50 protein-coding genes, 1 tRNA gene and 1 pseudogene (1 of these 52 only partly in view) are annotated in these 57117 nt (G+C 67.2%); 26 read left to right on the top strand and 26 right to left on the bottom strand.

The features are described 5' to 3' along the window. Positions 1-503: the 3' portion of a BPSS1780 family membrane protein gene (locus KIT86_RS06615; protein WP_297396352.1), read on the top strand. Its footprint begins 277 nt before the window's first position; only the last 503 of its 780 coding nucleotides appear in the window; the start codon falls outside the window, past its left edge; it ends in the stop codon at positions 501-503. Here KIT86_RS06615 and rarD read toward each other — a convergent pair. After that, the gene (gene rarD, locus KIT86_RS06610) at positions 478-1404 is read right to left on the bottom strand and encodes an EamA family transporter RarD (protein ID WP_297396349.1); all 927 of its coding nucleotides are present in this window, start codon (positions 1402-1404) and stop codon (positions 478-480) included. The genes KIT86_RS06615 and rarD overlap by 26 nt on opposite strands. Positions 1405-1513: 109 nt before the next feature. On the opposite strand from rarD, the gene KIT86_RS06605 reads away from it, so the two are divergent. Both KIT86_RS06605 and KIT86_RS06600 read left to right on the top strand, forming a co-directional pair. Then, positions 1514-1993 (top strand): Lrp/AsnC family transcriptional regulator, encoded by a 480-nt coding sequence (locus KIT86_RS06605; RefSeq protein WP_297396345.1) that lies wholly within the window; start codon positions 1514-1516, stop codon positions 1991-1993. 3 nt (positions 1994-1996) lie between these two features. Beyond that, positions 1997-3115 carry a DUF418 domain-containing protein gene (locus KIT86_RS06600; RefSeq protein ID WP_297396343.1) on the top strand — a complete coding sequence of 373 codons (1119 nt, stop codon included), beginning with the start codon at positions 1997-1999 and terminating at the stop codon, positions 3113-3115. Positions 3116-3172: 57 nt separating this feature from the next. On the opposite strand, the gene KIT86_RS06595 is transcribed toward KIT86_RS06600, so the two are convergent. Both KIT86_RS06595 and KIT86_RS06590 read right to left on the bottom strand, forming a co-directional pair. Continuing rightward, positions 3173-5425: a PhoX family phosphatase gene (locus KIT86_RS06595; RefSeq protein WP_297396341.1), complete on the bottom strand. Its 2253-nt coding sequence runs from the start codon at positions 5423-5425 to the stop codon at positions 3173-3175. Between the two features lie 116 nt (positions 5426-5541). Continuing rightward, positions 5542-6780 (bottom strand): glycosyltransferase family 1 protein, encoded by a 1239-nt coding sequence (locus KIT86_RS06590; protein ID WP_297396338.1) that lies wholly within the window; start codon positions 6778-6780, stop codon positions 5542-5544. Positions 6781-6904: 124 nt separating this feature from the next. Between KIT86_RS06590 and KIT86_RS06585 the strand changes: the two genes are divergently transcribed. Further along, positions 6905-7510, top strand: a complete 606-nt coding sequence (locus tag KIT86_RS06585) for an Mpo1-like protein (protein WP_297396335.1) — start codon at positions 6905-6907, stop codon at positions 7508-7510. 13 nt (positions 7511-7523) lie between these two features. Here the strand turns inward: KIT86_RS06585 and KIT86_RS06580 are convergent, their stop codons facing one another. Beyond that, on the bottom strand, positions 7524-9170 hold the full coding sequence (locus KIT86_RS06580) for an aminotransferase class III-fold pyridoxal phosphate-dependent enzyme (protein ID WP_297396333.1): 1647 nt from the start codon (positions 9168-9170) through the stop codon (positions 7524-7526). Between the two features lie 61 nt (positions 9171-9231). Between KIT86_RS06580 and asd the strand changes: the two genes are divergently transcribed. Then, positions 9232-10128 (top strand): archaetidylserine decarboxylase, encoded by an 897-nt coding sequence (asd, locus tag KIT86_RS06575; RefSeq protein WP_297396331.1) that lies wholly within the window; start codon positions 9232-9234, stop codon positions 10126-10128. A gap of 9 nt (positions 10129-10137) precedes the next feature. Here the strand turns inward: asd and arsC are convergent. Further along, positions 10138-10494 (bottom strand): annotated as a pseudogene (gene arsC, locus KIT86_RS06570) (arsenate reductase (glutaredoxin)); the annotation flags it as partial. A 68-nt stretch (positions 10495-10562) separates the two neighbouring features. On the opposite strand from arsC, the gene KIT86_RS06565 reads away from it, so the two are divergent. After that, on the top strand, positions 10563-12713 hold the full coding sequence (locus tag KIT86_RS06565) for a PhoX family phosphatase (protein WP_297396329.1): 2151 nt from the start codon (positions 10563-10565) through the stop codon (positions 12711-12713). A gap of 67 nt (positions 12714-12780) precedes the next feature. Here the strand turns inward: KIT86_RS06565 and KIT86_RS06560 are convergent, their stop codons facing one another. After that, a complete protein-coding gene (locus KIT86_RS06560) occupies positions 12781-15207 on the bottom strand; it encodes a UvrD-helicase domain-containing protein (protein WP_297396326.1) in 2427 nt (808 codons plus the stop codon). 230 nt (positions 15208-15437) lie between these two features. On the opposite strand from KIT86_RS06560, the gene KIT86_RS06555 reads away from it, so the two are divergent. After that, a complete protein-coding gene (locus tag KIT86_RS06555; protein WP_297396323.1) occupies positions 15438-16415 on the top strand; it encodes a GMP reductase in 978 nt (325 codons plus the stop codon). Between the two features lie 63 nt (positions 16416-16478). Here KIT86_RS06555 and KIT86_RS06550 read toward each other — a convergent pair whose 3' ends face one another. Beyond that, positions 16479-17363: an alpha/beta hydrolase gene (locus KIT86_RS06550; RefSeq protein ID WP_297396318.1), complete on the bottom strand. Its 885-nt coding sequence runs from the start codon at positions 17361-17363 to the stop codon at positions 16479-16481. 130 nt (positions 17364-17493) lie between these two features. Between KIT86_RS06550 and KIT86_RS06545 the strand changes: the two genes are divergently transcribed. Further along, positions 17494-18369 (top strand): NAD(P)-dependent oxidoreductase, encoded by an 876-nt coding sequence (locus KIT86_RS06545; protein ID WP_297396411.1) that lies wholly within the window; start codon positions 17494-17496, stop codon positions 18367-18369. Between the two features lie 26 nt (positions 18370-18395). After that, positions 18396-18471 (top strand) — tRNA-Ala (locus KIT86_RS06540). A gap of 179 nt (positions 18472-18650) precedes the next feature. Here KIT86_RS06540 and KIT86_RS06535 read toward each other — a convergent pair. Further along, positions 18651-20165: a tripartite tricarboxylate transporter permease gene (locus tag KIT86_RS06535; protein ID WP_297396316.1), complete on the bottom strand. Its 1515-nt coding sequence runs from the start codon at positions 20163-20165 to the stop codon at positions 18651-18653. Positions 20166-20171: 6 nt separating this feature from the next. Continuing rightward, entirely contained in the window at positions 20172-20660 is a 489-nt protein-coding gene (locus tag KIT86_RS06530; RefSeq protein WP_297396313.1) for a tripartite tricarboxylate transporter TctB family protein, read from the bottom strand. Between the two features lie 235 nt (positions 20661-20895). Between KIT86_RS06530 and KIT86_RS06525 the strand changes: the two genes are divergently transcribed. Beyond that, positions 20896-21327, top strand: a complete 432-nt coding sequence (locus KIT86_RS06525; RefSeq protein WP_297396310.1) for a MarR family winged helix-turn-helix transcriptional regulator — start codon at positions 20896-20898, stop codon at positions 21325-21327. A 120-nt stretch (positions 21328-21447) separates the two neighbouring features. Here KIT86_RS06525 and KIT86_RS06520 read toward each other — a convergent pair whose 3' ends face one another. Beyond that, entirely contained in the window at positions 21448-22338 is an 891-nt protein-coding gene (locus tag KIT86_RS06520) for a LysR substrate-binding domain-containing protein (RefSeq protein WP_297396307.1), read from the bottom strand. 127 nt (positions 22339-22465) lie between these two features. On the opposite strand from KIT86_RS06520, the gene KIT86_RS06515 reads away from it, so the two are divergent. From KIT86_RS06515 to KIT86_RS06500, 4 genes are all read left to right on the top strand, one after another. Next, positions 22466-23242, top strand: coding sequence for a 3-hydroxybutyrate dehydrogenase (locus tag KIT86_RS06515; protein ID WP_297396303.1), 777 nt, complete (start codon positions 22466-22468; stop codon positions 23240-23242). Positions 23243-23253: 11 nt separating this feature from the next. Then, positions 23254-24585: a fumarylacetoacetase gene (gene fahA / locus KIT86_RS06510; protein WP_297396300.1), complete on the top strand. Its 1332-nt coding sequence runs from the start codon at positions 23254-23256 to the stop codon at positions 24583-24585. Positions 24586-24648: 63 nt separating this feature from the next. Beyond that, positions 24649-25605, top strand: coding sequence for a tripartite tricarboxylate transporter substrate binding protein (locus tag KIT86_RS06505; RefSeq protein ID WP_297396297.1), 957 nt, complete (start codon positions 24649-24651; stop codon positions 25603-25605). A 275-nt stretch (positions 25606-25880) separates the two neighbouring features. Then, on the top strand, positions 25881-26219 hold the full coding sequence (locus KIT86_RS06500; protein WP_297396295.1) for a DUF1330 domain-containing protein: 339 nt from the start codon (positions 25881-25883) through the stop codon (positions 26217-26219). A 32-nt stretch (positions 26220-26251) separates the two neighbouring features. Here KIT86_RS06500 and KIT86_RS06495 read toward each other — a convergent pair whose 3' ends face one another. Further along, positions 26252-27757 carry a PLP-dependent aminotransferase family protein gene (locus KIT86_RS06495; protein WP_297396293.1) on the bottom strand — a complete coding sequence of 502 codons (1506 nt, stop codon included), beginning with the start codon at positions 27755-27757 and terminating at the stop codon, positions 26252-26254. 187 nt (positions 27758-27944) lie between these two features. Here KIT86_RS06495 and KIT86_RS06490 point away from each other — a divergent pair, with 187 nt between their 5' ends. Next, on the top strand, positions 27945-29432 hold the full coding sequence (locus KIT86_RS06490; protein WP_297396290.1) for an NAD-dependent succinate-semialdehyde dehydrogenase: 1488 nt from the start codon (positions 27945-27947) through the stop codon (positions 29430-29432). Positions 29433-29563: 131 nt separating this feature from the next. Beyond that, the gene (locus KIT86_RS06485) at positions 29564-30814 is read left to right on the top strand and encodes a glutamate carboxypeptidase (RefSeq protein ID WP_297396287.1); all 1251 of its coding nucleotides are present in this window, start codon (positions 29564-29566) and stop codon (positions 30812-30814) included. 221 nt (positions 30815-31035) lie between these two features. On the opposite strand, the gene KIT86_RS06480 is transcribed toward KIT86_RS06485, so the two are convergent. From KIT86_RS06480 to KIT86_RS06410, 15 genes are all read right to left on the bottom strand, one after another. After that, a complete protein-coding gene (locus tag KIT86_RS06480) occupies positions 31036-32562 on the bottom strand; it encodes an alkaline phosphatase D family protein (protein ID WP_297396284.1) in 1527 nt (508 codons plus the stop codon). Positions 32563-32624: 62 nt separating this feature from the next. Then, positions 32625-33449 (bottom strand): ethanolamine ammonia-lyase subunit EutC, encoded by an 825-nt coding sequence (gene eutC / locus KIT86_RS06475; RefSeq protein WP_297396281.1) that lies wholly within the window; start codon positions 33447-33449, stop codon positions 32625-32627. Then, positions 33446-34849 (bottom strand): ethanolamine ammonia-lyase subunit EutB, encoded by a 1404-nt coding sequence (locus KIT86_RS06470; protein WP_297396278.1) that lies wholly within the window; start codon positions 34847-34849, stop codon positions 33446-33448. Before KIT86_RS06470 ends, eutC begins: the two co-directional genes overlap by 4 nt. A gap of 23 nt (positions 34850-34872) precedes the next feature. Then, a complete protein-coding gene (locus KIT86_RS06465) occupies positions 34873-35025 on the bottom strand; it encodes a hypothetical protein (RefSeq protein WP_297396276.1) in 153 nt (50 codons plus the stop codon). 45 nt (positions 35026-35070) lie between these two features. Beyond that, the gene (locus tag KIT86_RS06460) at positions 35071-35778 is read right to left on the bottom strand and encodes an IclR family transcriptional regulator (protein ID WP_297396273.1); all 708 of its coding nucleotides are present in this window, start codon (positions 35776-35778) and stop codon (positions 35071-35073) included. A gap of 100 nt (positions 35779-35878) precedes the next feature. After that, positions 35879-36658, bottom strand: coding sequence for an enoyl-CoA hydratase/isomerase family protein (locus KIT86_RS06455; protein ID WP_297396272.1), 780 nt, complete (start codon positions 36656-36658; stop codon positions 35879-35881). Between the two features lie 2 nt (positions 36659-36660). Next, positions 36661-37839, bottom strand: a complete 1179-nt coding sequence (locus tag KIT86_RS06450) for an acetyl-CoA C-acyltransferase (RefSeq protein ID WP_297396269.1) — start codon at positions 37837-37839, stop codon at positions 36661-36663. Positions 37840-37893: 54 nt separating this feature from the next. Further along, entirely contained in the window at positions 37894-39981 is a 2088-nt protein-coding gene (locus tag KIT86_RS06445; protein WP_297396266.1) for a 3-hydroxyacyl-CoA dehydrogenase NAD-binding domain-containing protein, read from the bottom strand. Next, a complete protein-coding gene (locus KIT86_RS06440) occupies positions 39978-41384 on the bottom strand; it encodes an amidase (protein WP_297396264.1) in 1407 nt (468 codons plus the stop codon). Before KIT86_RS06440 ends, KIT86_RS06445 begins: the two co-directional genes overlap by 4 nt. Beyond that, the gene (locus tag KIT86_RS06435; RefSeq protein ID WP_297396261.1) at positions 41381-41581 is read right to left on the bottom strand and encodes a hypothetical protein; all 201 of its coding nucleotides are present in this window, start codon (positions 41579-41581) and stop codon (positions 41381-41383) included. The genes KIT86_RS06440 and KIT86_RS06435 overlap by 4 nt, the downstream gene beginning before the upstream one ends. A gap of 22 nt (positions 41582-41603) precedes the next feature. After that, positions 41604-42275: an alpha/beta fold hydrolase gene (locus tag KIT86_RS06430; RefSeq protein ID WP_297396259.1), complete on the bottom strand. Its 672-nt coding sequence runs from the start codon at positions 42273-42275 to the stop codon at positions 41604-41606. Further along, positions 42272-43171 (bottom strand): alpha/beta hydrolase, encoded by a 900-nt coding sequence (locus tag KIT86_RS06425; RefSeq protein ID WP_297396257.1) that lies wholly within the window; start codon positions 43169-43171, stop codon positions 42272-42274. Before KIT86_RS06425 ends, KIT86_RS06430 begins: the two co-directional genes overlap by 4 nt. Positions 43172-43214: 43 nt before the next feature. Continuing rightward, positions 43215-44186, bottom strand: a complete 972-nt coding sequence (locus tag KIT86_RS06420) for a tripartite tricarboxylate transporter substrate binding protein (protein WP_297396255.1) — start codon at positions 44184-44186, stop codon at positions 43215-43217. Positions 44187-44229: 43 nt separating this feature from the next. After that, complete coding sequence (locus KIT86_RS06415) at positions 44230-45288, bottom strand: acyl-CoA dehydrogenase family protein (RefSeq protein WP_297396252.1); 1059 nt, start codon at positions 45286-45288, stop codon at positions 44230-44232. Continuing rightward, on the bottom strand, positions 45285-46382 hold the full coding sequence (locus tag KIT86_RS06410; protein ID WP_367185425.1) for an acyl-CoA dehydrogenase family protein: 1098 nt from the start codon (positions 46380-46382) through the stop codon (positions 45285-45287). The genes KIT86_RS06415 and KIT86_RS06410 overlap by 4 nt, the downstream gene beginning before the upstream one ends. Positions 46383-46630: 248 nt before the next feature. On the opposite strand from KIT86_RS06410, the gene KIT86_RS06405 reads away from it, so the two are divergent. The 10 genes from KIT86_RS06405 to KIT86_RS06360 all read left to right on the top strand — a co-directional run bounded on the left by KIT86_RS06405 (position 46631) and on the right by KIT86_RS06360 (position 57032). Further along, a complete protein-coding gene (locus tag KIT86_RS06405; protein WP_297396247.1) occupies positions 46631-47377 on the top strand; it encodes an isochorismatase family protein in 747 nt (248 codons plus the stop codon). Then, entirely contained in the window at positions 47374-48573 is a 1200-nt protein-coding gene (locus KIT86_RS06400) for an FAD-dependent monooxygenase (protein WP_297396244.1), read from the top strand. Before KIT86_RS06405 ends, KIT86_RS06400 begins: the two co-directional genes overlap by 4 nt. A 35-nt stretch (positions 48574-48608) precedes the next feature. Then, positions 48609-49472 carry a xanthine dehydrogenase family protein subunit M gene (locus tag KIT86_RS06395; RefSeq protein ID WP_297396242.1) on the top strand — a complete coding sequence of 288 codons (864 nt, stop codon included), beginning with the start codon at positions 48609-48611 and terminating at the stop codon, positions 49470-49472. A 23-nt stretch (positions 49473-49495) separates the two neighbouring features. Beyond that, positions 49496-49993 (top strand): (2Fe-2S)-binding protein, encoded by a 498-nt coding sequence (locus KIT86_RS06390; RefSeq protein WP_297396240.1) that lies wholly within the window; start codon positions 49496-49498, stop codon positions 49991-49993. Continuing rightward, positions 49990-52317, top strand: a complete 2328-nt coding sequence (locus KIT86_RS06385) for a xanthine dehydrogenase family protein molybdopterin-binding subunit (protein ID WP_297396237.1) — start codon at positions 49990-49992, stop codon at positions 52315-52317. Before KIT86_RS06390 ends, KIT86_RS06385 begins: the two co-directional genes overlap by 4 nt. Further along, positions 52314-53129: an alpha/beta hydrolase gene (locus tag KIT86_RS06380; protein WP_297396234.1), complete on the top strand. Its 816-nt coding sequence runs from the start codon at positions 52314-52316 to the stop codon at positions 53127-53129. The genes KIT86_RS06385 and KIT86_RS06380 overlap by 4 nt, the downstream gene beginning before the upstream one ends. Before the next feature lie 19 nt (positions 53130-53148). Then, positions 53149-54192: a 2,5-dihydroxypyridine 5,6-dioxygenase gene (locus tag KIT86_RS06375; protein ID WP_297396232.1), complete on the top strand. Its 1044-nt coding sequence runs from the start codon at positions 53149-53151 to the stop codon at positions 54190-54192. Between the two features lie 34 nt (positions 54193-54226). Further along, positions 54227-55195, top strand: a complete 969-nt coding sequence (locus KIT86_RS06370; RefSeq protein WP_297396229.1) for a tripartite tricarboxylate transporter substrate binding protein — start codon at positions 54227-54229, stop codon at positions 55193-55195. Then, a complete protein-coding gene (locus KIT86_RS06365; RefSeq protein ID WP_297396226.1) occupies positions 55196-56398 on the top strand; it encodes a CoA transferase in 1203 nt (400 codons plus the stop codon). Positions 56399-56459: 61 nt separating this feature from the next. After that, the gene (locus tag KIT86_RS06360) at positions 56460-57032 is read left to right on the top strand and encodes a CoxG family protein (RefSeq protein ID WP_297396223.1); all 573 of its coding nucleotides are present in this window, start codon (positions 56460-56462) and stop codon (positions 57030-57032) included. Positions 57033-57117: the final 85 nt, after the last annotated feature.

The raw sequence follows: 57117 nt of genomic DNA, 5'->3' as shown, positions 1-57117 counted from the left end.
GCACGCGGTCCATGCTCATCCTGGGCGCGATGTACGCTGCCGCCCTGATGCTGGTGTTCGGTGTGGGCGCCCTGTTCGCGCCCGAGGTGGCGCCGGTGGCGGAGCTGCCCGATGGCGAGGTCACGCCCGAGCGGGTGCGCGCCATGTTCAACAACCCCGGCCTGTGGGCCGCGATGGTGCTGTACGTGCCGGTGCTCATGGCCTTCTGGCACGCTCCCGCGCTGGTGCACTGGCACCGCGTCACGCCGCTCAAGAGCCTGTTCTTCAGCCTGATGGCCTGCTGGGCCAACAAGGGCGCCATGCTGCTCTACAGCCTGGGCTGGATGGCGGTGATCATGTTGGCCGGCGTGGTGATGAACCTCCTGGCCGTGCTGCTGGGCGGCACCGCCCTGCTCAACCTCGTGATCTACCCGATGGTGCTGCTGCTGGCGGCCATGTTCCACACCTCCATCTGGTTCACCGTGCGCGACAGTTTCGTCACCGAGGAAGGGCCTGCGGCCTGAGGGCGCGCAGGCTCAGCAGGCCTTCGCAGGCCAGCAGCGCGATGGCGGCCCAGATGCTGCCGTAGGTGAGCCACTGGCTCTGCGCGATGCGTTCGCCCAGCCACAGCGAGACCCCCACGAGCAGCGCAGGCTCCACGTAGCTCAGCAGGCCGAACAGGCCCAGCTTGAGGCGCTGGTTGGCCGAGATCATGAAAGCCAGCGCCACGGCACTGAGCACGCCCAGCACGAGGATGCCCAGCACCGGGTGCCGCAGCGCGCCAGCGCCCTCGGGCAGCGGCGCGGCGATGAACCACAAGCCCACCGGCAGGCTCAGCACCATGTCGAACCACATGCCGCCCAGGTGGTTGGTGCGCAGCACGCGACGCAATGCGAAGTAGCAGGGATAGCCCAGCGCCACCACGAAGGCCGGCCAAGACACCCGGGGCGCATACAGCAGCTCGTTCACCACCCCCAGCGCGGCCAGCGCGCAGGCCGCCCCCTGCCAGCGGGTGATGCGCTCGCCGAAACACAGCCGCCCGGTGAGCACCAGGGTCAGCGGCAACAGGAAGTAGCCCAGCGAGACGTCCAGGCCGTGGCCGTTGATGGGCGCCCACATGAACAGCCATAGCTGCACGCCCAGCAACAGGGACGACAGCAACATGGCCAGCCACAGCACGGGGCGTGCGCGCAGGCGACTCCAGAGCCCGGCGATCTCGGCCTGGCGCCGCGACAGCAGGATGAACGCACCCAGGAAGGGCGCCGTCAGCAGGATGCGCCAGCCATAGATGCCGGCGCCGCCCAGCGGCGCGAGCAGCGTGGCGTGGTAGTACATCAGGGCGAACAGGACCGAAGCGATCAGGGAGCAGGCCACGCCGGATGACGTTTCGAAGGAAGAGGAGGAGGAGGAGGAGGAGGAGGTCATCAACAAGCCCGGTATCGGCGGGAACACGGAATGCTATTTCGCTGCCGCGCATCCGGATTCGATAATCCAGCCCTTCAACGCAACGTTATTGCAAGCTGGACCCCATGCCTTGAACGCCCCTGCCCCGCTGGACGCCTTCGACCGCCAACTCATCGCCCTGCTTCAGGAGGACTGCCGGATGCCGCAGGCCGAGCTCGGCGCGCGCGTGCACCTGTCGGCGGCCGCGGTGAACCGGCGCATCAAGCGGCTGACCGAACAAGGCGTGATCGAACGCTTTGCCGCGCAGGTGAGACCCGAGTCCCTCGGCTACCCGCTCACCATCGTGGTGGAGGTGCAGGTCGAGAACGAGCGCATGGACCTGCTCGACGCGATGAAGCAGGCCTTTGTGCGGTGTCCCTTCATCCAGCAGTGCTACGACGTGGCGGGCGAATGCGACTTCGTGCTGATCTTCGCGGTGCGCGACATGGGCCACTACACCGAGCTCACGCGCGAACTCTTCTTGGAGAACCACAACGTGAAGCGCTTCAAGACCCTGGTCACCATGGGCCGGCTGAAAACGGGCATGCAGGTGCCCGTCGACGGAGCCTGATCGATGCCCCCAACCCCACCGCAGAGGCCCCGCGAGACGCTGCCAGACGCTTTGCGCGCCCTCGCGCTGATCTCGGTGCTGGTGGTCAACGCCATCGGCTACGCCGCCGCACCCTGGGGGCCGACCCTGGGCTTTCGCACCCCTCCCGACAGCGCCTGGGCTTCGCTGACCCAGGGCGCCGTGGCCGCCGTGCTGCATGGCAAGGGCTACACCACGCTGGCCTTCGTCTTCGGCATGGCGCTGTGGCTCGCCGCCCGCCACCGCCCCAGGGCCGAGGCGCTGCAGCGCGGCCAACGGCGCCAGCGCCGTCTGCTGCAGGTGGGCATCTTCCACGGCGTGTTCCTCTACTTCGGCGACATCCTCACGCTCTACGCGCTGGTCGGCCGGCCGTTGCTGCGCCGCCTGCACAGGCCCTGGGGCGCCTTGCGCCGCCACTTCTGGCACGCGCTGGCCTGGGCGGTGCTGGCCAAGCTGGTGTTGCTGGCGCTCACGCTGATGGCCGCCGAAAGCCCGGCCCGGGCGGACACGCCCGCGCTCTCCACGGTGCAGGGCGCCTGGGCCTTCTTCCAGCTCAACGCCGGTTTCTACGCGGCGATCCAGGTGGTGGCCCTCCTCGTCGGCGGACCGGTGATGTACCTGTGCATGCTGGGTGGGGTGGCCGCGGCGCGCCTGCGCCTGCTGACCCACCGCCGCTGGCGGCCGCTGTGGCGGCGCGGGCTGTGGCTGGCGGGCCCGCCCTTGCTCGTGCTGAGCGTTGCGCATGGCTGGGCCTGGGCGGTCCATGACCCCGCTGCGGACATCGACCCCTGGATCGAGGCGCTGGGCGACCTGATCGCCCTGCCCGTGGCGGCCTGCTATCTCGCGATCGCCGTCCTGGCGTCCGATGGCGGACGGGCGCGCTGGTGCGCGGTGCTGGCCCCGCTCGGGCAGCGCACCCTCTCGCTGTACGTGGGACACAGCGCCCTCTGTCTGCTGCTCCTCTCGGGCGCGGGCTGGGCGCTGGCGCCCACCACGCTGCAGACCGTCGTGGCCTGCCTGGGCTTGTGGCTGCTGGCCCTGGCGGGGGCCCGGCTCAGTGGCCGCCGCCGCTGGCCGCTGGAGGCCTGGCTGGCCCGCCGCTGAAGGCCAAAGAAAGAAAGCCCGGCGGCGCCGGGCTTTCTGCTTCAGGCGATCAAGCCTTCATCGGCCGATCACGCCGCCATCGGTGCGGGTGATGACGATGGTGGCCGACCGCGGCCGACCCAGCGGGCCGTAGGGCGCGCTGGGCGAATTGCCCGGCCACTGGCTCTGGAACGCGAACGGGCCGGCGCCCAGCGCGGGCGTGTTCTCGCCCGGGTGCTGGATGTTCACGAAGATCGCCCGGCCATCGGCCGATTCGGTGATGCCCGTGACTTCCGCCCCCTTGGGCGAGACCATGAAGCGGCGCAGCTTGGCCTCACCTAGCGCGGCCCCAATGAAGGTGTTCTGCGTGCCCGAGACACCGCCCAGGCTGTTGTTCACCGTGATCGCACGGCCATCGCCCACCGCACCCGGAATCGCGGCCAGCAGCATGCAGTTGCTCTGGTCGGTGTAGGCGCCGTCGTCGGTCTGGATCCAGCAGATGCCGGTGGCCTTGCTGAACCACAGGCCGTCGGGCGACGAGAAGTCGTTCTTGGCGGTCAGGCCCGAGAGGTTGATGTTCGCACCGGCATCGGCTTCCGCGCCGAACAGGAAAATGTCCCAGGTGAAGGACGAGGCCGTGGACGCCCCACCGCTTTCCTTGAAGCGGATGATGTGGCCATTGGGGTTGCCCGTCTGCGCGCGACCGTCGTTGTCGGCGTACGAACGCGGGTTGGCGCCGTTGGTGCCGGTCACCGGGCGGCTGGCCGCGTTGCTGTTGGTCATGGTGAAGTAGATCTCGCCATTGGCCGGGTTCACCGCGCCCCACTCCGGGCGGTCCATCTTGGTGGCCCCCACGGCGTCGGCGGCGTGCCGCGCGTTGATCAGCACATCGGCCTGGTTGGCGAAGGCGTAGGTGGCGTAGCCGCTGATCAGCGGGTTGGCGATGTTGAGCTCGATCCACTCGCCGCTGCCGTTGTCGTTGAACTTGGCGACATACAGCTTGCCTTCGTTGAGGTAGCGGTCACCGGCGGTCATGCCACCGCCCACATCGGACGCGCGCCACACGGCGGCGGAGACGAACTTGTAGATGTATTCGTTGCGCGAGTCGCAGCCCATGTAGAAGGCCAGTGGCTGGCCGACGACCGGGATGCCGCAGACCGCGGCCTCGTGCGCGAAGCGACCCAGGGCCACGCGCTTGGCAGAGGTGCCGCTGGTCAGCGGGTCGATCTCCACGATGTAGCCAAAGGTGTTGGGCTCGTTGCGGAAATCCTGCGCAGCGCTTGCACCCGGTGCCGAGACGTCCCAGCGGCCGAAGCGGTCGTCGGTGGCGGCCGTGGCGGTGTTGGACCAGCCTTGCGAACCGGCGGTGGCGCCGGCGTTGGGCGCGCGCATCACGCCGTAGCGCTGGCGCGAAGCCTTGGTCTTGGCGTCCACATCCACCGAGCCGGCGGGCATGAAGAAATAGGCGGCCCAGTTTTCTTCGCAGGCCAGGTAGGTGCCCCAGGGCGTCTTGCCATGGCCGCAGTTGTTGAGCGTGCCGCGCGAGGTGGCGCCGGTGGTGTCGTAGGCCGTCACCATGAAGCTGCGGATGTCGCCCAGGTGAGCGGCCGGCCCGTCGATGCGCATCGGCGACTGCCCGGTGACACGGCGGTTGTAGAGCGAGTCCAGCTTGTATTCCCACTGGCCGGCGCTGTTCTTGCCCACTTCGACCACCGAGACGCCATGGTGGTTGATTTCCTTGAGCACTTCCAGCTCGGGTCGCACGCCCAGGTCCCAGCTGTCGAACTGGCTGAACTTCTTGCCCGACACCCCGCCCGAAGTCTGGCCGTTGGGATGGAAGAAATGGGCGTCGGCCGAGCTCTCGTGGTTCATCACCAGCAGCGCGCGCGCGGTTTCGGTGGGCGAGTAGTTGCCGCTGCCGTTGACGTAGAACAGGTCCATCCCGTCGTGGTGATCGCCCACGCGCATGGTCCACTCGTCCGTCTCGGTGCCCAGGTTGCTGTAGGCCGGGATGCTCGAGACCAGGCGGTCACCGGTCGCATGCACCACCTTGTAGGTGTAGCCCGCGGGCAGGATCACGTCGTCGAGCAGGCTCTTGTCGATGGCGCTGAAGCCCAGGCCCGTGGCGCCCGGCGTGCCGGGCCCGGGCACCGGGGCCGGCGCGTCGCTGCCGCCACCGCAAGCGGCCAGGAAGGGAATGGACGACAGAGCGGCCAGCCCCACACCACCCCGGATCAGGTGGCGGCGGGAGAGCGTGGCGCGTTCAAGCACCTGCTGGAAGTGTTCGTTCGGGGAGTCGTTGAGGTTTTCTTCGGGGTCGTGGTGGGACATGGTCGCTCCGGGGTTACAACAAGAAACAACCGCAGTGTCTGGGTCCTGCATGACCCTGGCGTGACGGTCGTATAGACCCCGCAACGCACTTCGGCATGCGCGATGTCATCAAGCCTTCACATCGCTGGCAAGGTGCGTGCGCGCACCACCGGTGCCGGGCTCGCCGGCGTGCCCAGGGTCTGCAGGAACAGCGCCTCCACCTGCAGCGCGATCTGCTGCCAGTCGAGCTGCGCCACCTCGGCACAGGCCAGCGCGCGGGCCTGCACCAGGCAGGCGGGCTCGCGCGCCAGGCTGGCCGCCAGGGCCGCGAAGGCGCTTTCGTCCCCCGGCGGCACCAGCCAGCCGTTGGCCTCGTGCCGCACCCAGTCGGCCGCGGCCGCGGTGTCGAAGGCCAGCACCGGCAGCCCGCTGGCCAGGGCTTCGATGGTCACGTTGCCGAAAGTCTCTGTCACGCTGGGGAACAGAAAAAGGTCGGCCGAGGCGTAGTACGCCGCCAGCTCCTGGTGCCGCTGCATGCCGGCGAACACGGCCTGGGGGCAACGCTGGCGCAGGCTCTCGCGCAAAGGCCCGTCGCCCACGAACACCAGTTTCACATCGGGGTGCGCCACGCGCATCGCCTCGAAAGCGCGCAGCACCATATCGAGGTTCTTTTCGGCGGCCAGGCGGCCCACCACCAGCAGCACCAGACTGCCCGCCGTGGCGCCCCAGGCCGCGCGCAAGGCCTCGCTGCGGCGCTCGGGCCGGAACAGCTGGGTGTCCACGCCACGCGCCACCACCTGCACGTGGTGGAAACCGCCCGCGATCAGCTCGGCGCGCAGCGCCTGGGTGGGCACCATGGTCAGCCGCGTGAGGTTGTGGAACTTGCGCAGGTAGGCCACGATGGGCTTGCGCAGCCAGCCCACGCCGTAGTGCTGGCTGTAGGCGTGGAAGTTGGTGCGAAAGTCGGAGGTGACGGGCAGGCGCAGGCGCCGCGCGGCCTGCAACGCCGACCAGCCCAGCGGCCCTTCGGTGGCGATGTGCACCAGGTCGGGCCGCTTGAGTGTCCAGGCCTGGATCAGCGCGCGCTTGCCCGGCAGGCCGAGCTTGAGCTCGGGGTAGCGCGGGATCGGCATGCCGCGCATCAGCACCTCCTCGAACCCGGTGTGGCGCATCGCCTGGTCCACCCGCGTCTGGCGCGGGCGGATCAGCTGCACCTGGTGGTTGCGGGCACACAGGCCCTGCACCAGCTTCGAGAGCGTGAGCGACACCCCGTTGATCTCGGGCGGCCAGGTCTCGGTCACCACCGACAGGCGCATCGAAGGGCTGCCGGCCGGGTATTCCTCCACCAGGATCTGGTCTGAGTGCACATCGGTCATGCGGCCATCTTCCCGAGGCATTGCAACAGTCTGATGACAGCGCGCCGCTGTCACCGGGTTTTCACACGCCCGACCCAACATGACAGGCGTTTGACGCCACCCGAGCCACCTTCCTGGAGCCACCGTGAACGATTTTCTCAAGACCCTCGAAGTCCAGCGCTGGGATGACCACCGCTACTACCACCACAGCCGCATCAACCAGACGCTGCACTTCATCAGCGCGATGAGTTTCGTCGTGGCCTATGCGCTGCTCTGGACCGACCCCGTGCTCTCCGCGCTGATCGCCTGGCTGGTCGCCATGACCAGCCGCCAGGCCGGCCACTTCTTCTTCGAGCCCAAGGGCTACGACCACGTGAACCAGGCCACGCACGAACACAAGGAAGAGATCAAGGTCGGCTACAACCTGCGCCGCAAGGTGGTGCTGATGGCCTTGTGGGCCGGCACGCCGCTGCTGGTGTGGGCAGCGCCTGGTGTGTTCGGCCTGTTCGAGCCGCACACCGATGGCATGTCGTTCATCCGGCAGGTGGGCGCGCTGTGGCTCGCGCTGGGCGTGGGCGGCCTGCTGTTTCGCACCGTGCATCTGTTCTTCATCGCCGACGTGAAGACCGGTCTGGTGTGGATGACCAAGATCCTGACCGACCCGTTCCACGACATCAAGCTGTACCACAAGGCACCGCTGTACCTGATGCGGGGCCAGCTGATCGACCCGGGCGTGGCTCAGCGCAGCTGAGCCTGACGCTTCGTCAGCGCCCCACGTGCTGCCACATCTCGCGCAGCACCTGGCGCCGGATCGCCTTGTGCGTCAACCCCGGCGCGCGCCACCACCAACCCTGGGTCTGCATGTCCCGCGCGGCAGCCACGAAGCGCCGCAGCACCTCCTCGAAGTCGTCGTCGTGAAGGTTCAAACCAAAGATCAGGCGCCCCGTGCCCACCCAGCTCAAGGCCAGCCCGTGCCAGCGCAGGAAGTACTGGAGCATCCAGTGGTAGCGGCCAGGCTCGGTGTAGGTGAGCGTCCACACGCTCTGCAGGTTCGCCGCGCGCACCGGAAAACCTTCGGCAGCCATGGTGTCGTTGAAGCGCTTCGCGCGCGCATCCCACTTCGCATCCTGGCCGTCGTACAAGGCCTGGATCTCCGGCGTCTGCAGACGGCGCAGGAAGGCGTTCATGCCCCCCATCACATAGGGGTGCGCGTTGAAGGTGCCGCGGGCGAAGCAGACGTCGGCCGGGCGCTCGGGCCGGAAGCGCTTCATCAGATCGGCCCGGCCGCAGACCACGCCCACCGGGTAGCCCCCGGCCAGCGTCTTGCCGTAGGTGACCAGGTCGGCGCGCACGCCGAAGTACGCCTGCGCACCACCGGGTGCAAGGCGAAAACCCAGAAAGACCTCGTCGAAGATCAGCACGATGCCGCGCTCGGTGCAGACCTCGCGCAGCTGTTTCAGCCAGGCGGCATAGGCCGCGCGGTCGAAGCCCGCGCTGCGGCTGCCATCCACCAGGGTGGAGTCGCCCGGCGCGTTGCGGTTCGGGTGCAGGGCCTGCAACGGGTTGACCAGCACGCAGGCGATGTCGCGCCGCGTGCGCAGCACCTGCAGGCTCTTCTCGTCCATGTCCTTCAAGGTGTAGGTCTCGCGCGGCGGCATCGGGTTGCCCGGGCCGGGCTGCACGTCTTCCCACCAGCCGTGGTACGCACCGCAGAAGCGCACGAGGTGCTTGCGCCGCGTGTGGTAACGGGCCAGCCGCACGGCCTGCATCACCGCCTCGGTGCCGGACATGTGGAACGACACCTGGTCCTGCCCCGAGATCGCTCGCAGGCGCGCGATGTTGTCGGCCACGCAGGGGTGATAGGCCCCGAGCACCGGGCCGAGCGACTCGCCGATGCGCGCGCCCTCGGCCATGCAAGCCTTGTAGAAGTCCACGCCAAACACGTTCACGCCATAGGAGCCCGTGAGATCGATGAAGCGGTTGCCGTCCAGGTCGGTCACCTGGCTGCCTTCGGCGGACTGCACGAAGGCGCCCACCTTGAGCCGCTCGCGCACGATCGGACTGAACTGGAAGGGCACGCGGTAGCTGCTGGTGAACTGCAGATCGGCCAGGCCTTCGCGCGCCTCGGCGCTCAGCGCCAGGCTTTTTCCGTAGCGCTGGGCGAAGCCGGCGGCGAGCGTGTCGAACGAGGCGCGGCGCCGCTGCGCCACATCGCCCGGCGCGCCATCGCAATCGAAGAAGCGCGACTCCTCGTAGGCATAGCCGGGCAGCCAGGTCGCCAGGCGCTTGGCCATGCGCGAATGGCCGGCCAGCGAGCGGTGTTTGGCCCGCGAGAGCTGCAGGCGCTGCCGCAGGTACGGCAGAGCCAGCACCAGCGAACCCAAGGGCAAGGCGTAAGAAAGGTAGGACATGCGGCAAGCGCTCCCAGGCGGTTGATGTGTGTCGTTTGTAGGTCGACCACATGACGCACGTATGAATCTTTCAAGACAGCTGCAGCGCCTCGCGCTCCAGGAAGACATCAACTTCCTGCTCACCAACCGCGTGCCGCGCGCGGCGCTCACGCGCTTCATGGGCTGGTTCAGCCGCGTGCGCCATCCCTGGGTGCGCGACGCCTCCATGGCCGTGTGGCGCGCCTTCACCGACATCGACCTGAGCGAAGCGAAGAAGACTTCCTTTCACAGCCTGCACGACTGCTTTGTGCGCGAGCTCAAGCCCGGCCTGCGGCCGATCGATCCGCGCCCGGAAGTGCTGGCCAGCCCCTGCGACGCGATCGTTGGCGCCTGCGGGCGCATCGGCGCCGACCCGGGCGCCCAGGTGTTCCAGGCCAAGGGCTTCCCCTACCCGCTCACCGACCTGCTGGGTGAGCAGCCCCGCGCGCGCGCCATGGTCGACACGCTGCGCGGCGGCAGCTACGTCACTTTGCGACTCACTTCCAGCATGTACCACCGCTTCCACGCACCGGCCGCGCTGGCGCTGGAACACGTGACGTACCACAGCGGCGACACCTGGAATGTGAACCCCATCGCGCTCCAACGCATCGAGCGGCTGTTCTGCAAGAACGAGCGCGCCGCGCTGCACCTGCGCCTGGGCGACGGCACACCGCTGCTGCTGGTGCCGGTGGCCGCGATCCTGGTGGCCAGCATGCGCCTGCGCGCGGTGGACGTGGCGCTCAACGCGCAATACCGGGGGCCGCACGAGCTGCCCTGCGACGCGCGCTACGACAAGGGCGAGGAAATGGGCTGGTTCGAGCACGGCTCGACCATCCTGGTGTTCACCCCGCCGGGGTTGGCCCTGTGCGAGGGCGTGGAGCCGGGCCACCGCATCCGCATGGGCGAGGCCTTGCTGCGCCGCGCGGCGCCGGCTGGCTGATCAGGCCGGGGGCAGGATCTCCAGCACCGTCTCAGCCGGGCGGCACACGCGGGTGCCCAGCGGCGTCACCACGACAGGGCGGTTCAGCAGGATGGGGTGCTGCACCATGAAGTCGAGCAACTGGTCGTCGCTCCACTTCGGGTCGGCCAGACCCAGCTCTTCGTAAGGCGCGGCCTTGGTGCGCACGATGCTGCGCACCGGACCGCCCGTGGCCGCCGCGAGCTGCTGGAGCGTCTCGCGGCTGGGCGGGGTCTTGAGGTACTCGATGACCTGCGGCTCCAGGCCGCGTTCGCGGATCAGGGCGAGCGTGTTGCGCGAAGTCCCGCAAGCGGGGTTGTGGTAGATCGTGATGGGGCTGGTGTTCATGGTTGTCATCGAATTTTCACACGGCGTGCACATGATGCGCCAATACCCCCCACCCCATCAGAACGACCATGTCCCACGCCCACTTCAACGACGAAGACGCCAACACCAGCAGCAACCCCGCTTTCGACAGCGTGCTGCAAGCCCGCCTGAGCCGCCGCAGCCTGCTGCGCGGCGGCGTGGGCACGGCCGGGGCCACCGCCCTCGGCGGCACGGCGGCCTTGAGCGGCTGCGCCACCGTGGGCCCCGCCTCGCCCGTGCACAGCCTGGGCTTCACCCCCGTGGCCAAGACCCTGGCCGACCAGGTGACCGTGCCCCCGGGGTACACCGCGCGCGTGATCTACGCGCTGGGTGACCCGCTCACCGCCGCCACCCCCGCTTTCCGGAACGACGGCACCGACGCCGACTTCGACCGGCGCGCCGGTGATCACCACGACGGCATCGAATGGTTCGGCCTGGACGCCACCGGCCAGCCTTCGGACAGCTTTGCCTCGCGCGGCCTGCTGGCCATGAACCACGAAGCCACCACCGACGAAAAGCTCAGCTCTTTCTTCCTCCACGCCAACGGCGGCACGGCCACCCTGCCCCGCCCGGCGGCCGAGATCGACAAGGAGTTGATGATCCACGGCCTGTCCGTGGTCGAGGTCCAGACCGACGGCAAGGCCTGGGCCACGAAGCAGGCCTCGGCGTTCAACCGCCGCGTGACCACCATGACACCTGTGGCCATCCACGGCCCTGCGCGCGGCAGCGAGCACCTCGTCACCCGATTCAGCCCCGACGGCACGCAGGCGCGCGGCACGCTCAACAACTGCGGCACGGGTCGCACGCCCTGGGGCACCTACCTCTCGGGCGAAGAGAACTGGTTCGGCTACTTCTTCCGCGACGCCCGTGACGACGACGCGCGCAAGAAGGACAAGCAGGTCCAGGCCCTCAACCGCTACGGCCGCAAGGCCGGCGCGGCCAGCCGCCACGGCTGGGAAAGCGGCGGCAGCAGCGACACCTACGCGCGCTGGAACAACGGCGCCGTGGGCGCCAGCGCCAAGGACGATTTCCGCAACGAGATGAACACCTTCGGCTACATCGTCGAACTCGACCCCTACAACCCGGCCAGCGCGCTTCGCAAGCGCACCGCACTGGGTCGCCTGGGCCACGAGAACGCGACCTTCGCGCGCGTGAGCGCCGGCCAGCCGGTGGTGGCCTACATGGGCGACGATGCGCGCGGCGAGTACATCTACAAATTCGTCTCGGCCGCGAAGTGGGACCCGGCCGACGCCAAACCCGCCAACCGCCTGGCCGCGGGCGACAAGTACCTCGACAAGGGCACGCTCTACGTCGCGCGCTTCAAGGACGACGGCACCGGCGAATGGCTGGCGCTGTCGATGGACAACCCGGTGATCGCCGGCAGCTCCTACTTCGAGTTCAGGAACGAGGCCGATGTGGCCATCTTCACCCGCCTCGCGGCCGACGCCGTGGGCGCCACCAAGATGGACCGCCCCGAGTGGGCCGGCGTGAACCCGAAGAATGGCGAGGTCTACATCACCCTCACCAACAACAGCAACCGCACGCCCGCCACCACCGACGCCGCGAACCCGCGCGCCTACACCGACCTCAAGGCCGGCAAGGAACAGAAGGGCAACGTGAACGGCCACATCGTGCGCCTGGCCGAGAAGGCTCCCGCGGACACGGTCTTCCAGTGGGACATCTACCTCTTCGCGGCCGAAGCGGGTGCCGACAAGTCGACCATCAATCTCTCCAACCTGAGCGACGAGAACGACCTGTCCTCGCCCGACGGCCTGGTGTTCAGCAAGGCCACCGGCGTGTGCTGGATCCAGACCGACGACGGCGCCTACACCGATCAGACCAACTGCATGCTGCTCGCCGCCTTGCCCGGCCAGCGCGGCGACGGCGCGCGCAAGACCCTGACGCATGGCGACCGACAGGTGACCACGCACGTGGGCAAGGCACAGACCCCGGCCACGCTCAAGCGCTTCCTGGTCGGCCCCAGGGGCGCGGAGATCACCGGCATCACCGAAACCCCCGATGGCCGCGCGATCTTCGTGAACATCCAGCACGCGGGCGAGAACACCCGGATGGCCGACGTCAACGATCCCACGAAGTACGAGAGCCAGTGGCCCTCGAACGCGGGCTACGGCGCGGGCAAGCGCCCGCGCTCGGCCACCATCGTGGTCACGAAAAACGACGGCGGAATCATCGGGAGCTGACCCCGCGCGCCGCCTTCGGCGCCGCGTCCGTCGATGCCGGTGCCGGGCCGGCTCCGATCGATAGCACTCAAGCGATCGGCGTGAGCTTGGCCACGCTCAGCGCCAGCCACTTCGTGCCGTGGCGCGTGAAGTTGACCTGGGCGCGCGCGTCGTCGCCTGCGCCCTCCACCGCCAGCACCTTGCCCTCGCCGAACTTGTTGTGGAACACGGCCAGGCCAGCGCGGATTTCGGTGCCTCGGTCGGGCTCGGGCGCGGTCTGGCCCAGGCCCTTGGGGTCGCCGCGCTCCTTGAAGCCCGGTGACCACGAAGGCTGCAACGCGGCCGGCGCGCCGCCGTGGCCACGCCGCCCGTTCTGCCACTGCCCCCCACTGCCGCCGCCCATCGGCGCGGACCACGCCGGCTGCGGCGGCGTGAGCCACTTCAGGCATGCCTCGGGCAACTCGTCGAAGAAGCGGCTCTTGAGGTTGTAGCGCGTCTGGCCGTGCAGCATGCGCGTCTGCGAGTGGCTGAGGTACAGGCGCTTGCGCGCGCGCGTGATCGCCACATACATCAGGCGGCGCTCTTCCTCCAGGCCGTCGCGGTCGCTCATCGAGTTCTCGTGGGGGAACAGCCCCTCTTCCATGCCGGTGATGAACACGCAGTCGAACTCCAGGCCCTTGGCCGCGTGCACCGTCATGAGCTGCACCGCGTCCTGCCCGGCCTGGGCCTGGTTGTCGCCAGACTCCAGCGCGGCGTGCGTGAGAAAGGCCGCGAGCGGGCTGAGCGTCTCGCCGGTTTCGGCATCGGGCGCGAGGGGTTCGTCCACCAACGGCAGGTTCGGGTCCAGCCCCTGGCTCGCCGGGCTCTGCGTGAGGGGCTTGCCCAGCTCGTCCACCGGCAGGGCCACGGCGTCGCGCCCGAAGCCTTCGATGCTCACGAAGCTCTCGGCGGCGTTCACCAGCTCCTCCAGGTTTTCCACCCGGTCCTGCCCTTCGCGCTCGGCGCGGTAGTGCTCGATCAGGCCACTGTGGGCCAGCACCAGCTCGATGATCTCTCGCAGCGTGCGTCCTTCGGTCTGCTCGCGCATCACGTCGAGCTTGGCCACGAAAGCCCCCACCGCCACGCCAGCACGCCCGGTGACGGCGCTCACCGCGTCGTGCAACGAACAGCCGGAGGTGCGGGCCACGTCCTGCAGTTGCTCGATGCTGCGCGCGCCGATGCCGCGCGCGGGGAAATTCACCACGCGCAGGAAGGCGCCGTCGTCGTCCGGATTGGCGATCAGGCGCAGGTAGGCCAGGGCGTGCTTGACCTCCTGCCGCTCGAAGAAGCGCAGGCCGCCATAGACGCGGTAGGGCAGGCCGGCGCTGAAGAGCGCGTGCTCCAGCACGCGCGACTGGGCGTTGGAGCGGTAGAGCAGCGCCATCTCGCGCCGCGCCATGCCGTCGAGGGAGAGCGACTTCACCTCCTCGACGATCCAGCGCGCCTCCTCGGTGTCGTTGAAGGCCTCATAGACGCGGATCGGCTCGCCCGTGCCGGCGTCGGTCCACAGGTTCTTGCCCAGCCGCGCGGCGTTGTTCTTGATGATGGCGTTGGCGGCGTCGAGGATGTTGCCGTGCGAGCGGTAGTTCTGCTCGAGGCGGATGACGTTGTCGACGCGGAACTCGCGCTCGAAGTCGCGCATGTTGCCGACCTCGGCACCGCGGAAAGCGTAAATCGACTGGTCGTCATCGCCCACCGCAAAGACCGCGTTGCCCGAAGGTGTGAGGCCCTCGATCGGCGGCGCGCTGAACATCTTGATCCACGCGTACTGCAGGCGGTTTGTGTCCTGGAACTCGTCGACCAGGATGTTTCTGAAACGGCTCTGGTAGTGATGCCGTATCGGCTCGTGGCGCTGCAGCAGCTCGTAGGAGCGCAGCAGCAGTTCGGCGAAGTCGACCACGCCCTCGCGCTGGCACTGTTCTTCGTAGAGTTGGTACAGCTCCAGCTTCTTGCGCGTTTCCTCGTCGCGCGCGGGCACGTCGTGCGGGCGCTGGCCGTCTTCCTTGCAGCCGCTGATGAAGTACTGAATCTGCTTCGGGGGATAGCGCTCGTCGTCCACGTTGAACTGCTTGCACAGCCGCTTGATGGCCGAGAGCTGGTCCTGGGTGTCCAGGATCTGGAAGGTGGCCGGCAGGTTGGCCAGCTTGTGATGGGCGCGCAGGAAGCGGTTGCACAGGCCATGGAAGGTGCCGATCCACATGCCGCGCACATTGATGGGCAGCATGGCCGACAGGCGCGTCATCATCTCCTTGGCGGCCTTGTTGGTAAAGGTCACGGCCAGGATGCCCCCGGGCGAGACCTGGCCGCTCTGCAGCAGCCAGGCGATGCGGGTGGTGAGCACCCGCGTCTTGCCCGACCCCGCCCCGGCCAGGATGAGCGCGTGCTCGGCCGGCAGCAGCACGGCGGCCGACTGCTCGGCATTGAGGCCCGCAAGCAGCGGGGAGGCGGATGGGGCGACAGGGTCTTCAAACAGCATGTGTCGATTGTAGGAAGCGGCCCGCCCTCAGGCGCTTCATATCGGCATTCATATACACCTCATAACAAAAGGGCTTCACCGGCCAGGCGACCCCGGTGCCGCGGGGCGTCTACAATCGGGCACCGGGCCCAAGCTTCTTGCGCCCGGTTTTTTTTGGCTCACCGCCACTGAAGCCGGCCAGACCAAGCGCTCACCTGTTCAACAACAGCTTTCTGGAGCTTGGTTTCACAATGGAAATCTTCGACTACGACAACGTCCTGCTTCTGCCGCGCAAATGCCGCGTGGAGAGCCGCTCGGAATGCGACGCCGGCGTGGAGCTGGGCGGGCGCAAGTTCCGCCTGCCGGTGGTGCCGGCCAACATGAAGACGGTGGTGGACGTGCCGATCTGCACCTGGCTGGCGAAGAACGGCTACTTCTACGTGATGCACCGTTTCGACCTGGACAACGTGCAGTTCGTGCGCGACATGCGCGCCGAGGGCGTCTACGCCTCGATCTCGCTGGGCGTTAAGGCGCCGGACTATGCCACGGTGGACCGCCTGGTGGCCGAGGGCCTGGTGCCCGAATACATCACCATCGACATCGCACACGGCCACGCGGACAGCGTCAAGAACATGATCCGCTACCTGAAGGAGAAGCTGCCGGCCTCCTTCGTGATCGCCGGCAACGTGGCGACACCCGAAGCGGTGATCGACCTGGAGAACTGGGGCGCGGACGCGACCAAGGTGGGCGTGGGCCCGGGCAAGGTCTGCATCACCAAGCTCAAGACCGGTTTCGGCACGGGTGGCTGGCAGCTCTCGGCGCTGAAGTGGTGCGCGCGCGTGGCGACCAAGCCCATCATTGCCGACGGCGGCATCCGCAGCCACGGCGACATCGCCAAGAGCATCCGTTTCGGCGCCTCGATGGTGATGATCGGCTCGCTGTTCGCGGGCCATGAGGAGTCGCCGGGCCTGACGGTGGAAGAGAACGGCGTGCGCTACAAGGAGTACTACGGCTCGGCCAGCGACTTCAACAAGGGCGAGTACAAGCACGTGGAAGGCAAGCGCATCCTGGAGCCGATCAAGGGTTCGCTGAAGGACACGCTGGTGGAGATGGAGCAGGACGTGCAGAGCTCGATCAGCTACGCCGGTGGCACCAGGCTGATGGATGTGCGCAAGGTCAACTACGTGATCCTGGGTGGGGACAACGCGGGTGAGCACCTCTTGATGTGATCTCTTTCGGTGCGTTGCTCGCTGCGACCTCGCGGGCCCAGGAGTGCCGTAGCCGCAGGAGAATCACACCGAAAGAAGCGACCGCACCGCCTGATGCAACCGTTGCCGAGGGTCGGCCAGTGCATCCACGATGCTGAAATGGTTCAGACCGGGAAGCTCCTCACAAACAGGCACCACCCGCTCACCCCACACGGACTGGATCAAGCGGTTGTGGCGCAGGAATTCGCTGCTCTCCAGCGCCCCCACCATGGCCGTCAACTGGCCCCGCCCTTCACGGACCAAAGGCGCCGGCAAACGCGCCGGGCTGGCCATGGCCACCTGCTGCGCCGACAGCCTCAACGAGGCCTGCACGGACGGCGTGTGCATCACCGGCTCCAGGTCGTACAGACCCGACATGCCCAACGCGTTCTTCACCAGGGCCAGCGGCAGGTCATCCCCCACCAGCGACCAGTCGCACGCCAGCATCATCGCCGCCAGGTGGCCGCCCGCCGAATGCCCCACCACCGTGATGCGGTGCGGATCCCCGCCATGCGCCCCGATGTGGCGGTACACCCACGCCAGGGCGCGCACCATCTGCAGCGTGATCTCGGGAATCGTCACCGCCGGACACAGCGCGTAGTTCGGCACCACCACACACGCGCCGCGCTCCACGAACGGCGGCGCGATGAACGAGTGGTCGGACTTGTCCAGACTGCGCCACCAGCCGCCATGGATGAACACCAACACCGGCGCCGGGGGCTGACCGGCCTTGCGCGGTGCCGGAAAGATGTCCAGCGTCTCGCCGGCTCCATGGCCGTAGCTCACGTCGATCAGGCCTCGCCCCTCGTTGCGGGCCGCTGCCGAATCGCGCGCCCAGCGCTCGAAATGCACCAGATGCTCCGGCACCCGGGCCCGGTTGTTGTATTCGCGCTCCAGCCAGTCGGCGTCGTAGGGGGCAGTGGTCTTCATCGCGCGCATTGTGTCATGGGGTTTTTGCCAGGAATGTGACCCATTGCCATGCCGGGCACGTATCCTGCCGGCACCCATTCATCCGCATCCCTCAGGCCCACCCGTGAACAACGTCACCACCAACCCGCCCCTGCCCACCCGCATCGCCGTGCTCGGCATCGGCATGATGGGCTTTCCCATGGCACGCCGCCTGTGCGAGGCCGGCTGCCAGGTCAGCGCATGGAACCGCTCGCGCAGCAAGGCCGAACGGCTCCAGCCCTTCGGCGCCACCGTGGCAGACACGCCAGCCCAGGCCGTGGCCCAGGCCGATGTGGTCATCACCCTGCTCGAACACGGCGGCGTGGTGGAGGACGTGCTGTTCCAGCAGGGCACCATGGCCGGCTTGCGGCCCGGCGCCCTGGTGGTGGACATGTCGTCCATCCAGCCGCGCCAGGCGCGCGAGCACGCAGCACGGCTCGCCAGCGAGGGCGTGCACCACCTCGATGCGCCCGTCTCGGGGGGCACCGTCGGCGCCGAACAAGGCACGCTGGCCATCATGGCCGGGGGCGAGGCCGCCGATTTCGAGCGCGTGCTGCCGGTGTTCGAGCTGCTGGGCAAGGCCGTGCACGTGGGCCCGCACGGCGCGGGCCAGCTTGCCAAGCTGGCCAACCAGATGATCGTGGGCATCACCATCGGCGCGGTGGCCGAAGCCCTGCTGTTGTGCGAGAAAGGCGGAGCCGACATGGGCAAGGTCAGGCAGGCCATCAGCGGTGGCTTTGCCGACAGCCGCATCCTGCAGGTGCACGGCCAGCGCATGGTGGAGCGCGACTTCACCAAGCGCGCGGCGATCGCGGTTCAGTTGAAGGACATGCGCAACGCGCTGGCCACGGCCGGCGAGGTCGGCTTCGAGGCACCGATCACCGGCATGTTCGAGCAACTCTACGCCCAGGCCGGGGAGCACGGCCTGGCCGACCTGGACCATTCGGCCCTGTTCGTCGAACTCGCCCGGCGCAATGGCATGAACTGAGCGCCTTTGCTAATATTTCGCCCAGTGGGGACGTAGCTCAGCTGGGAGAGCGTCGCGTTCGCAATGCGAAGGTCGGGAGTTCGATCCTCCTCGTCTCCACCAATTTCTTGGCACGGCCTCGTTTCACAGGGCTTTTGCGTTTTCCCGGGAAAACCAGGGCAGCAGGTCGTCAATGGAAAAAAGCAGAACGCTGACAAGTGCCGCGAACTCGCAGCCTGGAGGCAGAAGCACCTCAAGGTCAGGCCACACCGCGCGTAGCGACTGGCGCTGATCTCTAGCGCTCACCCTTCCTCGACAAAGGCTTCTTCACGCTTTTTCCTGATGCCCGGCAGCAGGACAATGGTCATCAGAACGACGGCCACGGCCAACAGCGAGGCAGAGATCGGCCGGTCGACGAAAACGCTCCAGTCGCCGCGCGAGATCAGCAGTGCACGGCGCAGATACTCCTCCATCATGGGACCCAGGATCAGCCCCAGCAGCAGCGGCGCCGGCTCACATTCGAGCTTGTGGAAGATGTAGCCCACGATGCCGAACCAACCCAGCATCCAAACGTCGAAGGTGTTGTTGTTCGTCGAGTAGACGCCGATTGCGCAGAACAGCACGATGGCCGGAAACATCCAGCGATAGGGCACCGTCAGCAGCTTGATCCACAGCCCGATCAGCGGGAGGTTCAACACAATCAACATCAGGTTGCCGATCCACATGGAGGCGATCAGTCCCCAAAAGAGCTCCGGGTTGCTGGTCATGACCTGTGGCCCGGGCTGTATGTTGTGGATCGTCATCGCACCGACCATCAAGGCCATTACCGCGTTGCCCGGAATGCCCAACGTGAGCAATGGAATGAAAGACGTTTGCGCGCCCGCGTTGTTGGCCGATTCCGGCCCGGCCACACCGCGGATGTTGCCCTTGCCAAACGGAATCTCGCCTGCGCGCAGCTTGAGCTTTTTCTCGATGGTGTAGGACGCAAATGCGGACAGCAACGAACCGCCGCCAGGGAGAATGCCCAGCGAAGAGCCCAGCACCGTGCCTCGCAACACCGCAGGCGTCATATGGCGGAAGTCCTCGGCGGTCGGCCACAAGCCCTTGACCTTGGCTGTGAAGACCTCGCGCTCTTCGTCGGGCTTGGCAAGGTTGGCGATGATCTCGCCGTAACCGAAAACACCCATGGCGATGGCGATGAAGCTGATGCCGTCGGTGAGTTCGGGAATGTCGAAAGAGAACCGCGCGACACCGGAGTTCACGTCTGTGCCGACCAAGCCCAGCAGCAAGCCGAAGAGAATCATGCACACCGCTTTGACCAGGGAACCCGAGGCCAGCACCACCGCCCCGATCAGGCCGACGATCATCAGCGAGAAGTACTCGGCGGGGCCGAAGCTCAAGGCAATTTCGGTCAGTGGTGGCGCGAAGGCCGCGAGCACGAGTGTGGCCACGCTGCCGGCAAAGAAGGAGCCCAGTCCAGCGGCCGCCAGCGCCGCGCCCGCACGGCCGTTCTTGGCCATCTGGTGGCCGTCGATGACGGTGACCACCGACGATGATTCACCTGGCAGGTTCACCAGAATCGCGGTGGTCGATCCGCCATATTGCGAGCCGTAGTAAATGCCCGCCAGCATGATCAGCGCGGCAACTGGCGGTAGCCCGTAGGTCGCTGGCAGCAACATGGCAATGGTCGCCACCGGACCAACGCCGGGCAGCACACCGATCAGCGTGCCCAGCAAGCAGCCGATGAATGCGTACAACAGGTTTTGTAGCGTGAACGCGGCACCAAAGCCCAGACTAAGGTTGTCGAGAAGTTCCATGCGATGTCAGCCCGTGATGAAGTGGGGCCAGACCTGGAACTGCAGGTTCAGGCCAAGCACGAAGGTGAGGTAGCTACCAATCGCGAGAACCACCGCCAGCACGAGCGCGCTACGCAGCCGAAACTGGTCGCTCGCGACGCTTGAGATCACCACCACCGCAAGGATCGCGGCGATCAGCCCCATCGCAGGAACACCGATGGACTGCACGCCGCCGAGCAGCACGCCGAAGGCGAGATTGGCTCCCACGATGAGCAGCAGCGGCTTCCAGGCGATCCTGCCGATAGGCGCGCCATCGGGACGGCCGCTGACCAGCGAGGTGGCCGCTACACCAGCACCCAACAACGCCAGCATGATCCCAAGCATCAGCGGGAAGTAAGCTGGGCCCATGCGGGCTGCGGTGCCAACCGTGTAGTTGGTCGCGCCTATGGCGAACGCGGTGCCGACCATCATGAACATCAAACCGGACGCGAAATCCTTGCGACTCTTTATCTGCATGGGGGGGGTAGTGGGGAGAGGGGAAAAGACAGAACAGCCCGGCCAGCGGACCTTCGCGAAAGTCAACTGACACCATCGCCTCGACTTCGATGAGTCAAGTCGGTTGCCAGTCAGGTACATCATGTTATGAGTTAAATTAGATCACGACATGAGTAATTTCCCTGAGACCATTTTTGGTGCACCCGGGGAATGCGCGCTGCTATAGTGCCCGGGCCCTTTTGACGAGGCAGGCTCCATGTCCCAAGATAAAAAGTCGATCGAAAAGCAGCGCTACGAAGCGCTGTCCACGTTCCGGTACAAGCTGCGTTGTTTCCTACGCTTCAGCGAAGACGCGGCGCGCGAGGAAGACATTACCGCGCTCCAGTACCAATTGCTGCTGCATACCCAAGGCATACCGGGACGACAATGGGCCAGCATTTCGGAGATCGCCGAGCTGTTGCAGACGCAGGTGCACGGTGTCGTGGCGCTGGTGACGCGCTGTGAAGATGCCGGCTTGGTGGAGCGCCGACCCAGTCAACACGATCGCCGGCAGGTGGAAGTGCACCTGCTACCTGCCGGTCGGCGCAAACTTGTGCGGTTGGCCGCGCAACATGCGTCGCAGCTCTCGGCCCTGGCTGATGCAATGGCATTTGCTGCGAGCATAGACGGCGCAGAGCCCCACAACTGAAGGCGAAGGCTCGCGCGGGCGAGCTTGTTGCCTCGACCGGGTTCTCGGGCTGCAGCCTTCAATGGGAATTGCTGCTCTTACTGGATCAGTTTTCCGTAGACGACAACACGCTTCGACATTTCAAGGCACGCGCGCTGCAATGTCCAACGACAAGAGGCTCTTCAGTGCGGGGTTGGCGTTGCCTTTCTTCCACGCCATCCCGTGCGTCAGGCGAAGCGCACCCTCGCCTAAAGGCTTGAAGGTAAGACCCACGATCTCTTCCTGATACTGCAGTTCGCGCGGCACGATCGACACGCCCACGCCCGCCGCCACCAGGCACATCAGCACCTGTGAGTTGGGGCTCTCGCGCACGACGCGCGGCTCAAAGCCCGCGCGTCTGCATTGGGCATCCATGGTGTCGCGCAGAAGAAAGCCCTGGCCGCCGGGATACGCAACGAATGGCTCTTCGGCGAACGCCGCGAGGTTGAGCGCAGCGCCACTGGCCAAGCGGTGATCCGACGGCATCACCATCACAAAGTCGATGTCGGCGTAGTCGCAGCTTTCGATCTCGGGATCGGAGATCGGCAAAAAGCACAGCGCCACGTCGAGCTGTCCTTCGAGCAGCTTCTCACGCAGCGCCCCGCTCGGATGCGGACCGTCGAGGTCGAGCTCCACCTCAGGGAAAGCCGACCGAAAGGAGAGCAGCAGCCGTGGCAGCAGCATGTGGCTCGCGCGCCCGCTGTAGCCCAGGCGCAGAAGCCCGATCTCGCCTCGGCTCGCGCGCCGGCAGGCCTCGACCGCGTGGGCCAGCTGGTCCAGCGCCTTGCCCGCCTCTGCGTGGAAGACCTTGCCCGCTTCGGTCAGCGCGACGCTGCGCGTGTTGCGCTCGAAGAGCTGTGCGCCGATCTCCTCTTCGAGCTGCTTGATCCGCTGGCTCAGCGGCGGCTGCGCCATGTGCAGGCGCTCGGCCGCCCGCGTGAAGCTGCGCTCCTGCGCCACGGTCATGAAGCTGCGCAAGTGTTTGAGTTCCATGGCGCACCGATTGAGACGGATTCAGTATGAATTGGGCGTGAATTCTATATTGGACCGTATGGATTCGCGCTCCTAACATCCGCGCATCAAGAACGAAGGCGGCAATCAAGTGGCAGAAAAATGGAGCTTGGCGGGCAAGACCGCATTGGTGACTGGCGGCGCGAGCGGCATCGGCTTGGCAATCGCCAAGCGGCTCTCCGCCGAAGGCGCGCAGGTCCTCATCAGCGGGATCTTTCCCGAAAGCGAGGGCGCTGAGGCAGCCCGCGACATCGAGTCGCCCATGGGCACCGAGGCGCGCTACCTGCAGGCGGACCTCCGCGATCCCGCGCAGATCGAATCCCTGATCGCGCGCGCCGAGCCGTTCGGCGGTGTCGACATCCTCGTGAACTGCGCGGGCTTGCAGCACACCAGCGAGATCGAGGACTTCCCGGTGAATGTGTGGAACGACATGCTCGCGGTGAACCTGTCGGCGAGCTTCCACACGATCCGCTTGTCGCTTGCGCACATGCGAGCGCGCGGCTGGGGCCGCATTGTCAATGTCGCCTCCATCAGCGGGCTGCGGGGCCGCGCTGGCAAGTCGGCCTACAACGCCACCAAGCATGGGCTCATCGGCCTGACCAAGTCGGTGGCGTTGGAGACGGCCACCACCAACATCACATGCAACGCCATCTGTCCCGGCTGGGCGCACACGCCCTTGGTGCAAAAGCAGCTCGAGGCGCTGGCCGAACGCGAGGGGCTGGATCTGCCCTCGGCCACCCACAAGCTCATCAGCCTGCGGCAACCGTCGGGGCGCTTCGTGGAGACCTCGCACCTGGCGGGTATGGTGGCCTTCCTCTGCGGCGAAGAGGCTCAGGAAGTGCGCGGCGCGGCCTGGACGATGGACGGAGGAACGACGGCCTTGTGAGGCGTCGAAGAATGATGAAGAAGCAGCACGTGGCGGGCCTGGACGGCATCGACGAGACGCACGACGCAACAAGGCGCAGCTGGGTGGCGTCGGCCAATGGCCACCCGGAATTTCCCCTTCAGAATCTTCCCATGGGCGTCTTCCGCGCGGGCTCCCGCGCGAGGCTCGCCGTCGCCATCGGCGACGAGTTGCTCGACCTGCAAGCGGCGCACGAGCTCGGCGCCCTGGGTGAGTTGCGCGGCGAGACGGCCGAGGCGATCCAGACCGAGACCTTGAACGCCTGGATGGCCCTGCCAGCGGCGCTGCGCCGCGAGCTGCGCCAGGCGGTGTGGAGGCTGCTGTGCGAGAACGTGCCCGAAGGCGTGATCGGTGCACGGCTCGCGGGCTCGCTGACGCTGCCGCGCTCCTCCGTGAAGATGGCGCTACCGGCGGCGGTGGGCGACTACACGGATTTCTATGCCGGCATCCACCATGCGAGCAACTGCGGTGAGATCTTTCGGCCGGAGCTGCCCCTGCAGCCCAACTACAGACACCTGCCGGTGGCCTACCACGGGCGCGCATCGACGCTGCGGCCTTCGGGCACGCCGGTGAGGCGCCCGTCAAGCCAGATCTGCCAAGACGGCCAGCCCGTGTTGTCGGCCACGGAGAAGCTGGACTACGAGATGGAGCTCGCCATCTGGATCGGCCCTGGCAACGACTTGGCTCACCCGATCGGCATCGAGTCGGCCGCCGAGCACGTGGCGGGCTTCGGGCTCCTCAACGACTGGTCCGCGCGCGACATCCAGGCGTGGGAGTCGCTGCCGCTGGGCCCGTTCCAAGGCAAGAATTTCATGACGAGCCTCTCGCCCTGGGTCGTCACCAGCGACGCGATGGCGCCGTTCAGGGTGCCGCGGATGGCACGCGAGGCCGGCCACCCCGGGACGCTCCCCTACCTCGACGGCGACAGCGACGCGCGAGCCGGCGGCGTCGACATCGCGGTCGAAGTCTTCATTCAGACCGCGCGCATGCGCGAGGCGGGCGAAGCGCCGCATCGCCTCTCGCGCGGCTCGGCCACCGCCCTGTACTGGACACCCGCGCAGATGGTGGCGCACCACACCGTCGGCGGCTGCGACCTGCGGCCGGGCGACCTCTTCGGCACAGGGACCATCTCGATGGCCAGCCACCAAGACTGCGGCTGCCTCCTGGAGATGACCGAGGGCGGCAAGAAGCCCGTCGCGTTGCCCAACGGCGAAACGCGGGGCTTCCTGCAGGACGGCGACGAAGTGATCCTGCGCGGCTTCTGCGCGCGAGAGGGCTTCGCGAGCATCGGCCTCGGCGAGTGCCGAGGCGTGGTCCAGGGCTAAGCGCACGGCCAGGGCAGATCGCGGCGTGCCGGCGCATCCGGCCAGATTGACAAGGAGACAAAGATGAGAAGACTGTTGATGGCGGCGCTGGCCGCGGCGAGCGCGCTGGGGGGGCATTCGGCCCACGCCCAGGCGTATCCGAACAAGCCGATCAAAGTGATCGTGCCCTACTCGGCCGGCGGCGTGACCGACCAATACGGCCGCGCCTTCGCCGACGCGATGGGCAAGAAGCTCGGGCAATCCGTCGTGGTGGAGAACAAGGCCGGCGCGAACGGCACCTTGGGCGCCGTGCAAATGCTGAACACGGATCCGGCCGGCTACACGATCACCATGATTCCGATCGGGGTGTTTCGCATGCCGCACATCACCGGCGCGCAATACGACCCGATCAAGGATTTGACGTATCTGGGCAGCCTGGTGGGCTTCAACTACTACATCGTGGTGAACGCCTCCTCGCCCTGGAAGTCGATCGCGGACCTGGTGGAGTACAGCAAGAGGCAGGCAGGGCCGGTCTCCTACGGCACGCCGGGCGCCTATAGCAGCCAGCACATCGCGATGGCGCAGCTGGGCGAGGCGGCCAAGGTCGATTGGACTCACATCCCCTTCAAGGGCGACGCCGACGCCATCACAGCCCTTCTGGGCAAGCACGTGCAGGCGATCGTCAGCGCGAGCACCGTGCTGCCCTACGTCGCCAATGGCCAGATGCGTGTTCTCGCTTCCCTGGGCGACAAGCGCACCGCCGACCTGCCGGACGTGCCCACGCTCAAAGAGCAAGGCTACGCGCTTGTACACACCTCTCCCGTCGGCTTCGCCGGCCCCAAGGGCATGGACCCGGCGGTGGTGAAAAAGCTCGACGGGGCCATTGCGGCGACCCACGCGGACCCCGAATTCAACGCCGCCATCAAGAAGATGGGCCTCGTGCCCATGCACATGGACGCCGCCGCCTATTCGGTCTACGCGCGCTCGATCCACGAAGGCGAGCGCGACTCGCTCAAGAAGCTCGCCGCCACGGTGAAGTGAGGTCCAGTCCGCCAATCCGCGCATCGACCGCGGGGGGGCGGACGACAACCTGAACGACCAGGAGGTCGTTCGCACAGGTGACGGCCGTCCCCACATGGCGTGGCGCGCGACGCGGTCCACGCCGCGTTGCCCCAGGCGACCGCATGGGGTCGCGCCCCCTCGCACTGCACATGACCTGCAAGGTCATGGACCCGCGCAGTGGCCCAGCCTATGCTGACTTCCACCAGGCCCGCTGTTCCCGCGCCAGTTGTGCAACCCATCTCAAGACATCACCCATGACCGCCTACGCCATCGCGCTGCTCGAAGAACTGGAGTTTGGCCCCGACATCGTCAGCTACCTCCAGCGCATTGACGCCACCCTGGAACCGTTCGAGGGGCGCTTTCTCGTCCATGGCGCGCGGCCCGAGGTGGTCGAAGGCCCTTTCGCGGGTGACTGCGTGGTCATCGGCTTCCCCAGCCTTGAGCAGGCGAAGGCGTGGTACGCGTCGCCCGCCTACGCGGCGCTGATCCCGCTGCGCACGCAGCACTCGCGATCTACCGTGTTCTTTCTCAAAGGCGTGGCGCCGGGCTACCGCGCGGCCAGCCTGCTGGACAAACTGCAGGCCCAGCGCTGAGCCGACGGCCGCGCACTGGCGGCCCATGAATGTCACCGTCGCGAGCGGCTCGACCCGAATGGTGAGGAAAGCACATCCAGGAGAACCTGGAACGCCGGGCCCATGTCCTCTTCCTTCACGCAGGCGTAGCCCAGCAGCAGGCCGGGCCGGGCGTGAGAAGGAACCTGGTAATACATGGACAGGGGCCGCGACAGGATGCCGCGGGCCCCGGCGGCTTGCGCAAGCGCCACGTCGTCCACGCCCTCGGGCAGGGACAACGTCAGGTGCAGTCCCGCGTTGCTGGCGTGCGCCTGCAGGCTGTCCGGCCCGATGTGCCGGTGAACCAGGTCCACCAGCATCGCTCGGCGGCGCGCGTAAAGCACGCGCATGCGCCGGATGTGCGCGGCATAGTGCCCGCTGTCCATCAGCTCGGTGAGCGCGGCATGTGTGATGCCGTGTCCCTCGCGGTACAAGTCCGCATGGGTCGTGCGAAAGGGCTGGGCCAGCGCGCGGGGCAGCACCATGTAGGCCACGCGCAATCCCGGATAAAGCGTTTTGCTGAAAGTGCCGACGTAAATGACCGGACTGTCGGGCTCCAGGCCCTGCATGGAAGGTATGGGGCGCCCCGCGAACCGGAACTCGCTGTCGTAGTCGTCCTCGACGATCCAGCCGCCCGTGCTGCGTGCGAAATCCAGCAACTCACGCCGGCGGCCCAGGCTCATCACCGACCCCAACGGATACTGGTGAGAAGGCGTCACAAAAATCAGGCGGGGCGCCTTCCCCTCCCGTGGCCAGCCAGCCCTCGGCCCGTCATCTCCTGGCTCGACCCTCAAGGGCCTCACGCGAATGGCTTCGGTGCGAAGCAGTGTGTGAAAGCCCCAGTAGCCGGGCTCTTCCACCCACACCGTGTCGCGCGGGTCAACCAGCATGCGCAAGCTCAGGTCGATCGCCTGGTGGACGCCTTCGGTGACGAGGATCTGATCGGGTTCGCAATGCACGGAGCGCGCCACACGCAGGTGTTCCGCGATGGCCTGGCGCAGCGAAAGCAGGCCCCCACCGTGGGCGTAGCTCAGCAGTTCTGGCGACGGCGATCGCCACAGCCGTGTGTGAAGGCGGCTCCAGGTGCGGTGCGGGAACTGCGTCACGTCGGGCACCCCCGGCATGAACGCGCCCCATTGCCTCGGCGCCGCAGAGGGCTGCGCCAGCAGGCGCTGTGCGCGGCGCGCCAGCAGCGGCGGTCCCCCTGCGTTGTCGATCACCTTGGCGACCCGACCGGAACTGAGTTGGCTGTCCGGCGTGGTGTCGGCCACCACAGTGCCTCTGCCCACATGGGCCTGCACATAGCCCTCGGCCTGCAGCTGCGCGTACGCATGCATCACGGTGTTGCGCGACAGCCCCACTTCCTCTGCCAGGTCGCGCGAGGCAGGCAGCATCGATGCGGGAGCGAGCACGCCATCCAGGATCGCCTGGCGCAGGCACTCATAGAGACGGCGGTTCAGGGCTCCCGGCGCGGTGCGTTCCAGGCGCTGCAGCACCAGGTCCGCGGCGATCGACTTCATGGGGTCCGGAGGTATTTTTATTGGAGCCATCAATTATCTCGGATTGGACCTTGATGATGGAACCAATGAACGATGAAATCGCCGCCCATGACTTCCAACCAAGCAATCCAACAAAGGCGACTGGCCGCCACGCCCCGGGGCGTGGATGTGATGGGCGACTTCGACCAATCCCTCCCATCCCACTGACATGACCCACACCTCCCCCTTGCTCGCGCTCGCCGACCCTTCCCTTCTCAAGACCGATGCACTGATCGCAGGCGAATGGGTCTGCGGCACGTCGCGCTTCGCTGTTCACGATCCTGCCACCGGTCAACGCCTGGCCGAGGTCGCCAACCTGGGTGCTGCCGATGCGCACAGCGCGATCGCCGCGGCGAATGCCGCGTGGAGCGGCTGGCGACGCGCAGGCGCCAAGGCGCGCAGCCAGTTGCTGCGCCGCTGGTTCGATCTGCTGATCGCCCACCAGGAAGACCTCGCGCGGCTGATGACGGCCGAACAAGGCAAGCCCCTCGCCGAGGCGCGTGGCGAGGTCGCCTATGGAGCGAGTTTCGTGGAGTGGTTCGCCGAGCAGGCCAAGCGCGTGAATGGCGAAACCCTGCCGCACTTCGACGAAAGCCGGCGCCTGATGGTGCTGCGCGAGCCGATCGGCGTGTGCGCTGCCATCACGCCATGGAACTTCCCGCTGGCCATGATCACTCGCAAGGTGGCGCCCGCGTTGGCAGCGGGCTGCCCGGTGGTCGTCAAGCCCGCCGAACTCACGCCGCTGACCGCCCTGGCAGCGGCCGAACTGGCCCTGCGGGCGGGCATTCCCGCCGGGGTGCTGAATGTGGTGACGGCAGACAGCGTCAACAGCGTGGAGGTCGGTCAGGCGCTGTGCGCCAGCGATGTGGTGCGTCACCTTTCCTTCACCGGCTCCACCGAGGTCGGACGCATCCTCATGGCGCAATGCGCGCCGACCGTCAAGAAGCTGTCGCTGGAACTGGGGGGCAATGCCCCGTTCATCGTTTTCGACGATGCCGACATCGACAGCGCCGTCGAAGGCGCATTCGCCAGCAAGTTCCGCAATGCCGGCCAGACCTGTGTGTGCACCAACCGCTTCTATGTGCAAGCCGGCGTGTACGAGACGTTCGTGGCCAAGTTGGCCGAGCGCGTGCGGCGCGCCAAGGTGGGCAACGGCTTCGAAGCTGGCATCGAGCAAGGCCCGCTGATCGAGGAAGCCGCGCTCAGCAAGGTCGAGCGCCATCTGAACGATGCCCTGTCCAAGGGAGCGCGCCTGGTCACCGGCGGGAAGCGGTCTGACCTCGCTGGCCCGGGCTTCTTCTACGAACCCACCGTGATCGCAGACGCCAACGCGCAGATGTTGTGCGCGCGCGAGGAAACCTTCGGACCCTTCGCACCCGTGTTCCGATTTGAACGCGACGAGGAAGCCATTGCCGCGGCCAATGCCACCGAGTTCGGGCTGGCCAGCTACTTCTACAGCCGCGATGTGGGTCGCATCTTCCGCGTCGCGGAATCGCTGGAGTACGGCATGGTGGGCATCAATACGGGTCTGATCTCCATGGAGCACGTGCCCTTCGGCGGGGTCAAGCAGTCGGGGCTGGGCCGCGAGGGATCGCAGCACGGCATCGAGGACTACCTCGAACTGAAGTACCTCTGCCTGGGCGATATCACGCGCTGAACCGGCCCCCCCCAAGGGCATCGCGACGGCACGCGAATTGCTGAACAATCGGGGGCGCGCACGCCTGGCGTGCGCGGTTCGGGCCCGGGTTCGGGTGTGTTCAACCCTTTTCAAGAATGAAGCGTGTGATGATGAAGTTCGTATTCCGCCGGATTGGCGCCGCCACGGCACTGGCCGCCGCCAGCCTCTTGGCCACACCCGCCGGTGCGCAGGCGCGTGACGAGGCCCTTTTCAAGGCCGCGTCGGCGCAGCAGGCGGCGCTGGTGGAGACCTTGGGCCGGCTGGTCAACATCGAGAGCGGCACAGGCGATGCCGTCGGCATGGCGGAACTCTCGACCCTGCTGGAAGGCGAGCTGCGCGCATTGGGCGCGGCGACCGAGCGCCACAAGGCCGTGGGCAGCGTGGTGGGCGACAACATCGTCGGCCGATTCACCGGCAACGGCGGCAAGAGGCTGCTGCTGATCGCGCACATGGACACGGTGTACGGGCGCGGCGCCCTGGCCAAGGCGCCGTTCCGGGTGGAGGGAGACCGCGCCTATGGTCCGGGCATCGCGGACGACAAGGGCGGCATCGCCGTCATCCTGCACTCGCTCAAGCTGCTGCGCGACATGGACTTCCGGCGCTATGGGTCGATCACGGTGATGTTCAACACCGACGAGGAAAAGGGTTCGTTCGGTTCGCGCGACCTGATCCAGCAACTGGCCAACGCCAGCGACTACGTGATGTCGTTCGAGCCCACCGGCACGCCGCGCGAACTGTTGATCAAGGGCGCGTCGGGCATCGCCTACGTCGAGGCCAAGGTCAAAGGCAAGGCTTCGCACGCGGGGGTCGCACCCGACGCAGGCGTCAACGCGCTGGTGGAGGCCGCCGATCTGGTTCTGCGCACCCGCGAGCTGGACGACAAGGACAACCTCGTGCGCTTCAACTGGACCGTGGCCAAAGCCGGTGGCGTCAGCAACATCATTCCGGACGAGGCGACCCTCAATGCCGACGTCCGCTACCAGGACAACCTGCGCTTCGAAGACACCATGAAGCGGCTGGAGCTCTTGGCGCAACAGAAGCGGCTGCCGCAGGCCGATGTGCAGATCCAGATCACGCGGGGGCGCCCCGCGTTCAACTCGGGCGAGGGTGGTGCCCGCCTGATGGAGCTGGCGCGCGGCATCTACAAGGAAGTGGGCGGCGAGTTTGGCGTTCTGGAGCGAGCGGGCGGCGGCTCCGATGCGGCGTATGCCGCGTTGGGCGGCACACCGGTCATCGAGGGCATGGGCCTTCCTGGCGCCCACTACCACAGCAATCAGGCGGAGTACGTGATGATCGACGCGATCCCGCGCCGGCTGTACCTGAGCACGCGAATGATCATGACCCTGGGCCAGGGCCATTGACCGCCCGCCGCCTCGGATCGGCTGCAGATTCGAGCGGCACTTTCCTGGGCGGGGCGGCGGGCCGTCGTCAACCCAGCGCGAGCGCGATGACCCCGCCCGCAATGGCCATCGCACCCACCAGGCGAAGCGCGCCGCCCCTTCGCTCAGCAGACGGCCGCCGGTCAGCGCAGCGAAGAGCAGTTTGCGTGGATGAAGCCAGCCAGGACGACCAGCGCATGTGATCAGCCCTGGACGACGCCGGCGCGACCGGCCTCCACCACGAAGCGCGCCAGGGTGTCCACCGAGGCCGTGGGCGATTTGACGGTCGAGGCAGCGCGAAAGCTGACTTGCGCGTTGTCTGGCGCCAAGGTGACCAGGCCATAGCCCTGACGGTCGCCGCGGCCATAGCGCAGGTGCGGGTTGCGCGCCATCTGGCGCTTCACCGTGGCGGCGCTCGGCCCTTCGGAGGTGATCGCACCGCCCACGAACTCGGTGGCCATGGGGCGCTCGCCCGGTCGACGCGACAGGTCTGCCGCCCAGAAGGCATGGACGTCGCCGCTGAGCACGAGCGCGCTGCCAGGGCGGCGCTGCTGCAAGGCACCCAGCAGCCGATCGCGCGTCGCGGCATAGCCGTCCCAGCCATCCATCCAGTAGCCGCTGGGCTCGCCATCGCGAGCGCGGTCCACCGGCGCCATCAAGGTGGTCTGCGCGACCACGGTCCAGTGCGGGGCCGGACGCGCCATTTCCCGCGAGAACCAGGCTTCCTGTTCGGCACCCAGCATGCTGCGGGCCGGGTCGTGGCGGTCCGCGCAGTCCACGGGCGGCGAGGCACTGCGGCCGAACAGGCACACATGGTGATCGCGGTGCTGACGCGCGTCGAGCATGACGAGATCGAGCATGTCGCCAAAGCGCCAGCGGCCGTGAATGCGCGCCTGAGCGCCCACCGGTCGCATGTGCAAGGGCACGGGCATGTGCTCCCACCAGGCGCGATAGGCCGCGGCGCGCATGGCGAGAAACTGCGCCGGGTCGGTGAGCAGCGGCGAGATGTCGTTCGTGTAATCGTTCGCCACTTCGTGGTCATCCCAGGTGACCAGCCAGGGGCTGGCCGCATGGGCGGCCTGGAGGTCAGCGTCGCCCTTGTAAAGCGCGTAGCGGGCCCGGTACGCCGGCAACGTGGTGGGAATGCCGCCGACGTGGTGGCGGACATGGGCGCGGCCCCAGGAACTCTCATAGATGTAGTCGCCCAGGTGCAGCACCAGATCGGGCGACTGCTGCGCCATGTCGCGGTAGGCGATGTAGTAGCCCTGCTCGTACTGCTGGCAGGCGCAAAAGGCCACTCGCACCGCACGCGCATCGCCCGGCGCCGGCGCCGTGCGTGTGCGTCCTGTCGCGCTGCGCGCGCCTGCGGCGCTGAACCGGTACCAGTAGTCGCACGCCGCCTGCAGGCCATTCACCTCCACGTGCAAGCTGTGAGCGTCGTCTGCGCGGGCGGTCGCGGTCCCGCTGCGCACCATGCGCTGAAACCCGGGGTCTTGCGCCAGCTCCCACAGCACATCGACCTCGGCCGTGCCCATGCCCCCATCCGGGCTCAGCGGGTCCGGAGCGAGGCGGGTCCACAGCACCACGCTCTGCGCTGTCGGACAACCGGACGCGATGCCCAGCGTGAAGGGGTCGCGCCCGGCCAGGGTTTGCGCGCCCAGGCGCAGCAAGGGAAAACCAGCGAGCGAGGCGGCCACGACCACCGGGCCGCCGGCCACGGCGATGCGCAAGAGCCTGCGTCGGGCGCCAGACGGGGGCTGCGGGTCGCCGAAGCGGCAAGGTCCTGACGGGTTCATTCCGGCCCCTGCACCCGGCGAGCCGCCTCAGACCCGGTCACGCGTTTCCGATCGCTCTCGTCCTTGAGCGCCACCCCGGTCAGACCGCGCCGCAGCGCCTCGCGCACCAGCCACATCAGCTTGAACGCGGCGGCGTCGTAACCAAGTCCCTCGGGACGCACGTTGGAGATGCAGTTGCGCTGCGCATCGCTCAGGCCACGGCGCGGCGCGTGGCTGATGTACACCCCCAGGCTGTCGGGCGAGCTCAGGCCCGGCCGTTCACCGATCAACATCACGGCCAGCCGGGCCCCCAAGCGCTCCCCCACATCGTCGGCCAGCGCCACGCGCGCCTGGGTGGCCACCACCACCGGCGCCAGGCGCAGCCCCGCGTCCAGGTGCGGCTTCACCGCCTCCAGCAACGGCACGGCGTGGCGCGCCACCGCGAGCGACGAAAGGCCGTCGCCGACCACGAAGCACAGGTCCACCCGCGCGCCCTCGGCCATGGTCGAGAGGCGCTGGGCGCTCTCGGCACAGAGTTGCCGCCCCAGGTCCGGGCGGCGCAGGTAATCCATGCGGTCGGCCGCCGCGCTGTGCGCGTGCACCACAGACCAGCCCGCTTGCTGCAGTTGCGACGCCAGCGCCTCGGCGTCCAGCGGTGTATGAATGGCGTCGCGCGCCATCGCATGGGCCCAACCGAAGTCGAGCAGTGCGCGCGTGGGCAAGCCTGAGCCGGCGCGGCCCAGCGCCACCCGAGCGGGGGTCGCCGCGCGCCAGGCGGTCCAAGCGTCGGGGCGCACGCCCAGGGGTTCGGAAGCGTCATCGGCTGGCACAGGCGCGCTCATGGCTGTGCCTCCCAACCCAAGGCACTCAGGGCGCCGATGCCGCTTTGCAGGCGCGCTGCGCTGCCATCGCGCAGGCGGCCGTGGCCGTCGGTGATGCCCATTCGCTGCAACCATGCTTCGAACTCGGGCGCTCGGCTCAGGCCCAGAACATCGCGCAGGAACAGGGCGTCGTGAAAGGACGTGCTCTGGTAATTCAACATGATGTCGTCGGCGCCGGGCACGCCCATCATGAAGTTGAGGCCCGCCACGCCCAGCTGCACCATCAAGCCATCCATGTCGTCCTGGTCGGCCTCGGCGTGGTTGGTGTAGCAGATGTCGCATCCCATGGGCAGACCGAGCAGCTTTCCGCAGAAGTGGTCTTCCAACCCGGCGCGGATGATCTGCTTGCCATCGAACAGGTACTCCGGTCCGATGAAGCCCACCACGGTGTTCACCAGCAGAGGCTCGTAACGCCGGGCCAGGGCATAGGCACGCGCCTCACAGGTCTGCTGGTCCACACCGAAGTGCGCATCGGCAGACAGCGCGCTGCCCTGCCCGGTTTCAAAGTACATGAGGTTCTCGCCCAGCGTCCCACGCCCTTGCGCCCGTGCGGCGGCATGGGCTTCGTCCAGCAGCTCGATGCCCAGGCCGAACGAACGGTTGGCCTTTTCGGTGCCAGCGATGGACTGGAACACCAGATCGACCGGCGCGCCCTGCTCCAGCAGCTGCAGCGTGTTGGTGACATGGGTCAACACGCAACTCTGGGTGGGAATCTTCAGGCGCGTGATGAGTTCGTCCATCATCGACAGCAGGCGACCCAGCACGGGCAGGCTGTCGGAGGCCGGGTTGACGCCGATCACCGCGTCACCCGCACCGTACATCAGTCCATCCAGGATCGAGGCGGCGATGCCACGTGGATCGTCGATCGGATGGTTGGGTTGCAGGCGCACGGCCAGACGCCCGGCCAGACCCAGGGTGTTGCGAAACCGCGTGACCACGTTTCGCTTGCGCGCCACGGCGATCAGGTCCTGGTTTCGCATGAGTTTGGACACGGCTGCCACCATCTCTGGCGTGAGCCCCGGGGCCAGGGATCGCAGCGATTCGCCGTCTTCGCAGGCCAGCAGCCACTCGCGAAATCCCCCGACGGTCAAGTGCGAGACGGGCGCGAAGGCAATCGCGTCATGCGAATCGATGATGAGCCTTGTGATGTCGTCGGCCTCGTAGGGGATCACCGCCTCCTGGAGGAACTGCTTGAGCGGCGTGTCGGCCAGCACGTGGCGCGCGGCCATGCGCTCCTGCGCCGAAGCCGCGCTGATCCCGGCGAGATGATCGCCCGAGCGAGCGGGGCTGGCCGCAGCCAGGACGTGCTTGAGGTCTCGGAATTCAAACACCCGGTCCGAAAGCGTGCACCGATAGCGCATGGTGAAGAGGTCCTCTCAAGGCATCAGTCTGTCAGTTCGAGATAGACGACGTGACCATCTCTGGCAGGCCAACTCTGGCCCACGACGCGCTCGCCGTCAAATTCCGCCACGACCGTGCGCTTCTCGCCAGGCACCTGGATCTTGGACCAGGAGGTCGCCGCATCGGCGATGGCCATCCAGGTTGTCCGATCGAAGCGTCAGCTCCGGGGCAACGGCCCGAATCAGGGCCGGCGCAGGCCCAGCAACCAATCGGCATTGCCACCGAAATGCCGGGTCAGGTTGATGGCGGCCTCGCGCACTGCCGCCGTGTGCGAGGGCAACACCGTTTCCGCAAAGCGGCTGGACGGGCCCGAGATCGCGATGGAGCCGACCACGGCATCATCCGGCCCGAACACCGGCGCGGCCAGGGCGGCGATGTCGGGCTCGCGCTCGCCCACTGAGAAGAACACACGCGTCGTGGGCCATCGGGCAGGGTCGCCCTCGAACTCCACCAGCACCCGCCCTGCCGCCCCCTGGGTCAAGGGCAGCACCTGACCCGCGTAGATGTGGTCGCGCACCGAGTGACGCGGATCGACCCGGAACAGGCACAGGCGCACATCCCCTTCGCGCCGAAAATAGGAAGCGCCCTCGCCAGTGAGCTCGACCAGGCGATTGAGCACGGGCACGACATGGTCCTCGAGCCGCAGCGACTGCCGGTACACGTTGCCCCACTTCATCACGGCGTGGCCCAGCTTGTAGGTGGTGTCTGGCAATTGCTGCACGCAGCCAAAGCGGATCAGCGAGGCCAGCAGGCGCAGGATCGTGCTCTTGTAAAGGCCCGTGCGGTTGGCAATCTCGTGCAGCGTCAAGGCCTGATCGTCGATGCGAAACGCATTCATGATCGTCAAAGCTCGCTCCACGGCGGCGACGCCGTCCTTGTTGTCTGTCATGTCTTGGTCGTCAGGTCTGGTATGCCACGCTGCTGGCCTGCGGCGATGTCTCGGCGCCAGCCATTCTAGGGTGGCTGGGCGCGCGGCGTCAGCCTTCGGATCAGTTCCCGTGGAAACGCGGGTCGCGACGCTCGCGCACCGCCGCCAGGCCTTCCTGGAAGTCCTGCGTCTTGCCCAGCCACGCCTGCTCCGTCATTTCGCGTTCGAGCGCGTGTTCGATCTGCGGGATCAGGTCGCGCCGGTGCGTTGCGCGTGTGGCGCGCAGCGCCAGCGGACCCACACTGGCGAGTTCCTGCGCAAGCGCCATCGCCGCGGCGTGCACCTCGGCCTCGGGCACGATCTGGTCCACCAACCCCATGGACAGCGCGGTGGGCCCGTCGACGGTGCGGCCGGTGTAGAACATCAGCGCCGCGTTCTGCCGCCCGATCAACCAAGGCAGGGTGGCCGTCAAACCGAAACCGGGGTGAAAACCCAGCTTCGTGAAGTTGGCGCTCATCCGCGTCTGCGGGCAGGCCACCCGGAAGTCCGCCACCAAGGCCAGGCCGAGCCCGCCGCCAATGGCCGCGCCATGGACTGCAGCGACGATGGGTTTGCCGGTCTTGAAGATGCGCAGCGCCTCGCGGTAGGTGTGCCGCTGCGGATGCACGGGAGCGGCGCCCGGTGCGTCCCTGTTGGCCAGGTCGGCCCCTGCGCTGAAGGATCTGCCTTGCGCGCGCAGCACGATCGCGCGCACCTGCGGGTCTGCGTCGAAGGCCTCGCAGGCATCGGCCACCCGCGTGATCAGGTCGAGGTCGAAAAAGTTGTGCGGCGGTCGGCGCAGCTCGATCACACCGATCATTGCCTCGCGTTCGATGCCCAGGTCTTGGATGGACGTCGTCATGTTCAGCACACCTCGAACAAGGCCGCAGCGCCTTGCCCCCCGCCCACGCACATCGTCACGACGACGTACTTGACCCCACGGCGGCGGCCTTCGATCAATGCATGGCCCACCAGGCGCACACCCGTCACGCCATAGGGGTGCCCGACAGCAATCGCGCCACCGTTGACATTGAGGCGCTCATCCGGAATGCCGAGCTTGTCGCGGCAATAGATCACCTGCACTGCAAATGCTTCGTTGAGCTCCCACAGGCCCACGTCCTCCAGGCGCACGCCGGCGCGCTCCAGCAGGCGGGGCACGGCAAACACCGGGCCAATACCCATCTCGTCGGGCTCGCAACCGGCCACCGCGTAGCCGCGGAAGATGCCCAGCGGGCGAATGCCGCGCTGCTCGGCGAGCCGGGCGTCCATCACCACACAGGCGGCGGCGCCGTCGGAGAACTGGCTCGCGTTGCCGGCCGTGATGACGCCATTGGGCAGCACGGAACGCAACTTGGCGATGCCTTCGACCGTCGTGTCGCCACGGATGCCCTCATCGCGGTCGATGGTCAACTCGCGCCGTTCGATGTAGCCCGTGGCCTTGTTCTCCACGCCCATGGTCACCGTCATCGGGACGATTTCGTCGCTGAACAGGCCGGCGACCTGCGCGGCGGCGGCACGCTGCTGGCTGCGCGCGCCATACGCGTCCTGCAGGTCGCGGCCGATGCGGTAGCGCGTGGCCACGTTCTCCGCCGTCTGCAGCATGTTCATGTAGGTGTCGGGCCGGTGCTGGAGCAGCCAGGGGTCCAGCCGCATGTGCTGGTTGAGTTCGTTCTGAACGCAGGAGATGGACTCGATGCCACCGGCCACCATCACGGGCACACGATCGACGATCACGCGCTTGGCGGCATGGGCCACGGCCTCCAGGCCGGAGGCACAGAAGCGCGTCAAGGTGGTGCCCGCCGCCGTCACCGGCAGGCCGGCGCGCAGCACGATCTGGCGCGCGACATTGCTGCCGGTGGTGCCTTCGCCCAGCGAACAGCCGAAGACCACGTCCTCGACTTCGGCCGGGTCGACGCCCGCACGCTGCACCGCCGCCTGCACCACATGGCCGCCGAGTGTGGCTCCGTGGGTCATGTTGAACGCCCCCTTCCAGGACTTCGCCAGCCCGGTGCGTGCCGTGGAAACAATCACCGCTTCATTCATCGTCATTCCTTCGCGTTTGCGTCAATGGGTAGGCTGTGGCGCGCTCTGGGCGCGTCACTCGAAGCCTTTGTTCTGTGCGGCCAGCTGCACCAACAAGGGAGCCGGTGCCTTGAAGCACGCGTCGCCATCGCTGCGGATGCGCTCGATGGCGCGCACCACGCTGGCCAGGCCCACGGTCTGGGCGGCCATCATCGGGCCGCCGCGCCAGCGTGGAAAGCCATAGCCGTGCACATAGACCAGATCGATGTCGGATGCGCGCGCGGCAATGCCCTCCTGCAAGATGTAGGCACCTTCGTTGACCAGCGCGTAGATGCAGCGTTCGACGATCTCCTCGTCGCAGAAGCTGCGCGGTGTGCGGCCCGTCGCGGCGAAATGCGCGGCGATCAGGGCATCGACCTCGGGGTCGTGCTGGGCGTTGCGCTGGCCGGGCACGTACTTGTACCAGCCCAGGCCGTTCTTCTGCCCCAGGCGACCGGCCTCGAAGACCTTGTCGGCGAGCGGGCTGCGGCGCGCGCCCGCGTCCTGGGCGTACTGGCGCTGGCGGATGGTGTAGCCAATGTCCAGGCCGGCGAGATCGCTCATGCGGAACGGTCCCATGGCCATGCCCCAGTTCTCAAGCGCTCGATCGATCTGCTGGGGCGAGGCGCCCTCCTCCAGCAGGACCATGCTCTGCTCGAGGTAGAAGGTGATCATGCGGTTGCCGATGAAACCGTCGCAGACACCGGAGACGATGGCCACCTTGCCCGTTCGACGGGCCAGCTGCATCACCGTGTGCAACACGTCGGGCGCGGTCTTCTCACCCCGCACCACTTCCAGCAGCTTCATCACATGGGCCGGACTGAAAAAGTGCATGCCCAGCACATCGGCAGGACGGTTTGTGAAGGCCGCGATGCGGTTGACGTCCAGACGGGAGGTGTTGGACGCCAGAATGGCTCCAGGCTTCATGACGGCATCGAGCTTCCTGAAGACGTCTTCCTTGACCTCCATGTTCTCGAACACGGCCTCGATCGCGAGGTCGGCATCGGCGATGTCGCCGTACTCGGTCACCCCCTTGAGCTGAGCCATGCGCTGCCTGAGCACCTCTTCGGTGAGGCGGCCGCGCCGCACCGTGGCTTCGTAGTTGCGGCGCACGCTGTCCAGGCCGCGTTGCACGTCCTGCTCGCTGCGATCGAGCAGCGTCACCGGGATGCCTGCATTGAGAAAGGCCATGGCAATGCCCGCGCCCATGGTGCCCGCTCCGATGACGGCCACGCGCTGGATGTCGCGCGTGGCCGTATCGGCCGGCACGCCATCGACTTTCGAGGCCGACCGCTCGGCGCGGAAGATGTGCCGCATGGCGCGCGAGTACGGCGCCTGCTCCAGCGTGGCAAAGGCCTCGCGCTCCAGGCGAAGGCCATCTTCAAACGGCTTGTCCACCGAAGCGGCCAGCGCGTCGATCACCCTCATGGCGGCGGTATCGCCGCCCTTGAGCCGGGGGCGAACGGTGTTGCGCGCCATTTGCAGCAAGGCCTGTGCATAGGGCTCATCGACCCGAAGATCGCGGGTGCGGCGCGGCGGCACATCGGCGTCGACGATGCCCATGGCCACGTCGCAGGCCTGGGCGATCAGGTCGCGCGTGACGACGCGATCGAACAGGTCGGTGTCCATCAGCCGTTCGGCGCGCACCGGGTTTCCTGTGAGCATCAGGTTGAGTGCCCACTGAAGGCCACTGAGGCGCGGCAGGCGTTGCGTGCCGCCGGCGCCGGGCATCAAGCCGAGCTTGATCTCCGGGAAGGAGATCTGCGCGTCGGTGAGCGCCACGCGGTAGTGGCAGGCCAGCGCGATTTCCAGGCCGCCGCCCATGCAGATGCCGGCAATGGCGGCCACCACCGGTTTTCGGCTGCCCTCGATCTCGCGGATCAAGGTGAAGATGTTCGGGTCTTGCGCCGCCCTGGGCGTGCCCAGTTCGGGAATGTCGGCACCGGCGCAGAAGGCCTTGTCGGTCCCTGTGATGACGATGCCCTTGATGGCCACATCGGTCAGGGCGCGATCAAGCGCCGCGGCCAGCTCGCGGCGCAGTTCGTAAGACAGGGCGTTGACGGGCGGATGGTTCAATCGCAACACGGCGATCTGCCGGACTGCTTCGTAGCTGACGGGATTCATTCGCTGGGGGCTCCTGCGCCGGGTCTGGCGCCATTGGGGTTAAGAGTGGGGCGCATGAGATGCCAGTCGGTGGCGCGCTGGAGCGCTGCGCCGACCTGGATCAACAAGGCTTCGCTGCAAGGGCGGCCGATCAATTGCACAGCCAGAGGAAGGCCCCGGCTGTCCCGGCCCACCGGCAAGGACAGGGCCGGCAAGCCAAGGTAGTTGATGGGACGCGTGAGGCGCGTCATGTCGCGGGCGATGCGGTTCATGGCCGGGTCGTTCTCCGCCGACACATCGTCCAGGCGCGGCACAGGCACCGCGATCACAGGGGCCACAAGCACATCGGCGTGCTCGAACACCTCCGCGCAGAACTGGGCCAGTGCGGGCGCGCGGTAGCGTTGCGCGCCCACGTAGTCCGCCGCGCTGAAGCATGCCCCCTGCTCCAGCCGCTCAAGCACCGAAGGCGCGTAGAGGCTGGCCTGTGGCTCCATCCACGCCCGATGGGCCGATGTGGCCTCGGACATGATGATCACACTCGCGTTGGCATTGGCTTGGGCCAGGCCGCTGGGGGCCACCGAGGCGATCTCGGCGCCCAGTCCGCGCAGGGCGGACAGCGCATCGTCCAGTCCACGCTCCACCTCGGCATCGATGCCGTCGACAAAGTAGCGGGTGGACACACCGACGCGCAAGCGCCGGGGCAGTTGATCGGCCGTGGCGAAGGTGCGGGTGCCGGCGATCGCGTCGAGCATCAGGGCGCAGTCGCGCGCGCTGCGGGCGATGGGGCCCAAGGTATCGAGCGAGTACGACAAGGGCACGCAACCGGAGGCATCCACCCGACCGTGGGTGGGCTTGAGACCGGTGACGCCGCAGCACGCGGCGGGCACCCGGATCGAGGCCGCGGTGTCGGAGCCGATCGAGGCGAAGTTGATGCACGCAGCCACCGAAGCCGCTGAGCCGCTGGAAGAGCCGCCGGGCACGAATTCGGGGTTCCAGGGGTTGCGCACATGGCCACGTGCCCAGTTGTGGCCGGTCGGGTTGTAGGCGAACTCGGACAGCTGCACGCTGCCCAGATCGACGGCGCCGGCCGCTTGCAGCCGCTGGAGCACGCCGGCCAGCGCAGAGGCGACGGGCACGCGCACGTTCGACCCGCACTGCGGCGCGCGCCCGGGGCGCAAGAACAGGTCCTTGTGGGCCAGGGGCACGCCATGCAAGGCGCCGCGCGCCTGGCCGCGCTGCCGCTCCTGGTCGCGCGCCACGGCCTGGGCGCGGGCGGCATCCTCATCCCACTCGGCGATGGCGTGGATCAGCGGGTCGATGTGGCGCGCCCGGGCCAACAACTCATCGAGCAACTCGACCGAGCTGACGCGGCCCGCCGCCAGCGCCGAGCACGCCTCTTCGAGCGTGGTCTGTGTCCACATCATGGCGCGGCCTGGCGCTGCAGTTCGCGCGAGAAGGCGTCAGGGGCGCTGTCAACGGGTAGGAGCGCCGCGGCGGGCCGCGCCAGATCCAGGATCGGCTGCAGCGCCGCCTGGCGCGCATCGGTGATGGGCGTGCGGGCGGAGCCGGCTGCAGCTGCGTCGGCGGGGGAAGACGATGGGGCGGATGGCGGAGATGGCATGGAGGGAATCGGTCTGCGCGCTTCAGGCCCGGGCGTGCGACAAAGCGCACTCCGCCAGGGCCGGTGCGAGCGGGGTGAATGTTTGTCCCAGTGCATCGGCCGCCACGAGCGCCCACACCGGGCGCTCGCTCAGGCAGAAGTGCAACGGGTTCTGCAACTCGGAGGCCTCGCGCAGCAGGCAAGCCCAGCGCGCGGCCGCGCCGGGCTGGCGCACGTCGGTGGCCAGGTCGGCCAGCGCGTGGTGATCGGGGGTGGTCACGCTCAGCTGCGTCACCACCGGAAGCCAGGGACACTGGCTGCCGTCGCCGCCGCCGCTCAACCCCGGTCCATCGCACAGCACCGTGCCGCGCACCAGATCGGCACACGCGGCGCTGGCCATCAGCGCCACATACGCGCCCAGCCCGCGGCCCAGCAAGGTGCAAGGCCCGATCGCCCGGACGGCGGTGACCACATCGACCATCAGGGCCTCGCAGGTGTAGCCACCCCCCACCGGAATGGACGACTGGCCGTGGCCCATGAAGTCCAGCGCCAGCACCGCCCCCGGCCAGGTGCGGCACGCCGCCGGCACCTGCGGCGGGGCGCATTCGCCCAGCCCGTGCAGCAGCAGCAGGGGCCCGGCCGCGTCAGTGTCGGCGGCAGGGCGCAGGGTGTGCAGGGCGAGCCGAAGGCGGCCGCAAGCAAGCCACTCGATCATGGGCGTTTCAGAAAGGCAAGGATGCGATGCGCGGTTCTTTCCGGCGCCTCGATGTGCACGAAATGGCCCACCTCGGGCCAGCTCTCCACCTCGGCCCCCGGCGGAAGAAAAGGTTCGATCTCGCACAGCGCCACCTTCCAGCTGACGCTCTCCCGAACCCCACCCACGATGGCGAGCAGGCCGGGGGACATGCCCGCCAGGCGGCGCAACATCCATTGAGAAGGGTGCGGTCCGATCAGCGGTGCGACCGCGCGCGGGTCGTGCTTCCACCGCCACCCATCGGCACCGTGGCAGCTGCCGTGGTCCACCACATGGCGGACCCAGGCAACCGGCAACCGGGGATTGGCCTTTGCACGCTGCTCCACCAGCGCCTCGCGCGTGGGCCAGCAGCGGTGCTGGCGATCGACATGCCGGCCGATCCACTTCTGCAGGCCCGCGCCGCTGAGCATGCCCTGCCAGAGGTCCTGCGACGACAGCGTGGGGGAGTTGAACGAAAGACCGTCGAGCAACACGAGTTGGGAAAACCGCCAGGGCAAGGCCTGGACCGCCCACGCCAACAAGGACCCGCCTTTGCTGTGCCCGATGGCGGGCATCGGGCGCGAGCCGCAGCTGGCGGCCACGGCCAGCAGGTCGCGCACGTCGGCCTGCCAGCTGTAGAGGTCGGTGTGATCCGAATCACCGTGTCCGCGCTGATCCCACGCCACGGCGCGCCAGCCGGCGTCGGCCAGCGAGGGCGCAAGCAGATCGAACGTGCGGGCGCAGTCGCCCACGCCGTGCGCCAGCAACACAGGCGGCGCCTGCGGTTCGCCCCACTCGCACACGTGCAGCCGCACACCCTGCACATCGAGGTCGCGCTCGCGATCGGGTGCGCGTGCGCCGACAAGCGTCGTGGTCATGCGGCGTGTCCTGTGCGGGAAAGGTGGGCGGCGGCGAAGGCGCTTACTGCGGCGTGATGCCCGCGGCGTGGGCCACCTTCTTGAAGCGCTCGTATTCTTCGAGCTGGAACTTGCGCATGTCCTCCGGCCCCAGGTCGAGCAGCTCGGTGTTGTTCTGCTTGGCGTACTGCCGGGCCAGATCGGTGTCCATGATGCGGGCCAGCGCGTCGGCCAGCTTCTTGCGGATGGGTGCAGGCGTTTCGGCGCGCACCACAAACGAAGACCACACGTAGTTCACGAAGTCCGGGAAGCCGGACTCGCGCGCGGTGGGCACATTGGGATAGTCGGGATGGCGCTTTTCGGCCGACATCGCCAGCGGGCGGATCAAATTGCCGCGGATGGCCGCAGAACCGCCGACCACATCCGAGATGACGAAGTCGATGCGCCCTCCGGCGACGTCGGCATACATCATGGCCGAGTCCTTGTAGGGGATCACATTGACCTTGATGCCGGCCATGTTGGCAAACCACTCCAGCGCGAGCTGGTAGCCGGCTGTGAATGCGCCCGCGTTCAATGGCTCACTGGCGTTCTTGGCTTTGGCCACCAGCTCCTGCAGCGACTTGATCGACGAGTTGGGCTGCACCGAGATCATGGTCACGCCGCGCGTCGTGCCCGACAGGGGCGTGAAGTCCTTGATCGGGTCGTAGCGCAGGTTCTTCATCACCAGCGGCGTCACCACCAGGGGCGTGTTGCTGCCGATGAAGATCGTGTAGCCGTCGGCTGGGGCGGCCTTCACCGCGTTCGCCGCGATGACGCCACCGGCGCCCGTGCGGTTGTCAATCACGAAGCTGCCACCCAGTTGCTTGCCCAGCTGCTCGCCAAAGAAGCGAGCAGCGCTGTCGCCACCGCTGCCGGGCGCCGACGGCACGACGATGCGCACCGGCTTGCCGCCCGGATAGTCTTCCGCCTGGGCGCTGGCGCAAGTCGCAGACATCAGCATCACCGACGCAACGGCGAGCGCGAACCAATTCTTCATGGGAAAGTCCTCAAGTGGTTGATGGAAAGCAGGAAAGAAATCGTCACTCGCCGAACGCCGTCAGCATGGGCCAGAGCGCCTCAGGCCCCTGCTGGGCCATCAGCATTCCGAGGCGTCGCTGCCACGCCACCTCCGCCCCGAACTCATCGCGCCAGGCCCACAGCCGGCGGGTCGAGAAGTGAAGGCGGTGCTCGCGTGTGATGCCCATGGCGCCATGCACCTGGTGGGCGATCTCGGCGCTCAGGCCGGCGGCCTCGCCAACGCGCGCTTTCGCGATGGCAACGGGAAAAAGGCTCAGTTCGCGGGCGCAACCGTGCACGGCGAAATCCGCTGCGGCCTTGGCCGCGGCCACATGGCCCGCCATCACGGCGAGCATCTGCTGCACGGCCTGGAATTTGCCGATGGGACGGCCGAACTGCACGCGCTCGTTGGCGTACTGGAGCGACAGCTCCAAGGCCCGTTCCATGGCGCCTGTCATCTGGACCGCGCGAAACAGCGCGCCGTCCTGCTCCAGCTGCTCTGACGCGCGCGGGAGCGCTTGCGCCTGGACGACCGTGGCGCCTTGCAAGGCCAGGTCCGCACGCGGCTCTCCCGCGAGATTCTTCGTCTGCGCCACCGCCATCGCGGGCGTGAGCCGCACCAGCGCCACGTATTCGGTGCCCGCCTGTTCGGCCACCACCACAGCGTGAGCGCAGGCAGCGCCCCACGGTACCCGGTGCGCCGTGCCTTCGAGCGACCAGGCGCCCGCCTCGCCGCGGATGGCCAGACGCTCATCGAACACCGGCGCCACGGTCAGCGCGCCCTCGGGCACGTCGATGCCAGCGCGCATGAGCAGACGGCCGGCGAGATAGGTCTCCACCAGCGGTACAGGCATCGCATGGTAGGCACTGCGGGCCACGATATAGAGCAGGTCAGCCAGCTCCAGCCCCACGCCACCCGCGTCTTCGGGCAGCGCGGCCAGCACCAGGCCGATTTCGTCCAGGCCGCTCCACACCGCCTGCGGCCAGACCCCTTGTTCGGCCGCTTCCAGCACCTCGCTGGTGCAGGCTTCCTCGCTCAGACGTGCCAGGCTCTTGCCCAGCTCTTGACGCAACTCGTTCATCGCAGACCCAGTCCGCGGGCGATCATTCCGCGCAGAATTTCTCGTGTGCCACCGCGGATCGTCGCGGCAGGTGCGCGCAGGATGGCGCCGCCCAACATGTCATCGAAGCCGTTGCCCTTGCCCATCGTGGGCGCCGACGGAACGAGCCTGCGCGCCACCTCCGGGATCTCGCGCTCGAAGGTCGTGCCGATGTCCTTGACCAGCGCGGCCTCCACGATGGGCTGCTCACCGCGCTGCAACTTGCCAGCGATGGAGTTGGACATGAAACGCAGCGCCGCCAGGTGCGCGACGAAGCGCCCCATCTCGCTGGCGGCGTGCGCGTCTGGCTGGGGGCCGAGCTTGCGCATGGTCTCGAGCAGAACCGCGTAAACGCTCATGAACCGGTCGGGCGCGGAGCGCTCGTAGGCCAGCTCGCCGGTGACCAGGCTCCAGCCGTCACCGGGCTGGCCCAGCACCATCTCGTCCGACACGAAGTGGTCGTCGAACACGACTTCGTTGAAATCGTGGCCGCCGTAGAGGTTGTAGATGGGTCGCGTGGTCACACCCGGTTGCGACATGTCCACGATGAACTGAGTCATCCCTTCGTGGCGCGCTTCGGTCTTGGGCGCGGTGCGCACCAGGGCGATCAGGTAGTGCGCGCGGTGGGCATTGCTGGTCCAGACCTTGGTGCCGGTGATGCGCCACCCGCCATCCACCCGCACAGCGCGGGTTCGCACCGCGGCCAGATCGGAGCCCGAATCCGGCTCGCTCATGCCAATGGCGAAGTAGCACTGACCGGTGACGATGCGCGGAATGATCAGCTGGCGCGCGTGCTCGGTCCCATGGCGCAGGATTTGCATGCCGCTCTGGCGGTCCGCAATCCAGTGAGCGCCGACCGGCGCGCCACCCGCGATGAGCTCCTCCATCACCACGTAGCGCTCAAGGTTGGACATGCCCTGGCCTCCGTACTCGCGTGGAAACACCAGGCCGATGAGCCCTTCTTCGCCGCAGCGGCGGCTGAACTCCGCGTTGAACGACGTCCAGCTGTTGCGAACCGGATCGAAAGTGTTGCGCGAGCGCTCCAGCGCCAGGAACTGGCGGACACGCTCTCTCAAAGCGGGCGCCGTCGGCGGCAACTCCACGGGCTCAAAACTGAATTCAGGCATTGCAGGACGCACAAGCCACAAGGCCCGAGGACCTCGTCAATCTTGTTCGGATTTCGTTGAACAGAACTTGATGCTAACAAACAGAACTTCAAAGTCAATCTTTGTTTCTTTAAAGCAACATTATTTGTGATTTTTTGGTTGCGCGTTCTGTTTGATAGAACTATATTCTTTCCAATGGAAAACCAATCTAGCATGCCATGACCCAACCCAAAGCAGCGCACGCCGAGGCAACGCTTCCACCGTGGCACCACGTCATCCCCGCAGAAGAACTGGCGCTCTACAGCACCATCGGATTCGGCAGCCAGTCGAACAAGCCGGGCAAGGCCGCCTTGCTGGTCATCGACATGCAGTACCGCTCCGTCAGCAGCAAGTCCATGCCCATTGCGGAAGCCATCAAGGAATACCCCACCAGCTGCGGCGAGCACGGGTGGAACGCGGTACCGCACATCCAGACCCTGATCAAGGCCTTCCGCCAGGCCGGCATGCCGGTCATGTACCCTCACGTCGCGCCCAAAAAGGCCTACGACGGCGGGCGCTGGGCGGACAAGGCGCCTGCCGTCATGACAATCCCGCCACGAGGTTACGAATTCGTGGCGGAGATTGCGCCGATGGAGGGCGACATCCTGCTGCCCAAGGCCCACCCCAGCGCCTTCTTCGGCACGCCGCTGGTGAGCTACCTGGTGGACAACGGTGTGTCGACCGTGTTCGTGGCCGGGACCACCACCAGCGGGTGCGTGCGCGCCACGGTGGTGGACGCCACCTCCATGGGTTTTCGTGTGGTGGTGCCGCTGGAGGCGGTGTTTGACCGCTCGCAGACCTCCCACGCCGTCAACCTGTTTGACATGAACAGCAAGTACGCCGACGTCATGCCTGTGAGCGAAGCGCTTGAGTTGCTTCGCCAGAGCGCTGCCGGCACCCCCGCGTCGCAAGGAGTTGGATCTTGAGCAGAAGTTTGAAAGTAGCGATTTCAGGTGGCGGCATCGGCGGCTTGACAGCCGCCCTGGCCATGCTGCAGCGAGGCATGGACGTTGCCGTCTTCGAGCAGGCACAGGAACTCAAAGAGATTGGCGCGGGTGTGCAGCTCGGCCCCAATGGCGTGCGCGTCCTGCAGGCCCTCGGACTGAGCGAGCAACTGGCGAAATGGGGCGTGGAATCCACCTCCAAGGAAGTTCGGATCTGGTCCACCGGCAAGACCATTCCCCTGCTCAACCTGGGCGCGGAGTCGGTGGCGCGCTATGGTGCGCCTTACTACATGATGCACCGCGCCGACCTTCACCAGATGCTGGTGGATGCGGTGCGCGCTCTCAAGCCCGACGCCCTGCACGTGAATGCGCAAGGCGTGGGCTTTCGCGAGATCGGAGACGAGGTCGAGCTGCAGCTCAACGATGGCCGCACGCACCGCGCCGACGTGCTGGTCGGCGCCGACGGTCTGCACTCGCGCGTGCGCCGTCAGCTGGTGGGCGAACACAAGCCCAAGTTCACCGGCGGCATGGCCTGGCGCGGTCTCATCCCCATGGAGCGTCTGCCCGAACACCTGCGCCGCCCGGTGGGCACCAATTGGATCGGCCCGCATGGCCACACCATCACCTACCCGGTGCGCGGCGGCAAGCTGTTGAACTTCGTCGGGCACGTCGAGCGCGACGACTGGCAGGTCGAGTCCTGGACCGAGGCCGGCACGCTCGAGGAGTGCAAGGCGGACTACATCGGTTGGCATCCCGATGTGCAGTTGATGGTGGAGAACATCGAGCACCACTTCAAGTGGGCGCTGTTCCTGCACCCGACCATGCAGCAATGGAGCTACGGCCGCGTCACCCTGATGGGCGACGCCTGCCACTCGACGTTGCCCTACCTGGCGCAGGGCGCCAACATGGCGATCGAAGACGGCATGGTCCTGGCCCGAGCGCTTGAAGCAGGCGCCGCTTATCCGGTCGCTGCGCTGCAACGCTACGATAAGGCCCGCGTCGAGCGCACCACGCGCATCGTCGACCAGTCCTCCGCCAACCTGCAGCGTTTCCACAATGCACAACTGGCGGACCCCGTGCAGGCGGACAACTACACATCCGTCGAATGGGACCCGGCGCGCATCCGCGAGCGCTATGAATGGCTGTTCACCTACGACGCCGTCAACGTGCCCATCTAGACCCCGGTTGGCGCACCACCCCGTCTGAGAGATTCATGAAACCCCCAAGATTCCAATACGAAGCCCCCTTGACACTGGACGAGGCATTGAGCCGCATGGCCGAATTGGGGGACGGCGCAAAGGTGATCGCTGGCGGCCAGAGCCTGATGCCGGCCATGAACATGCGGCTGGCCGCGCCGGAAGTGCTCGTCGATCTGCGCCGGCTGGAGGCACTCCGCGGCATCCGCGAGCTGCCCGATGGCGGCATCGAGGCCGGCGCACTGACCACCCACGCCACGTTCGAGCGCAGCGAACTGCTCCAGCGCCGCATGCCCCTGATTCCGGCGGTCATGCGATTCGTCGCGCACCCGCAGATCCGCAACCGCGGCACCATCGGCGGCAGTCTGGCGCACGCGGATCCTGCGGCGGAGTGGCAAGCGGTGTGCATCGCACTGGAGGCGACCATCGTGGTCGCCAGCAGCCAGGGACGGCGCCGCATCAAGGCGGTCGACTTCACGCAAGACGTGTACGCCACCGACCTGCAAGCGGGCGAGCTGATCGTGGCCATCGAGTTCCCGGCCTGGCCGTCCACACGCCGCTGGGGGTTTGAAGAGGTTTCCCGCCGCATGGGCGATTTCGCCATGACGGGGGTGATCTGCACGCTCGACGTGGACGCTGGCGGGCGTTGCACCCAGGCGCGCTGCGTCGTGTTTGCCGCCACGGCCTGCCCGGTGGTGGTCGATGCCGCCCCGGGTCTGCTGGTGGGCCGCGTCGTGAACGACACGGCCATCGGCGCCGTGGCCGACGCCGCTCGCGACGCGGTGCAACCCATGAGCGACCACCACGCATCGGCCGAGTACCGCAAGGAACTCGTGCACGCCCTCACGAGCCGCGTGCTCCGCAAGGCGCTGTCGTCCTAAGAGCAGAAACGGAGTAGCTACACATGACCGAATCGGTTCGAATCCAGTTGAGCGTCAATGGCCGTGCGGTAGACGCCCAGGTCGAAGCCCGCCTCACGCTGGCCGATTTTCTGCGCGAAGAACTCAACCTCACCGGTACCCACCTGGGCTGCGAGCACGGGGTCTGCGGTGCCTGCACCATCCTGGTCAACCAGGACCCCATGCGCAGCTGTCTGATGCTCGCGGTGCAAGCCGAGGGCTGCGAGGTGACCACGGTCGAAGGCCTGTCCCAACCCGACGGGCTGACCGACCTTCAAGCGAGTTTTCGCCAACACCATGCGCTGCAATGCGGCTTCTGCACCGCCGGCATGCTGACCACGGCGCACGCCTTTCTGCAGCGCCAGCCATGCCCGACGCGCGAGCAGGCTTGCGAAGCCATCTCCGGCAACATCTGCCGCTGCACGGGCTACATCCCCATCGTCGACGCCATCTTGGGCACCGCGCAGGCGCGCCAGGCCCGCCAGGACGGAGGCGCAGCGTGACCAAGGACATGATCGGCCGGCCGGTCGAACGCAATGAAGACACGCGCCTTCTGACCGGGCGGGGCTGCTACGTCGACGACGTCAAGCGCCCCGGCATGCTGCACGCCGTGATGGTGCGAAGCCCGATGGCCCATGCCCGGGTGCTCGGCATCGACGCGAGCGCGGCCCTGGAGCTCCCAGGGGTGGTGAAGGTCATCACCTTCGCCGATATCGCGGCCCTGGCCAAGACCATCCCGCAACGCACCTGCCCGCTGCCGGGCATGGAGAACTTTCTCCAGATGCCCCTGGCCGATCAGGTGGTGCGCTATGTCGGTGAACCCGTGGCGATGGTCATCGCGGAGAACCGCTACATCGCAGAGGACGCGGCCGAGCTGGTCTACGTCGACTACGACGGCCTGCAAGCCGTGGTCGACGCGCACGAAGCCGCCAGGAACGAGGTGCTGGTGCATGCGGAGCAAGGCAGCAACGTGGCCAGCGCCTACCGCGTGGGCCGCGGCGACGCCGACGCGGCCTTTCGCAACGCCCACTACACCCGAAAGGAAAGCTTCTACGTGCACCGCCACAGCGCCGTGCCGCTGGAGACGCGCGGCCTGGTGGCCGAATGGGACGCACAGGCCGGGCACATGACGGTCTGGGGTGCCGGCAAAGTGCCGTTCGCCAACCGCGGCATCCTGGCCGACATGCTGCGCCTGCCCAACAGCGCCGTGGACATGATCGAGGTCGACGTGGGCGGCAGTTTTGGCGTTCGCGGTGACTTCTATCCCGAAGACTTTCTGGTGCCCTTCGCTGCCCAGCTCGTCGGCCGTCCGGTGAAATGGATCGAAGACCGCCGCGAAAACCTCATGGCCATGAACCACTCGCGGGAGATGCACTGCGAACTGGAGATCGCCGTGGATCGCGAGGGCCTCATCCAGGCCATGCGCGGCAAGGTGATGGGCGACATAGGTGCCTATGTGCGGACCAACTCGGGCGTGATGGCCGGCAAGGGCACGCAGTTCCTGCAGGGCGCGTACGCCATACCCAACCTGGAATTCGACGTCTGCGCCATCATCACCAACAAGACCCCGGCCGGAACCTACCGCGGTCCGGGGCGGTATGAGTCGTGCTTCTTCCGCGAAAGGCTGATCGACATCGCGGCCGGCGAAATGGGCATCGACCCGGTCGCCATGCGCCGCAGGAACCTGATCAAGGCCGATCAGATGCCGTACGACGCCGGCGCGCTGGTGCCAGGCCAGGGCCCGACGATCTACGACAGCGGCGACTACCCCACCGTGTTCGAGCGGGGCCTGGCGCACTTTGGCTATGAAGAACTCGCCAAGCGCAACGGCCAACTCATCGACGGCCGGCTGCATGGCGTGGGCCTGGCCTGTTTCACCGAATCCACCGGCGGCGGCCCGGGCGAACACGCACGCATCGAACTGCGCCAGGATGGCACGCTGGACCTCTTCGTTGGCTCATCGAGCGCGGGGCAAGGCCACGAGACGTCCATGGCACAGGTCCTGGCCGACGCCATGGGCGTGCCGTTCGAGGACATCCGCGTCCACCACGGCAGCACCACCTACCTGAAGCAAGGCTACGGCGCGTACCACAGCCGCTCGGCGGTGATGGGGGGCAGCGCCGTGCACAAGGCCGGCCAGGCCCTGGTGCAGACGCTGATGGCGCGTGCGGCGAAGCTCAAAGGCCTGCCCGACACCCAGGGCCTGGCCTGGCGCGACGGCCATGTCGTGCGCGAAGCCGACGGCAGCACGCTGGTCACGCTGGCCGAACTGGCCGCCGATCTGCCGGCCTGCGGGCCCGAAGACCGCGGCCCCGTGAGTGTGGAGACCTCGTTCGAGAACGACCGGCTGACGTTCACCTTCGGCCTGCAGCTCGCCCACGTGAGCGTGGACCCGCAGACCGCCCAGGTCAAGGTGGAGAAATTCCTCTGCGTCGAAGATGTGGGCCGCATGATCAATCCGATGATCGTGCACGGCCAGACGGTCGGCGCGGCCGTGCAGGGCCTGGGTGGCACCTTCCTTGATGAGTTCATCTACGACGAGGATGGCCAGCTCACCACCGGCACCTTCGCGGACTACCTGCTGCCCGTCAGCACGGACTTCGAGCACGTCGATGCGCTCACGCTCGAACTCAGTCCATCGCCATCGAACCCGCTGGGCGTCAAGGGTGCGGGTGAAGGCGGCATCATCGGCACCGGCGGCGCGTTGACCAACGCCGTGAGCAACGCGCTTTCGGGCCTGTCGGTCTCGATCACGCGCCTGCCCATGTCGCTCAACCGCCTGTCCGCCGCGCTGCGCCAGGCGCGCGCCCAGAAGGGCACGGCGTGAGCGGTCTTCTCTACGGCAAGCACGTTCGCGCCAACGGCATTCGCCAGCACTACCTGCGCTATGGCGGGTCGGGGCCCGTCGCCGTCATCGTGCCTGGCATCGTCAGCCCCGCGGCCTTGTGGGACCACGTGGGTCAATGGCTTGGCCAGACGCACGACTGCTACATCCTCGACGTGCGCGGCCGTGGCCTGTCCGAGGCGGGGCCGCACCTGGACTACGGCGTGGATGCCTGCGCGCAAGACGTGCTCGAATTCGTGAAGGCCCTCGGACTTGGGCCCCACACCCTGATCGGTCACTCCATGGGCGCGCGCATCGCCCTGCGGGCCTTGCGCAAGCCAGGCCACTGCGCCCAGGGCGTGGTGCTGCTCGATCCGCCCACCAGCGGTCCGGGCCGCCGCCCCTATCCCATCCCCATCGAGCGAACACTGGCCATGGTGCGCGCCGCGCACCGGGGCGAAGCCGAGGCGCTCCTGCGCCAGCCGGGCCAGGCCGCCTGGCCCGAAAAACTGCTGGTCCTGCGCGCGCAATGGCTGGCCACCTGCGACGAGCGCGCGGTCTACGTCACTTACGACGACTTCCACCAGCAGGACATGCTGGCCGACCTGGCGTGCATGACCATCCCCACCCACCTGATCTGCGCCGGCAAGGGCAACGTGGTGTCCGACGAAGACCTGCAGCTGCTGCGAACGCGCTTGCCAAGGCTTCAGATCGGCCGCCTGCCCTCGGCCGGTCACCAGCTCCAGGTCGACGATTTCGCCGCCTTTGGCGACATGCTCGCCCGCGCGCTGAGCGGATCGCCCCTCTCCGACTGAATCCCCAAGGAAACCGAACATGAAGATCGATGCCGACATGCTCGACGTGCTCATCGAAGAGCTCAAGCTGTGCAAGGTGGGCCCAGGCCAGACCATGGTGGTGCTCAGCGCAGGCGACGAACGCGCCGAGTGCGCCCATGCTTTCATGGTCGCCGCCAAGCGACTGGGCGCCACCACCTTCAATCTCAACGTGGCGCGCGACCAGGCCAACGCCGTGGGCGTTCAAGGCCGCCACCCGATTGTGGGCAACGAGCTCGCGATGCGAACGCTCAAGTCCGCCGACATGGTGATCGACATGCTGGGGCTGCTCTTCTCCAAGGAGCAGAACGAGATCCAGGCGGCCGGTGTGCGCATCCTGCGCGTGATGGAGCCGCTGCACGTCATCAAGGCCATGTTTCCCACGGCCGACTTGCGCCGCCGCGTCGAGCGCGCCAAAGAAATGCTGGAGCAGGCCAGGGAACTGCGCTTCACCTCCGACGCCGGCACGGACATCCGCTACAAGCTCGGCCAGTACCCCGTGATGTCGGAATACGGCTACACCGATGAGCCCGGTCGCTGGGATCACCTGCCCTCGGGCTTCTCGTTCACCCAGGGCAACGACGGCGAGATCGACGGCACCGTGGTGCTGCAACCCGGCGACATCCTGTGCGCGTTCAAGCAATACGTCCAATCGAAGGTCACGCTCACCGTTGAGAAGGGCATGATCGTCGACATCGCGGGCGACGGCCTGGATGCGCAGCTGATCCGCAGCTACATGGAGAGCTTCGACGATCCGCGCGCCTACGCCATTTCCCACATCGGATGGGGTCTGAACGAACGGGCCCGCTGGTACCAGTTCTCCACCACGCGCCACTTGCCCGACGAGCACGTGATGAACGCGTTGTCCTTCTACGGCAACGTGCTGTTCTCCACCGGCCCCAACCTCGAACTCGGGGGCACCAACGACACCGCCTGCCACATGGACCTCCCCATGCGCCAGTGCAGCCTTTGGCTGGACGACGTGCTGATCGTGGACCACGGCGACGTCGTGCACCCGGATGTGCGCGTCGCGCCGTCGAAATGACCCTCTCCCACTTCCCGTCCTACCGCCTCTTCCCATGAAACACTTCTGCAAGACCCTGCTGGCCAGCGTGGCCCTGTTTGCCGCCATGGCACCCGCGCACGCCCAAGCCGATTACCCCAAGATGCCCATCAAGCTGGTGGTCGGTTTCGCTCCCGGGGGAGGCACCGACATCCTGGCGCGGATGATCTCCATTCCCCTGGCTCAGCGCCTGGGTCAGCCCGTCACGGTGGACAACAAGGCCGGTGCCAGCGGAACGATTGCGAACATGGCGGTCAAGAACGCCCCGGCCGATGGCTACACGCTGCTCATCGGCGCCAGCGGTGCGATGACGATCAATCCCGCCGTCCAATCCGACCTGCCCTACCACCCGGTCAAGGACTTCGACCCGATCACGGTGATCGGCACCTATCCCATCGTCTTCAGCACCAAGCTGGACCTGCCGGTGCAGAACACGCGCGAACTGATCGCCAAGGCCAAAGCCACGCCCGGCGGGCTGAACGCGGGCGGCGCGGGCGTGCTGTTCCAGCTCACCGGCGAGCTGCTCAACCAGCAAGCCGGCATCTCCACCACGTATGTCGCCTACCGCGGCACCGCGCCCGCCGTCACCGCGATCCTCGGCGGCGAGATTGACCTCCTGATCGCGGACATCGCGCCTTCGCTCCCGCTGATCGAATCCAAGCGCATCCGCCCCATTGCCATCACCTCGGCGCAACGCTCGAAGAACCTGCCCGATGTGCCCACGCTCGCCGAATCCGGCCTGCCCGGCTTCGACGTGGACGTGTTCGTCGGTCTGTTCGCCCGCAAGGGCACGCCCAGGCCCATCGTGGAGCGCCTGCAGCGCGAGATCGCCGAGATCGTGGCCAGCGAGGAGATCCAGCAGAAGATGGAAAAGATGGGCATCCGCCCCTCCGGCATCACGCCCCAGCAGACGGCGGCGCTGGTGCAGCGCGACCTCGCGAAGTACACCGAAGCCGCCCGGCGCGGCAACATCAAGGTGGATTGAATGGTCAAGACCCCTGCCCAACCCACCGCGTCCGGACCACTGAAGGGCGTGCGCGTCCTGGACCTCTCCGCCGTCGTTCTCGGCCCCATCGCCACGCAAGTGCTCGGCGACTTCGGTGCGGACGTGATCAAGATCGAATCGCGCGAGGGCGACGTGATGCGCGGCAACGGCACGCGCAACGGCGGAATGAGCTCGATCTTCCTGAACATCAACCGCAACAAGCGATCGCTGGTCGTCGACCTCAAGACGCCCGAAGGTGCCGACGTGGTGCGCCGATTGGCCAAGGACGTCGACGTCGTGGTTCACAACATGCGCGTCAAGGCAATCGATCGCCTGGGCCTGGGCTACGAGGCGCTCTCGAAGATCAACCCGCGTCTCGTGTATTGCGTGGCCACGGGCTTCGACCAGGACGGACCCGACCGCGACAAGCCCGCCTTCGACGACACCATCCAGGCCGCCTGCGGCCTCGTGGGGCTCACCGCGGGCGAGGGCGAGACGCCAACCTATGTGCGCACGCTGATCGCCGACAAGACCGCAGGGCTTGCCCTGGCCAATGCCGTGATGGCCGCGCTCTACTGCCAGGCGCGCACGGGCCAAGGCCAATACGTCGAAGTGCCCATGTTCGAGACCCTGGTGTCCTTCATGCTCGCCGAACACCTGGGTGGCCTCGCGTTCGACCCGCCGGCCGGCCCCGCAGGGTATGCGCGCCTGCTGGGCAAGGGCTCGCGCACGCCCGTGGCCACATCCGACGGCCACATCGCCATCCTGGCCTACACCGTGGCGCACCGCCGCGCCTTGTTCGAGGAACTCGGTGTGCCCGAACTGGCCGACAAGTACGGCGCCAAGAGCAACGGCACCCTGGGCATGTACGACGAGCTGTCGACCTTCACCCAACACAACACCACCGCCTACTGGCTCGAGGTGTGCGCGCGGCTGGACATCCCGGCCACCCGCATCTATACACTCGACGAACTGCCACAGCACCCGCAGCTTCGCGCCATCGGCCTCTTCCAGCCCACGGAGCATGCCACCGAAGGCCAGATCGTCACGGTCCGGCCCACGACCAAGTTCTCCGCCACGCCTGCCAGCGTGCGCAGCCTGGCACCCACCCTGGGCGAGCACAGCCAGGACGTGCTGCGAGAACTGGGCTACGACGACACGGCCATCGCGGACCTGATCCATCGCAACGTGGTGGTGGGCTGAGCCGCACGCCACGGGCTGGCGGCCCCCGCCCCCTTCGACACACTTTCACATCGGAACACACATGGATCTCAATGGAGAACGCACCATCCAGGCATCGTTGCAAAGCACCTGGGACGCTTTGAACGACCCTGCGGTGCTCAAACAATGCATCCCCGGCTGCGAGTCGCTCGAACGCACGGCCGACGACACCTTCACCGCCGCGCTGACGCTCAAGATCGGCCCGGTCAATGCCAAATTCAAAGGCCTTGTTCGCCTGAGCGAATTGAACCCGCCCAACAGCTACACGCTGAGCTTCGAAGGCCAAGGCGGCATGGCCGGCTTCGGCAAGGGCACCGCCGCAGTGACCCTGGTCGCCGAAGGCGCAACGCAGACACGATTGAGCTACACCGCCAACGCCAAGGTCGGCGGCAAGATCGCGCAGGTGGGCTCGCGCCTGGTGGACGCCACCGCCGCCAAAATGGCCGAAGACTTCTTCAAGGCCTTTGAGGCCGCCGTGGAAACACCCGCCCCAGCCGCGGCCGAAGTGGCCGAGGCCGCTCCAGCCGCCGCATCGGCACCACGGGCCAGCCGCACCTGGATTTGGGCTGTGGCGGTTGCGGTGGGACTGGCGGCCCTCTACTTCGCCACGCGCTGAGGCCTGTGCGCGATCACGACCGGAGAAGAAGCCGATGAAAGTCATTGTCCCCGTCAAGCGCGTGGTGGATTACAACGTCAAGGTG

This window comes from Hydrogenophaga sp., assembly GCF_026125825.1.
Classification (GTDB): Bacteria; Pseudomonadota; Gammaproteobacteria; order Burkholderiales; family Burkholderiaceae_C; genus Hydrogenophaga.
The sequence above is the reverse complement of the archived record's forward strand: the minus strand, read 5'-3'. Positions and strand labels throughout refer to the sequence as shown.

Excerpts from the sequence above, each read along its gene's own strand:
- rarD (WP_297396349.1), bottom strand. The coding sequence starts at position 1,404 with ATGACCTCCTCCTCCTCCTCCTCCTCCTCTTCCTTCGAAACGTCATCC.
- KIT86_RS06600 (WP_297396343.1), top strand. The coding sequence starts at position 1,997 with ATGCCCCCAACCCCACCGCAGAGGCCCCGCGAGACGCTGCCAGACGCT.
- KIT86_RS06595 (WP_297396341.1), bottom strand. The coding sequence starts at position 5,425 with ATGTCCCACCACGACCCCGAAGAAAACCTCAACGACTCCCCGAACGAA.
- KIT86_RS06590 (WP_297396338.1), bottom strand. The coding sequence starts at position 6,780 with ATGACCGATGTGCACTCAGACCAGATCCTGGTGGAGGAATACCCGGCC.
- KIT86_RS06580 (WP_297396333.1), bottom strand. The coding sequence starts at position 9,170 with ATGTCCTACCTTTCTTACGCCTTGCCCTTGGGTTCGCTGGTGCTGGCT.
- asd (WP_297396331.1), top strand. The coding sequence starts at position 9,232 with ATGAATCTTTCAAGACAGCTGCAGCGCCTCGCGCTCCAGGAAGACATC.
- KIT86_RS06565 (WP_297396329.1), top strand. The coding sequence starts at position 10,563 with ATGTCCCACGCCCACTTCAACGACGAAGACGCCAACACCAGCAGCAAC.
- KIT86_RS06560 (WP_297396326.1), bottom strand. The coding sequence starts at position 15,207 with ATGCTGTTTGAAGACCCTGTCGCCCCATCCGCCTCCCCGCTGCTTGCG.
- KIT86_RS06555 (WP_297396323.1), top strand. The coding sequence starts at position 15,438 with ATGGAAATCTTCGACTACGACAACGTCCTGCTTCTGCCGCGCAAATGC.
- KIT86_RS06550 (WP_297396318.1), bottom strand. The coding sequence starts at position 17,363 with ATGAAGACCACTGCCCCCTACGACGCCGACTGGCTGGAGCGCGAATAC.
- KIT86_RS06535 (WP_297396316.1), bottom strand. The coding sequence starts at position 20,165 with ATGGAACTTCTCGACAACCTTAGTCTGGGCTTTGGTGCCGCGTTCACG.
- KIT86_RS06530 (WP_297396313.1), bottom strand. The coding sequence starts at position 20,660 with ATGCAGATAAAGAGTCGCAAGGATTTCGCGTCCGGTTTGATGTTCATG.
- KIT86_RS06525 (WP_297396310.1), top strand. The coding sequence starts at position 20,896 with ATGTCCCAAGATAAAAAGTCGATCGAAAAGCAGCGCTACGAAGCGCTG.
- KIT86_RS06520 (WP_297396307.1), bottom strand. The coding sequence starts at position 22,338 with ATGGAACTCAAACACTTGCGCAGCTTCATGACCGTGGCGCAGGAGCGC.
- fahA (WP_297396300.1), top strand. The coding sequence starts at position 23,254 with ATGATGAAGAAGCAGCACGTGGCGGGCCTGGACGGCATCGACGAGACG.
- KIT86_RS06505 (WP_297396297.1), top strand. The coding sequence starts at position 24,649 with ATGAGAAGACTGTTGATGGCGGCGCTGGCCGCGGCGAGCGCGCTGGGG.
- KIT86_RS06500 (WP_297396295.1), top strand. The coding sequence starts at position 25,881 with ATGACCGCCTACGCCATCGCGCTGCTCGAAGAACTGGAGTTTGGCCCC.
- KIT86_RS06495 (WP_297396293.1), bottom strand. The coding sequence starts at position 27,757 with ATGAAGTCGATCGCCGCGGACCTGGTGCTGCAGCGCCTGGAACGCACC.
- KIT86_RS06490 (WP_297396290.1), top strand. The coding sequence starts at position 27,945 with ATGACCCACACCTCCCCCTTGCTCGCGCTCGCCGACCCTTCCCTTCTC.
- KIT86_RS06485 (WP_297396287.1), top strand. The coding sequence starts at position 29,564 with ATGAAGTTCGTATTCCGCCGGATTGGCGCCGCCACGGCACTGGCCGCC.
- eutC (WP_297396281.1), bottom strand. The coding sequence starts at position 33,449 with ATGAGCGCGCCTGTGCCAGCCGATGACGCTTCCGAACCCCTGGGCGTG.
- KIT86_RS06470 (WP_297396278.1), bottom strand. The coding sequence starts at position 34,849 with ATGCGCTATCGGTGCACGCTTTCGGACCGGGTGTTTGAATTCCGAGAC.
- KIT86_RS06465 (WP_297396276.1), bottom strand. The coding sequence starts at position 35,025 with ATGGCCATCGCCGATGCGGCGACCTCCTGGTCCAAGATCCAGGTGCCT.
- KIT86_RS06460 (WP_297396273.1), bottom strand. The coding sequence starts at position 35,778 with ATGACAGACAACAAGGACGGCGTCGCCGCCGTGGAGCGAGCTTTGACG.
- KIT86_RS06455 (WP_297396272.1), bottom strand. The coding sequence starts at position 36,658 with ATGACGACGTCCATCCAAGACCTGGGCATCGAACGCGAGGCAATGATC.
- KIT86_RS06450 (WP_297396269.1), bottom strand. The coding sequence starts at position 37,839 with ATGAATGAAGCGGTGATTGTTTCCACGGCACGCACCGGGCTGGCGAAG.
- KIT86_RS06445 (WP_297396266.1), bottom strand. The coding sequence starts at position 39,981 with ATGAATCCCGTCAGCTACGAAGCAGTCCGGCAGATCGCCGTGTTGCGA.
- KIT86_RS06440 (WP_297396264.1), bottom strand. The coding sequence starts at position 41,384 with ATGATGTGGACACAGACCACGCTCGAAGAGGCGTGCTCGGCGCTGGCG.
- KIT86_RS06435 (WP_297396261.1), bottom strand. The coding sequence starts at position 41,581 with ATGCCATCTCCGCCATCCGCCCCATCGTCTTCCCCCGCCGACGCAGCT.
- KIT86_RS06430 (WP_297396259.1), bottom strand. The coding sequence starts at position 42,275 with ATGATCGAGTGGCTTGCTTGCGGCCGCCTTCGGCTCGCCCTGCACACC.
- KIT86_RS06425 (WP_297396257.1), bottom strand. The coding sequence starts at position 43,171 with ATGACCACGACGCTTGTCGGCGCACGCGCACCCGATCGCGAGCGCGAC.
- KIT86_RS06420 (WP_297396255.1), bottom strand. The coding sequence starts at position 44,186 with ATGAAGAATTGGTTCGCGCTCGCCGTTGCGTCGGTGATGCTGATGTCT.
- KIT86_RS06415 (WP_297396252.1), bottom strand. The coding sequence starts at position 45,288 with ATGAACGAGTTGCGTCAAGAGCTGGGCAAGAGCCTGGCACGTCTGAGC.
- KIT86_RS06405 (WP_297396247.1), top strand. The coding sequence starts at position 46,631 with ATGACCCAACCCAAAGCAGCGCACGCCGAGGCAACGCTTCCACCGTGG.
- KIT86_RS06395 (WP_297396242.1), top strand. The coding sequence starts at position 48,609 with ATGAAACCCCCAAGATTCCAATACGAAGCCCCCTTGACACTGGACGAG.
- KIT86_RS06390 (WP_297396240.1), top strand. The coding sequence starts at position 49,496 with ATGACCGAATCGGTTCGAATCCAGTTGAGCGTCAATGGCCGTGCGGTA.
- KIT86_RS06375 (WP_297396232.1), top strand. The coding sequence starts at position 53,149 with ATGAAGATCGATGCCGACATGCTCGACGTGCTCATCGAAGAGCTCAAG.
- KIT86_RS06370 (WP_297396229.1), top strand. The coding sequence starts at position 54,227 with ATGAAACACTTCTGCAAGACCCTGCTGGCCAGCGTGGCCCTGTTTGCC.
- KIT86_RS06365 (WP_297396226.1), top strand. The coding sequence starts at position 55,196 with ATGGTCAAGACCCCTGCCCAACCCACCGCGTCCGGACCACTGAAGGGC.
- KIT86_RS06360 (WP_297396223.1), top strand. The coding sequence starts at position 56,460 with ATGGATCTCAATGGAGAACGCACCATCCAGGCATCGTTGCAAAGCACC.